This is a genomic window from Paenibacillus sp. J22R160 (genome assembly GCF_059692135.1).
Genome location: NZ_JCAUAU010000018.1, coordinates 1 through 57,060 on the forward strand (window position 1 = coordinate 1; position 57,060 = coordinate 57,060).

At 48.4% G+C, this 57,060-nt stretch carries 58 protein-coding genes, 12 tRNA genes and 1 riboswitch (1 of these 71 only partly in view); of the genes, 59 read left to right on the forward strand and 11 right to left on the reverse strand.

The window, feature by feature from the left end; genetic code table 11:
* Window positions 1–33: 33 nt before the first annotated feature.
* From AC58UW_RS25730 to AC58UW_RS25825, 20 genes are all read left to right on the forward strand, one after another.
* Window positions 34–109 (forward strand) — tRNA-Asn (locus AC58UW_RS25730).
* Window positions 110–135: 26 nt separating this feature from the next.
* A tRNA-Ser gene (locus AC58UW_RS25735) sits at window positions 136–227 on the forward strand.
* 38 nt (window positions 228–265) lie between these two features.
* A tRNA-Glu gene (locus AC58UW_RS25740) sits at window positions 266–340 on the forward strand.
* 26 nt (window positions 341–366) lie between these two features.
* Window positions 367–439: transfer RNA gene (locus AC58UW_RS25745), tRNA-Val, on the forward strand.
* An 18-nt stretch (window positions 440–457) separates the two neighbouring features.
* Window positions 458–534, forward strand: a tRNA-Met gene (locus tag AC58UW_RS25750).
* Window positions 535–563: 29 nt separating this feature from the next.
* Window positions 564–640, forward strand: a tRNA-Asp gene (locus AC58UW_RS25755).
* A 15-nt stretch (window positions 641–655) separates the two neighbouring features.
* A tRNA-Lys gene (locus tag AC58UW_RS25760) sits at window positions 656–728 on the forward strand.
* 18 nt (window positions 729–746) lie between these two features.
* A tRNA-Leu gene (locus AC58UW_RS25765) sits at window positions 747–831 on the forward strand.
* 142 nt (window positions 832–973) lie between these two features.
* Window positions 974–1,225, forward strand: coding sequence for a DUF1450 domain-containing protein (locus AC58UW_RS25770; RefSeq protein ID WP_497423421.1), 252 nt, complete (start codon window positions 974–976; stop codon window positions 1,223–1,225).
* 117 nt (window positions 1,226–1,342) lie between these two features.
* The gene (locus tag AC58UW_RS25775) at window positions 1,343–1,852 is read left to right on the forward strand and encodes a ferritin (protein WP_497423422.1); all 510 of its coding nucleotides are present in this window, start codon (window positions 1,343–1,345) and stop codon (window positions 1,850–1,852) included.
* Window positions 1,853–1,986: 134 nt separating this feature from the next.
* A complete protein-coding gene (locus AC58UW_RS25780; RefSeq protein WP_497423423.1) occupies window positions 1,987–2,613 on the forward strand; it encodes a GyrI-like domain-containing protein in 627 nt (208 codons plus the stop codon).
* A gap of 49 nt (window positions 2,614–2,662) precedes the next feature.
* Window positions 2,663–3,118, forward strand: coding sequence for a hypothetical protein (locus tag AC58UW_RS25785; RefSeq protein ID WP_497423424.1), 456 nt, complete (start codon window positions 2,663–2,665; stop codon window positions 3,116–3,118).
* A 13-nt stretch (window positions 3,119–3,131) separates the two neighbouring features.
* On the forward strand, window positions 3,132–3,830 hold the full coding sequence (locus AC58UW_RS25790; protein ID WP_497423425.1) for an AIM24 family protein: 699 nt from the start codon (window positions 3,132–3,134) through the stop codon (window positions 3,828–3,830).
* 101 nt (window positions 3,831–3,931) lie between these two features.
* Window positions 3,932–4,006: transfer RNA gene (locus AC58UW_RS25795), tRNA-Gly, on the forward strand.
* 8 nt (window positions 4,007–4,014) lie between these two features.
* A tRNA-Arg gene (locus tag AC58UW_RS25800) sits at window positions 4,015–4,091 on the forward strand.
* A gap of 23 nt (window positions 4,092–4,114) precedes the next feature.
* Window positions 4,115–4,188: transfer RNA gene (locus AC58UW_RS25805), tRNA-Pro, on the forward strand.
* A gap of 7 nt (window positions 4,189–4,195) precedes the next feature.
* A tRNA-Gly gene (locus tag AC58UW_RS25810) sits at window positions 4,196–4,266 on the forward strand.
* Window positions 4,267–4,699: 433 nt separating this feature from the next.
* Window positions 4,700–5,632: an aldo/keto reductase gene (locus AC58UW_RS25815; RefSeq protein WP_497423426.1), complete on the forward strand. Its 933-nt coding sequence runs from the start codon at window positions 4,700–4,702 to the stop codon at window positions 5,630–5,632.
* A gap of 141 nt (window positions 5,633–5,773) precedes the next feature.
* Window positions 5,774–5,923, forward strand: a riboswitch (cyclic di-AMP (ydaO/yuaA leader).
* Between the two features lies 1 nt (window position 5,924).
* Complete coding sequence (locus AC58UW_RS25820) at window positions 5,925–6,824, forward strand: C40 family peptidase (RefSeq protein ID WP_497423427.1); 900 nt, start codon at window positions 5,925–5,927, stop codon at window positions 6,822–6,824.
* Between the two features lie 231 nt (window positions 6,825–7,055).
* Window positions 7,056–7,652 (forward strand): hypothetical protein, encoded by a 597-nt coding sequence (locus AC58UW_RS25825; protein ID WP_497423428.1) that lies wholly within the window; start codon window positions 7,056–7,058, stop codon window positions 7,650–7,652.
* Window positions 7,653–7,730: 78 nt separating this feature from the next.
* Here AC58UW_RS25825 and AC58UW_RS25830 read toward each other — a convergent pair whose 3' ends face one another.
* Window positions 7,731–8,912 (reverse strand): glycosyltransferase family 2 protein, encoded by a 1,182-nt coding sequence (locus tag AC58UW_RS25830; protein WP_497423429.1) that lies wholly within the window; start codon window positions 8,910–8,912, stop codon window positions 7,731–7,733.
* A gap of 101 nt (window positions 8,913–9,013) precedes the next feature.
* On the opposite strand from AC58UW_RS25830, the gene yyaC reads away from it, so the two are divergent.
* From yyaC to AC58UW_RS25925, 19 genes are all read left to right on the forward strand, one after another.
* Entirely contained in the window at window positions 9,014–9,556 is a 543-nt protein-coding gene (yyaC, locus tag AC58UW_RS25835) for a spore protease YyaC (RefSeq protein ID WP_497423430.1), read from the forward strand.
* A gap of 109 nt (window positions 9,557–9,665) precedes the next feature.
* Window positions 9,666–11,381: an ABC transporter ATP-binding protein gene (locus tag AC58UW_RS25840; RefSeq protein WP_497423431.1), complete on the forward strand. Its 1,716-nt coding sequence runs from the start codon at window positions 9,666–9,668 to the stop codon at window positions 11,379–11,381.
* Between the two features lie 576 nt (window positions 11,382–11,957).
* Window positions 11,958–12,407, forward strand: a complete 450-nt coding sequence (locus tag AC58UW_RS25845; protein WP_497423432.1) for a hypothetical protein — start codon at window positions 11,958–11,960, stop codon at window positions 12,405–12,407.
* 56 nt (window positions 12,408–12,463) lie between these two features.
* Window positions 12,464–12,727, forward strand: a complete 264-nt coding sequence (locus tag AC58UW_RS25850) for a hypothetical protein (protein ID WP_497423433.1) — start codon at window positions 12,464–12,466, stop codon at window positions 12,725–12,727.
* 104 nt (window positions 12,728–12,831) lie between these two features.
* Entirely contained in the window at window positions 12,832–13,719 is an 888-nt protein-coding gene (locus AC58UW_RS25855; protein WP_497423434.1) for a LysR family transcriptional regulator, read from the forward strand.
* Between the two features lie 105 nt (window positions 13,720–13,824).
* Entirely contained in the window at window positions 13,825–14,262 is a 438-nt protein-coding gene (locus AC58UW_RS25860) for a rhodanese-like domain-containing protein (RefSeq protein WP_497423435.1), read from the forward strand.
* A 123-nt stretch (window positions 14,263–14,385) separates the two neighbouring features.
* Window positions 14,386–14,556, forward strand: coding sequence for a hypothetical protein (locus tag AC58UW_RS25865; protein WP_497423436.1), 171 nt, complete (start codon window positions 14,386–14,388; stop codon window positions 14,554–14,556).
* A gap of 194 nt (window positions 14,557–14,750) precedes the next feature.
* Complete coding sequence (locus AC58UW_RS25870; RefSeq protein ID WP_497423437.1) at window positions 14,751–16,757, forward strand: helix-turn-helix domain-containing protein; 2,007 nt, start codon at window positions 14,751–14,753, stop codon at window positions 16,755–16,757.
* Window positions 16,758–16,806: 49 nt separating this feature from the next.
* Window positions 16,807–17,271, forward strand: coding sequence for a helix-turn-helix transcriptional regulator (locus AC58UW_RS25875; RefSeq protein ID WP_497423438.1), 465 nt, complete (start codon window positions 16,807–16,809; stop codon window positions 17,269–17,271).
* A gap of 130 nt (window positions 17,272–17,401) precedes the next feature.
* On the forward strand, window positions 17,402–18,769 hold the full coding sequence (locus tag AC58UW_RS25880) for an aspartate aminotransferase family protein (protein ID WP_497423439.1): 1,368 nt from the start codon (window positions 17,402–17,404) through the stop codon (window positions 18,767–18,769).
* Window positions 18,770–18,803: 34 nt separating this feature from the next.
* Window positions 18,804–20,567: an IucA/IucC family protein gene (locus tag AC58UW_RS25885; RefSeq protein WP_497423440.1), complete on the forward strand. Its 1,764-nt coding sequence runs from the start codon at window positions 18,804–18,806 to the stop codon at window positions 20,565–20,567.
* Window positions 20,568–20,569: 2 nt separating this feature from the next.
* Entirely contained in the window at window positions 20,570–21,808 is a 1,239-nt protein-coding gene (locus AC58UW_RS25890) for an MFS transporter (protein WP_497423441.1), read from the forward strand.
* Window positions 21,809–21,818: 10 nt separating this feature from the next.
* Complete coding sequence (locus AC58UW_RS25895) at window positions 21,819–23,639, forward strand: IucA/IucC family protein (protein WP_497423442.1); 1,821 nt, start codon at window positions 21,819–21,821, stop codon at window positions 23,637–23,639.
* Window positions 23,639–25,588 carry an IucA/IucC family protein gene (locus tag AC58UW_RS25900; RefSeq protein ID WP_497423443.1) on the forward strand — a complete coding sequence of 650 codons (1,950 nt, stop codon included), beginning with the start codon at window positions 23,639–23,641 and terminating at the stop codon, window positions 25,586–25,588. The genes AC58UW_RS25895 and AC58UW_RS25900 overlap by 1 nt, the downstream gene beginning before the upstream one ends.
* A gap of 31 nt (window positions 25,589–25,619) precedes the next feature.
* Window positions 25,620–26,234 (forward strand): RraA family protein, encoded by a 615-nt coding sequence (locus tag AC58UW_RS25905; RefSeq protein WP_497423444.1) that lies wholly within the window; start codon window positions 25,620–25,622, stop codon window positions 26,232–26,234.
* A gap of 29 nt (window positions 26,235–26,263) precedes the next feature.
* Window positions 26,264–27,598 carry an LLM class flavin-dependent oxidoreductase gene (locus AC58UW_RS25910; RefSeq protein WP_497423445.1) on the forward strand — a complete coding sequence of 445 codons (1,335 nt, stop codon included), beginning with the start codon at window positions 26,264–26,266 and terminating at the stop codon, window positions 27,596–27,598.
* A gap of 138 nt (window positions 27,599–27,736) precedes the next feature.
* Window positions 27,737–28,720, forward strand: a complete 984-nt coding sequence (locus AC58UW_RS25915) for an ABC transporter substrate-binding protein (protein ID WP_497423446.1) — start codon at window positions 27,737–27,739, stop codon at window positions 28,718–28,720.
* A gap of 79 nt (window positions 28,721–28,799) precedes the next feature.
* On the forward strand, window positions 28,800–29,825 hold the full coding sequence (locus AC58UW_RS25920) for a FecCD family ABC transporter permease (RefSeq protein WP_497423447.1): 1,026 nt from the start codon (window positions 28,800–28,802) through the stop codon (window positions 29,823–29,825).
* On the forward strand, window positions 29,822–30,862 hold the full coding sequence (locus tag AC58UW_RS25925; RefSeq protein ID WP_497423448.1) for a FecCD family ABC transporter permease: 1,041 nt from the start codon (window positions 29,822–29,824) through the stop codon (window positions 30,860–30,862). The genes AC58UW_RS25920 and AC58UW_RS25925 overlap by 4 nt, the downstream gene beginning before the upstream one ends.
* Window positions 30,863–31,223: 361 nt before the next feature.
* On the opposite strand, the gene AC58UW_RS25930 is transcribed toward AC58UW_RS25925, so the two are convergent.
* A complete protein-coding gene (locus AC58UW_RS25930) occupies window positions 31,224–31,508 on the reverse strand; it encodes a hypothetical protein (RefSeq protein WP_497423449.1) in 285 nt (94 codons plus the stop codon).
* Between the two features lie 186 nt (window positions 31,509–31,694).
* The gene (locus AC58UW_RS25935; protein ID WP_497423450.1) at window positions 31,695–32,258 is read right to left on the reverse strand and encodes a CcdC protein domain-containing protein; all 564 of its coding nucleotides are present in this window, start codon (window positions 32,256–32,258) and stop codon (window positions 31,695–31,697) included.
* A gap of 163 nt (window positions 32,259–32,421) precedes the next feature.
* On the opposite strand from AC58UW_RS25935, the gene AC58UW_RS25940 reads away from it, so the two are divergent.
* The 4 genes from AC58UW_RS25940 (at window position 32,422) to AC58UW_RS25955 (ending at window position 34,466) form a co-directional block, all read left to right on the forward strand.
* A complete protein-coding gene (locus AC58UW_RS25940; protein ID WP_497423451.1) occupies window positions 32,422–32,718 on the forward strand; it encodes a hypothetical protein in 297 nt (98 codons plus the stop codon).
* Window positions 32,712–33,347: an HAD hydrolase-like protein gene (locus tag AC58UW_RS25945; protein WP_497423452.1), complete on the forward strand. Its 636-nt coding sequence runs from the start codon at window positions 32,712–32,714 to the stop codon at window positions 33,345–33,347. The genes AC58UW_RS25940 and AC58UW_RS25945 overlap by 7 nt, the downstream gene beginning before the upstream one ends.
* A gap of 181 nt (window positions 33,348–33,528) precedes the next feature.
* The gene (gene lspA, locus AC58UW_RS25950; RefSeq protein WP_497423453.1) at window positions 33,529–33,999 is read left to right on the forward strand and encodes a signal peptidase II; all 471 of its coding nucleotides are present in this window, start codon (window positions 33,529–33,531) and stop codon (window positions 33,997–33,999) included.
* Window positions 34,000–34,121: 122 nt separating this feature from the next.
* On the forward strand, window positions 34,122–34,466 hold the full coding sequence (locus AC58UW_RS25955) for a hypothetical protein (RefSeq protein ID WP_497423454.1): 345 nt from the start codon (window positions 34,122–34,124) through the stop codon (window positions 34,464–34,466).
* Between the two features lie 53 nt (window positions 34,467–34,519).
* Here the strand turns inward: AC58UW_RS25955 and AC58UW_RS25960 are convergent, their stop codons facing one another.
* Window positions 34,520–36,667 carry a DNA topoisomerase III gene (locus AC58UW_RS25960; protein ID WP_497423455.1) on the reverse strand — a complete coding sequence of 716 codons (2,148 nt, stop codon included), beginning with the start codon at window positions 36,665–36,667 and terminating at the stop codon, window positions 34,520–34,522.
* Between the two features lie 533 nt (window positions 36,668–37,200).
* On the opposite strand from AC58UW_RS25960, the gene AC58UW_RS25965 reads away from it, so the two are divergent.
* The 6 genes from AC58UW_RS25965 to AC58UW_RS25990 all read left to right on the forward strand — a co-directional run bounded on the left by AC58UW_RS25965 (window position 37,201) and on the right by AC58UW_RS25990 (window position 44,402).
* On the forward strand, window positions 37,201–38,802 hold the full coding sequence (locus tag AC58UW_RS25965; protein ID WP_497423456.1) for a sensor domain-containing diguanylate cyclase: 1,602 nt from the start codon (window positions 37,201–37,203) through the stop codon (window positions 38,800–38,802).
* Between the two features lie 465 nt (window positions 38,803–39,267).
* Window positions 39,268–40,299, forward strand: a complete 1,032-nt coding sequence (locus AC58UW_RS25970; protein ID WP_497423457.1) for a hypothetical protein — start codon at window positions 39,268–39,270, stop codon at window positions 40,297–40,299.
* Window positions 40,289–40,939 carry a DUF4129 domain-containing protein gene (locus tag AC58UW_RS25975; RefSeq protein WP_497423458.1) on the forward strand — a complete coding sequence of 217 codons (651 nt, stop codon included), beginning with the start codon at window positions 40,289–40,291 and terminating at the stop codon, window positions 40,937–40,939. The genes AC58UW_RS25970 and AC58UW_RS25975 overlap by 11 nt, the downstream gene beginning before the upstream one ends.
* Window positions 40,923–42,140 carry a DUF4350 domain-containing protein gene (locus AC58UW_RS25980; RefSeq protein ID WP_497423459.1) on the forward strand — a complete coding sequence of 406 codons (1,218 nt, stop codon included), beginning with the start codon at window positions 40,923–40,925 and terminating at the stop codon, window positions 42,138–42,140. Before AC58UW_RS25975 ends, AC58UW_RS25980 begins: the two co-directional genes overlap by 17 nt.
* Before the next feature lie 5 nt (window positions 42,141–42,145).
* The gene (locus AC58UW_RS25985) at window positions 42,146–43,066 is read left to right on the forward strand and encodes an AAA family ATPase (RefSeq protein WP_497423460.1); all 921 of its coding nucleotides are present in this window, start codon (window positions 42,146–42,148) and stop codon (window positions 43,064–43,066) included.
* Window positions 43,017–44,402: a DUF58 domain-containing protein gene (locus AC58UW_RS25990; RefSeq protein WP_497423461.1), complete on the forward strand. Its 1,386-nt coding sequence runs from the start codon at window positions 43,017–43,019 to the stop codon at window positions 44,400–44,402. Before AC58UW_RS25985 ends, AC58UW_RS25990 begins: the two co-directional genes overlap by 50 nt.
* Here AC58UW_RS25990 and AC58UW_RS25995 read toward each other — a convergent pair.
* Window positions 44,397–45,377, reverse strand: coding sequence for a stage II sporulation protein M (locus AC58UW_RS25995; RefSeq protein WP_497423462.1), 981 nt, complete (start codon window positions 45,375–45,377; stop codon window positions 44,397–44,399). The two genes, AC58UW_RS25990 and AC58UW_RS25995, sit on opposite strands and share 6 nt — an antisense overlap.
* Before the next feature lie 134 nt (window positions 45,378–45,511).
* Between AC58UW_RS25995 and AC58UW_RS26000 the strand changes: the two genes are divergently transcribed.
* The 4 genes from AC58UW_RS26000 (at window position 45,512) to AC58UW_RS26015 (ending at window position 47,674) form a co-directional block, all read left to right on the forward strand.
* Window positions 45,512–46,309, forward strand: a complete 798-nt coding sequence (locus AC58UW_RS26000; protein WP_497423463.1) for an RDD family protein — start codon at window positions 45,512–45,514, stop codon at window positions 46,307–46,309.
* A gap of 126 nt (window positions 46,310–46,435) precedes the next feature.
* Window positions 46,436–47,125, forward strand: a complete 690-nt coding sequence (locus AC58UW_RS26005; RefSeq protein ID WP_497423464.1) for a Rossmann-fold NAD(P)-binding domain-containing protein — start codon at window positions 46,436–46,438, stop codon at window positions 47,123–47,125.
* A gap of 4 nt (window positions 47,126–47,129) precedes the next feature.
* The gene (locus AC58UW_RS26010) at window positions 47,130–47,384 is read left to right on the forward strand and encodes a hypothetical protein (RefSeq protein WP_497423465.1); all 255 of its coding nucleotides are present in this window, start codon (window positions 47,130–47,132) and stop codon (window positions 47,382–47,384) included.
* The gene (locus tag AC58UW_RS26015; RefSeq protein ID WP_145667347.1) at window positions 47,381–47,674 is read left to right on the forward strand and encodes a Dabb family protein; all 294 of its coding nucleotides are present in this window, start codon (window positions 47,381–47,383) and stop codon (window positions 47,672–47,674) included. Before AC58UW_RS26010 ends, AC58UW_RS26015 begins: the two co-directional genes overlap by 4 nt.
* Window positions 47,675–48,160: 486 nt before the next feature.
* On the opposite strand, the gene AC58UW_RS26020 is transcribed toward AC58UW_RS26015, so the two are convergent.
* Complete coding sequence (locus AC58UW_RS26020) at window positions 48,161–48,493, reverse strand: hypothetical protein (protein ID WP_497423466.1); 333 nt, start codon at window positions 48,491–48,493, stop codon at window positions 48,161–48,163.
* 3 nt (window positions 48,494–48,496) lie between these two features.
* Window positions 48,497–49,360, reverse strand: coding sequence for an AraC family transcriptional regulator (locus tag AC58UW_RS26025; protein WP_497423467.1), 864 nt, complete (start codon window positions 49,358–49,360; stop codon window positions 48,497–48,499).
* Window positions 49,361–49,503: 143 nt separating this feature from the next.
* Here AC58UW_RS26025 and AC58UW_RS26030 point away from each other — a divergent pair, with 143 nt between their 5' ends.
* Window positions 49,504–50,802, forward strand: a complete 1,299-nt coding sequence (locus tag AC58UW_RS26030; protein WP_497423468.1) for an alpha-glucosidase/alpha-galactosidase — start codon at window positions 49,504–49,506, stop codon at window positions 50,800–50,802.
* A gap of 65 nt (window positions 50,803–50,867) precedes the next feature.
* Here the strand turns inward: AC58UW_RS26030 and AC58UW_RS26035 are convergent, their stop codons facing one another.
* The 4 genes from AC58UW_RS26035 to AC58UW_RS26050 all read right to left on the reverse strand — a co-directional run bounded on the left by AC58UW_RS26035 (window position 50,868) and on the right by AC58UW_RS26050 (window position 54,013).
* The gene (locus AC58UW_RS26035; RefSeq protein WP_497423469.1) at window positions 50,868–51,185 is read right to left on the reverse strand and encodes a dehydrogenase; all 318 of its coding nucleotides are present in this window, start codon (window positions 51,183–51,185) and stop codon (window positions 50,868–50,870) included.
* Between the two features lie 183 nt (window positions 51,186–51,368).
* Window positions 51,369–52,748 (reverse strand): sensor histidine kinase, encoded by a 1,380-nt coding sequence (locus AC58UW_RS26040; protein WP_497423470.1) that lies wholly within the window; start codon window positions 52,746–52,748, stop codon window positions 51,369–51,371.
* A complete protein-coding gene (locus AC58UW_RS26045; protein ID WP_497423471.1) occupies window positions 52,745–53,425 on the reverse strand; it encodes a response regulator transcription factor in 681 nt (226 codons plus the stop codon). Before AC58UW_RS26045 ends, AC58UW_RS26040 begins: the two co-directional genes overlap by 4 nt.
* A gap of 141 nt (window positions 53,426–53,566) precedes the next feature.
* A complete protein-coding gene (locus AC58UW_RS26050) occupies window positions 53,567–54,013 on the reverse strand; it encodes a cupredoxin domain-containing protein (RefSeq protein WP_497423472.1) in 447 nt (148 codons plus the stop codon).
* A gap of 178 nt (window positions 54,014–54,191) precedes the next feature.
* Between AC58UW_RS26050 and uptA the strand changes: the two genes are divergently transcribed.
* The 5 genes from uptA to AC58UW_RS26075 all read left to right on the forward strand — a co-directional run.
* Window positions 54,192–54,791 carry an undecaprenyl phosphate transporter UptA gene (gene uptA / locus AC58UW_RS26055; protein ID WP_497423473.1) on the forward strand — a complete coding sequence of 200 codons (600 nt, stop codon included), beginning with the start codon at window positions 54,192–54,194 and terminating at the stop codon, window positions 54,789–54,791.
* A gap of 113 nt (window positions 54,792–54,904) precedes the next feature.
* Window positions 54,905–55,471, forward strand: a complete 567-nt coding sequence (locus AC58UW_RS26060; RefSeq protein WP_497423474.1) for a thioredoxin family protein — start codon at window positions 54,905–54,907, stop codon at window positions 55,469–55,471.
* Between the two features lie 22 nt (window positions 55,472–55,493).
* Entirely contained in the window at window positions 55,494–56,117 is a 624-nt protein-coding gene (locus tag AC58UW_RS26065) for an MBL fold metallo-hydrolase (protein WP_497423475.1), read from the forward strand.
* Between the two features lie 267 nt (window positions 56,118–56,384).
* Window positions 56,385–56,693, forward strand: a complete 309-nt coding sequence (locus AC58UW_RS26070) for a hypothetical protein (RefSeq protein ID WP_497423476.1) — start codon at window positions 56,385–56,387, stop codon at window positions 56,691–56,693.
* 226 nt (window positions 56,694–56,919) lie between these two features.
* Window positions 56,920–57,060 carry the beginning of a Gfo/Idh/MocA family protein gene (locus tag AC58UW_RS26075; RefSeq protein WP_497423477.1) on the forward strand. It continues 945 nt past the right edge of the window, so the window shows 141 of its 1,086 coding nt (coding positions 1–141); its start codon is at window positions 56,920–56,922; its stop codon lies beyond the right edge, outside the window.

The window sequence follows — 57,060 nt, forward strand, 5'->3', positions numbered from 1 at the left end:
GTTCTGGGAGAGTAGAACGTTGCCAAGCAGTATTCCCTGATAGCTCAGTTGGTAGAGCACTCGACTGTTAATCGAGTTGTCACAGGTTCGAGTCCTGTTCGGGGAGCCATTTTTTATCCTATGCCAGGCTTTCATGGAGAGGTGTCCGAGCTGGCCGAAGGAGCACGATTGGAAATCGTGTAGGCGTCACAAGCGTCTCGAGGGTTCGAATCCCTCTCTCTCCGCCACCTAAAGTACGATTTACAGAAGAAAAGCCTGTTTACGAGGCCCGTTGGTCAAGTGGTTAAGACACCTCCCTTTCACGGAGGTAACAGGGGTTCGAGTCCCCTACGGGTCACCATCAATACCATAGTAGTATATTCCCATGGAGGCTTAGCTCAGCTGGGAGAGCATCTGCCTTACAAGCAGAGGGTCGGCGGTTCGATCCCGTCAGCCTCCATTTTTCCCTTTTTAACGACGCGGGGTGGAGCAGCTCGGTAGCTCGTCGGGCTCATAACCCGAAGGCCGCAGGTTCAAATCCTGCCCCCGCAACCAACCTCTTGATGAGGTCATTTATTTTGTGTGGAGCCGTGGTGTAGAGGCCTAACATGCCTGCCTGTCACGCAGGAGACCGCGGGTTCGAATCCCGTCGGCTCCGCCATTTTTTATGTAGTTTGAGTCATTAGCTCAGTTGGTAGAGCACCTGACTTTTAATCAGGGTGTCGTAGGTTCGAATCCTACATGACTCAGTTTTTTTTTCGTTTTATGCGGTCATGGCGGAATTGGCAGACGCGCACGGTTCAGGTCCGTGTGGGCTAACCCCCCGTGGAGGTTCGAGTCCTCTTGACCGCATCGCAAAGAGCTTTCTTAATTCCTTTTATAGGAGTTAGGAAAGCTCTTTTTTGTACATCCATACCAAATTAGTGTTGACATTGATTATTATTATCATTAATATCAGGTATAGGCGGTATATATGAGCGGTGGAGGTTAAGACATGAAAACGATTAAATACTGCTGTAGAAATGATAAATTCGGATCCAAACAAATATATAAGTCGTTGAAAAATGAATACCCTGATCTGAAGCAAAAGAAGAAGGATTGCCTGGGAAATTGCAAGCATTGCAAGAAAGAGTGCATCGCGATGATCGGTAAAAAGGAGTTAGTTTGTGCCGCTTCGCCTGACTTACTATATGCGCAGCTCAAACAGATTATTGCTGAATCTAAGGCTGAAACCGTAATGGCCTAAATGGTAACCGTTGTAAAATTTATGACTTCCGTTTGTATTTGTATATGAAGTTCTGGTAATCTTGTATGTATGGGGATTTGCAAAAGATAACCATACAGAAAGGATGTGCAGCACATCATGTTAAAAGATGAATTAACGGAAGCTCTCAACGAGCAGATGAACTATGAATTTTACTCCGCGCACGTCTATTTGGCCATAGCTGGTTATTGTGCAGCTGAAAGCTTGGATGGGTTCTCGAACTTTTTTATCGTTCAAGCGGAAGAAGAGAAGTTTCATGCAATGAAGATTTTCAAATTTATTAATGATCGCGGGAAAAAGGTTGCCTTCGCCGGCATGGATACGCCTGTGAATGAGTATGAATCGATCCTCGACGCTTTTGAGCATGCCTACAAGCATGAGCAGGAAGTCACAAGACGTATTTACCATCTGTCTGATTTGGCACTCAACGATCGTGAGCATGCGACTATGCAGTTCCTCAAATGGTTCATTGATGAGCAGGTAGAGGAAGAAGCGATGTTCGACAGCATTATTAGTAAGTTGAAACGAATCGACAAAGACAGCAACGCCTTCTTCATGTTGGATGCGGAATTTGCACAGCGCTCTTTCACTCCACCAACCGGGGAATAATTACATACGATACTAATGAAGACCAAAACTTACTTTTACGCTGTTCATAGCGAAGGGTAGGTTTTTTCTATGTTTACTGACGTATAGCTGTCAGGGTTTATTTTATATACTGAAAGAAAAAAAGGAAGTGCCGCATGGAAAAGTTAGATTTAGCCAGAACCTACAAATCCTATTATACAGCCCCAACCAAACCGCAGCTTATTGAATTTGAACCCATTTGGTATGTGACGATCCAAGGAACTGGGGACCCGAACGGAGATGTCTTCGCAAGTGCGACTGAGGCGCTCTACACCCTTTCTTACAGCATTAAGGGCATTTATAAGATGGAAGAGAAAGACTTCACTGTAGCCAAGCTGGAGGGCTTGTGGTGGATAGATGGAGATAACCGGAACGCGCTGGAGGTGCCGAAGGAGCTGTGGTGTTGGAAGCTGCTGATCAGGATGCCCGATTTTGTAACACCAGAGAAGGTGGAGGAAGCCCGAGTTAAAGCTTTAGGCAAGAAAAAAGAGCTAGTGCTGCTTTCGGATATCCAATTTGAAAGTTTGCATGAAGGAAGCTGTGTGCAGATGCTGCATATCGGTCCGTATGCTTCCGAGCCTGAAACACTAAGTCAAATGTATCAATTTATGGAGACGAGCCATGTAAGCATTAGCGGCCTCCACCATGAAATCTATTTATCTGATCCGAGGAAGATGGATCCTTCGAAAATGAAAACTATTTTGCGTTACCCTGTAAAGGCGATAGGAGTGGTGAAGGGGTGATTTATGCTGTAAAATAGAAGGAAATGTCGAATAGCTGGGAGGGAAGGCGATGAGGACAAGTCCTATTTCTGCGATTGGTCATGTGATCGGTGTTCTAGTGATTGGGGTAGGGCTTATGTTCCCTTCCTCTGCAGTCCAAGCCTCCTGGCTCGATCGGGTGAAAGATATCTATCAGCTGCCTGAGAATGTGGAGCAGATTCAGAAAGATTACGAGGCAACGAAACAGCAATTAGAGGAGCAAAAGGACAAGCTCTCGGAAACGATTCGGCATTCGCAGGAAACCGAGGCAAAGCTCCTTCAACAAAACGAAGCGCTGCAAAAGGAAAATGAACTCCTGCAAGAGCGCTTAAAGGCCATGGAACAAGTTGCGTTAGATAAAGAGAAACGGAATCGTAAGATAACGAATATGGTTATCGCGGTGGTTGTGCTAGTAGTACTGTATTTTGTACTCGGACGGGTGTTTCGGTATGTGGTCTGGCGGAGACAGAAGCGTCAAATGAGATAGGAGGTCTGAGAGCGTGGAAGTTAATTTCGAACAGGCAAGTTCACACGCAAAAATGGCCACGCTGCGCATCGAGCAGGATGAATCCATTCATGTTCTGCATCCGAACCAAATTGTAGCTTTTCAAGGGAAGTCCGAGCAAAGAGAGGATTCTTTGATGAAGCTGCCCAGCATGTACCGCAAAAAACGTTTGATCCAGTCGCGCGTGCGCGGTCCTGCTCAGCTCATGCTAGGCTTGCCAGAAGGCTACAGTATGTCTGTGGTGCCCATTGGCGATGACGATGATCTTTTGTATGAGTTTCGGCATGTCCTGTTTTATACGGAGGGTGTCAGCTTCACTTCTCACCTGCAAAACGTTAAAAATACGCTGATCACGCAAGACCTCGTGAAAATGCAGTTCAAAGGGCCAGGAACGTTGGGGCTTTTGACCGCTGGTCCCTTGTATCAGATGGCGTTGGATCCGAAGCAGCCTTTATATGTAGATATTAGCTGTCTTATTGCGTATCCGCGGAATGCGGAGCTGCGACTTAGTGTATATGGCAATACCTTAGCGAGTCAGCATATGAATTACCATTGGGAGATGACGGGGCATGGACATGTGCTGCTGCAGCCATGCAAGTCGGATCGCAAGTTGGATGAACATATGAAAAATGACAGCTTGTTGCGGAGAATTGCCCGGGAAGTGCTGCCTTTTGGCGGTATTTTTATAAAATAATGCATTGGTAACAAAAAACATTTGCATTTGTTCTCAAATCCTGATATATTATTCCTTGTCGCCTCTGGGAAAGAAATCAAGTGACATGCATGATATACCGTGCGGAAGTGGCTCAGCGGTAGAGCATCGCCTTGCCAAGGCGAGGGTCGCGGGTTCGATCCCCGTCTTCCGCTCCATATTTTAAGCGCCCTTAGCTCAGCTGGATAGAGTATTTGACTACGAATCAAAAGGTCGGGAGTTCGAATCTCTCAGGGCGCGCCATTTTTATTAAGTTACAAGCGTTTCGGGATGTAGCTCAGCTTGGTAGAGCACCTGCTTTGGGAGCAGGGGGTCGCATGTTCAAATCGTGTCATCCCGATAAATACGCGGGTGTAGTTCAATGGTAGAACTTCAGCCTTCCAAGCTGGTAGCGTGGGTTCGATTCCCATCACCCGCTTCACACAAAGAATGAGTCACCTTCGGGTGGCTTTTTCTTTGTTACGGGGAAGGAAGAGAACCCCAGAGGGTTCGACCGCCCGTGAAGACAACTTGAGTAATCCTGTGTAGGGGAGAGGGAACTGGAGTCCGCTATTTCGGACAAATCGACCTGTTTCCCCGACTAAGGGGAACTACAGGGCGTTATTTGTTCTTTTAGGCGAGTTTATTTCCATAAGCGGCGTATTAGCGGACCATAGTTCCCACGAATCGGTGATTGTACCGTTTAAAAAGGTAAATAGAGGCCATGTAGTTCCGTTTGCAGCTAAGGAAAGCTGCACGGCTGGATGCCTGAGCTCGCACATTTCTTGGCAAAAGCAGATGAAAGCGGTATACTTATTTTGTTAACGTGTGCATTATCGTGAGACGATATCAATGAAATGAGGTCGACGACTATGAAGGCGAAAAAGCTTGGAAATGCGGGTTTTGACATCTCAAACATAACCTTTGGCTGTTGGGAGCTCGGAGGAGGTCCATGGGAGTTCACAAACGACCAAAATAATATCGAGCTCATCCGTAAAGCATTCGAGCTGGGTATCACAACGTTTGATACGGCTGAAGGTTACGGCAATGGACACTCGGAAGAGATCGTTGGCGATGCTTTGGCAGATATACGCAACCAATGCATCATTACGACGAAGGTGAGCCGAAGCAATCTAGCTCGTCAAGATGTACGGAGATCAGCGGAAAACAGCTTGAAACGGCTGAAGACAGATTACATAGACGTGTATTACATCCACTGGCCGAGTTTTGAGATCCCGGTGCAGGATACACTTGCTGAATTTGTGAAGCTCAAAAAAGAAGGCTTGATTCGTGCCATCGGTGTTTCGAACTTCTCTTTGGAGCAGCTGAAAGAGGCAGTGAATTATGCGCAAATCGATGTGATTCAGCCAGAGTACAGCTTGCTGCACAGAGCCATTGAGCAAGAGATCTTGCCTTTTTGCCAGGAACATAACGTTGGTGTGATGAGCTATAGCTCGATCGCCAAGGGGATTCTGACAGGTGCTTTCCATCTCCATGGAAAGACGTTGAAAGAAGGAGACTTCCGCAAGGAGAGAAGGCTGTTCCTTCCGGAGCATCTGGAGGCGGAGAAAGAGCTTTTAGCTGTCATGAAAGAATTGGCTGATTCCAAGGACGCTAACGTGACTCAGATCGCGATTGCATGGCTGCTGCACCAGGAAGCACTTACTTCGGCTATAATAGGCACACAGGATGAGCATCACCTTGCAATTAATATCAAAGCAGCCTCATTATCATTATCCGCCTCAGAGCTGGAAACTTTGAACATAGTCAGCGATCGTGCGCTGTCAGTAATTGGCTACTCTTAGCAGCAAAACCACCCGACGGGGTGGTTTTTTTGTTGCGTATTATGTTGAGTGAGATGTATGCATTATGCGACAACTTTCATTGGTAAAACTTACCGTTTTGCAAAGGTTGTACGTACCAATTAAACTATGATAGTCTAACATAGACAAAAAATGCCGAATCTCGGAGCATCAAAAGCTCTGGTACGGGGGACTTCTTTATTTGGGGTGAATGAGCGCTGCTAGCTGAGCGTACTAGGGAAAACCTCTTCCCGAACCCGTCAACTAACCTCGGAGGCGTCAAGGAGGCAAGATTTTGAAATCTTTTTTTTCGCGTCTTATTTGTTCATGCGCAATTTTATGCGCCGCAGTACCGATGTTTACAGCGCACTCCGCTCAGGCCGCTTCAGCGCCTACGGACCGACCTGTAAAAGTTCAAGTCAATGATGAGCTGCTGAAGTTTCCGGAAGTTCAGCCTTACATTGATGACAAAGGCATCATGCAAGTTCCACTCCGGGTGTTATCTGAGAAGCTTGGCTATCAGGTAAGCTGGGAGAAGCAAGAGGATCAAATCGAGGTCACACTGGTTAACAAGCAGCAGTCAATCTTACTGGTAACAGAGCAACAACAAGCGCTAGTGAACAGTAAGAAGATCAGCTTGGAAAGCAGTCCAACCGTGTACCAAGGGAACACTTATGTTCCACTGCGTTTCATCACGGAAACCTTCGGTTCACCAATTGAATGGAATGAAGCCAACCAGATCGCGATTGTGGATGTGGATGGAAAATCGCACAAACCAGCTTGGATTGCACCTCCGCCAGCCCCTAAGGTTGCCGCTCCCGTAGCTCCTGTTGTTCCGTCTGTGAGTGAGCAAATTATTCAAACGGCAAACTCCTATATGGGCGTGCCTTATGTATGGGGCGGTACAACACCGAGAGGATTTGATTGCTCTGGTTTTGTGCGGTTTTTGTATCAAGCGAAGGGGATCGACTTGCCTCGCACCTCAGCGGAGATGCACAGTGAAGCAGGTACGAAAGTCACGGATTTGAAAGCCGGAGACTTAGTGTTTTTTGCTTCAAAAACAGTGAATCACGTGGGCATTTATCTTGGTAATGATCGATTCATTTCAGCGACTACATCCAGAGGCGTGGCTGTGGATAGCCTTTCGAGCGCTTATTGGAGCGCAAGGTATGTCGGAGCGAGAAGAGTTCTGTAAGGATAGGTCTATCGAACACTTGTTTCTATGTTCTTTCGAATGAAAGGCATAGAAGGCAGGTGTTTTTTTTCGTTCGCAGAATAATGCGATTTTTATCGAAATTTTATGGTTTTTAGCCTATAATGAAGAAATGTTTGGAAGATAGAAAGAGCAGGTGAACACGAGCACATGCAATTAGGTGTCTGGAAGAGCTGGTTTCATAAAAAGAGACATTCGAGTATAGCAGATAGCATGTATTCCGTGGATAAGGGTCCTGCAATGCCAGGTGAGGTTCGGGAAGTTATTCAGCAGTTTTTCCATACGTACAATCATTTCAAAGGGGCAAGAAGCCTGCAAACGGATACGTTTATAAAAGAAGTATTTTACGCAACGAAGCAAGATCCGAGAGATCAACGAACAGTGGAAGAAATGGAAGCCTATATTCAACACAAAAATGTGCTGCGATTGCGCTTGAAATCTTATGTAATCGATGAGTATCTAAGCCTAGGCGAAAAAATCTGTATGATTGGTGTTACGCGGGAATTTAACAACAATCACAAGAATCGCGTCTTGTATTTTCTAATTAAAGAGGACAAGTCTTGGAAGTTTCACCATATCGCAAGATCACATCATGGCAAGATTTTAGATAAATTTCAAATTAAAGAACAAACCGGATTCGTCGTAGGCAACGATAAAGCTGCGCTCCTGTTCCTCACACACTCCAATTCATTAGACGCCTCCACGTTTATAACGGGAGATTACGTTCATGCTGAGGGGTATTTGGAAGTGGAACAAGAGCCGAGCAACCATTTGTACTATCGGGTTGTACGAATGAATCGTGTTCACTAGAACGATAAGATCATGCCACAAACCGTGAGGGTAAGCTTTGCTCTGTCGAGTAACGCTTATTTGGCGCTTCTCCAGGGGCTACCTTCCACTTCTTTTTAATTCACGAAGCGAATAAAAGGTGCCTCTCCAGTAAATGCCGCCTTGTTTCCAAGTAAGCCAAACAGAGCGAACCATCGTGTAAACAAGCAGCGAAGCGCTGACAGGAAGCAGATAGGCGGAATCACCTCTGAGGCTCATTAATCGGGACATCAGCTTGCGATACAGCCAGATTTGCAGGATAACAGCAAGGGCATAGACGGCTCCGCGCCAATCCCAGAGGAAGAAGAGGCCAAGCCACGGGCCTATAAAAAAGCCGATCTGTCCCAAACAAGCGAGCAAGGCGACGAAGTAGCTGTAGCGAAAGCCGGAAAAAAGGTTTTTTTCCAGTCCAATAACCGCCTCTTTGAGCGAACGATACCATTCCACTTGAAGCAGGTGTTTGGCGGACAGCACTCTTTGGCGGTAACCTGCTCTCTTAAGGAAGATACCTAACTGCAGATCATCATCAGGTCTTAGCGCGATCGCTTTATGCCTACCAATCGCTTCATAGGCGCTCCGGCTTACCATATTGAAGGCTCCGATCCCGATGCCCGGCCCCTTAGCGGTGTCGACATTCGCACGCCAAGGTCGAACGAATAAAGAAAAGGAGAACAGAAAGAAATGGACGAACCCCTTGAGTAAAGCGCCTCGTGCGATCATATTCGGGGTTAGTGTGAGATGGTGCACATTCTGTTCCTTCATATATGTAACCGCATCGGATATCGTACCCGGGGCAAAAAGAATGTCCGCGTCTGTAAACAGCAAGTACTGTCCTCTAGCTTGGAGATACCCTTGGTATAGCGCATGGTTTTTGCCAAGCCAACCATCTGGCAGGTGAGTGATGTGAATGATTTGCAATTTGGTACGGATGTCTTTCTTGCCTTCTGACCATTTGCGAAGCTCCTCCAGGCGGACGCCAGTAGCATCCTTGGACCGATCATTCACGGCGATGATCTCGAGTCGAGGGTAATTTTGGGAAAGTAGATGCCTGAGGGTTTCGCTGATTGACGTTTCCTCTTCTTTGGCTGCGATGATGACGGATACGAGCGGAGGCTTGTCCGGGAAATGGGTGGAGCTAGACTTAGGCAGCGTTCGCAGGTAAGGCAAACCTTGTAACACATCCACAGTGACGTATAACCAATACAGGAGGGTCAGAATAGCGATGATGCCGAGAGTGGACACAGGATACCTCCTTATGGAAGAATAGAAGTTGATCGCATTATATCATTCATCCTTGATAGGGGGAAATTTTGCTGGAAGCTTGTAAGAGGAGGTAATGATAGATGGGGGAAACGTTAGATACAAGGGAGCAATTTTGGAAAAAAATGAATGGCGAGCAGTTGGCTTTCTTTCTTGAAACCATTGGTAAATCATCTGAGATGGAGCCGAGCGCGCTCTGTTTTGTATGTATTGGGACAGATCGTTCAAGCGGCGATGCCTTGGGACCGTTAGTAGGAAGTAAGCTCGTCCAATTTGGATATCCTCATGTCATAGGGACGTTGGAAGCACCTTGTGATGCTAGTAACATCGCGGTACGGCTGCAGGAAATTCCGCAGGGCAGTGTCGTTATTGCGATAGATGCTTGTTTGGGCCAGAAGTTGTCGGTAGGTATGTACCAAGTATCGAATCAGCCCCTAGCGCCAGGCAAGTCGGTTGGCAAAGATTTACCGCATGTTGGTGATTATACAATTGCCGCAATTGTCAACGTGGATGGCCCTAGGCAGTATAATATTTTGCAAACGACGTCGCTTTACAGGGTTATGAATATGGCGGATGAAGCGGCGAGAGCGATTCGGCATGCATTTCCCCTCGCATACACAGAGTGAGTAACAGAACGGAGTGATGAAATTGGGACCAGGCGGTGGAGGACGTCTATCTGATAGGGATAGGCCAAAGGCAAAGCTGAAGGATGTTTCGGTTAAAAGAATTCTGACATTGTTCCGGGGATACTGGGGACAACTACTAGGTATTATCGGGCTGGCGCTGCTTGCAGCAGTGGTCGGATTGATCCCCCCTTTGGTCATGAAGGAGATCATCGATCAGGCGATTCCGCAAGGAAGTATGAAGCTGCTAGCCGAGATGGCGATGCTCATGCTGCTGCTCCCAGTCGTGAGCGGTGTGCTGGGCGTATGGCAAAATCATCTCAACACAAAAGTAACGCAGGGGGTTATTCGGGATTTGGGGCTGACGTTATTTCAAAATTTGCAGCGGCAGTCGATGGCGTTCTACACGGATGCCAGATCAGGCGAAATCGTACAGCGGATCACGGGGGATGTGCAGGCCGTTCAAGGGGTTGTAACCTCGCTTGTGGTGTCTTCCATCACCCAGCTAGTCATTGTTGCGACAACGATTGGAATATTGTTTGCTCTTGATTGGAAATTAGCCATTATCGCTGTGCTGATCCTTCCTCTTTTTATGATGCCGGTTAAAAAAGTATCCAAGCTGCGCAAGGCACTCCGCATCGAAACACAAAAGGTGCGATCGGATATTACCTCGCAGCTAAGTGAAAACTTCGGCATCTCCGGAGCGTTGTTGACCCGTATTTTCGGCAGGGAGCGGCAGCAGGAGGCTGAATTTAAGGCGATGAACCAGAAAGTGATGGATCTGGAGCTGCGGCTCAATCTAGTCGGCCGCTGGTTCGGGATGGCGACGAGTACGCTTGGACCGCTAGGTACAGCCATCATTTACTTATATGGCGGTTTTTCGGTTATCTCCGGCAGCATGTCACTCGGGGCAATCGTAGCTTTCTCGGCCTATCTGGGCCGCTTGTATATGCCTGTAGGCACGCTGCTGAACCTGCAGGTAGAAGTAGGGACGGCGCTGGGCGTGTTTCAGCGGATTTTTGAATACCAGGACATGGTACCCGATGTCATGGATGCTCCTGATGCGCGGCCGCTGAGCCAAGTGGCGGGGCGAGTGGCTTATAAACGGGTCTCCTTCGCTTATAAGCCAGGGCAGTACGCGCTGCGGGACGTCACATTCGAGGCGCAGCCGGGCGAGATGATCGCGCTCGTCGGGCCGAGCGGGGCCGGCAAATCGACGCTGATCGGCATGATCGCGCGGCTGTACGACCCGACGGAGGGGATCGTCGAGGTCGACGGCGTGGACGTCCGCGGCGCTCGGCTTGCTTCGCTGCGCGCGCAAATCGCGTACGTGACGCAGGAATCGTTTCTGTTCCACGCGACGATTGGCGACAACCTGCGCTTCGCGCGGGAGGACGCTACGCGTGAGGAGATGGAGGCCGCGTGCCGCCAGGCCTACATCCACGATTTCATCGTGTCGCTCCCCGAAGGGTACGACACGATGGTCGGAGAGCGCGGGCACCGGCTCTCCGGCGGCGAGCGCCAGCGGATCGCGATTGCTCGCGCGATCCTGAAGCGCCCGCGCATCCTCATCCTCGATGAGGCGACGTCGCACCTGGACTCGGAATCCGAGTCCTATGTGCAAGCGGCGCTCGAGGAGCTGATGCAAGGGCGCACGACGCTCGTGATCGCGCACCGGCTCTCCACGGTGCTGGCCGCCGATCACATTCTGGTGATCGAAGCGGGCAGCGTCGTGGAGCGGGGCACGCACCGCGAGCTGCTGGCGCTTGACGGGCTGTATGCGCGGCTGTACAGCACGCAGTTCGCCAAGACGGGAGAAGAGGCGTAGGGACAGCCCTGGAAGGTCTGGAAAGACCTTCCGGGGTTTTTTGTACCCCGAGGGGAACTAGGGTACGCTATTTTCGCCGAAACCAGGTATTTGGCAGGGGGAAGGGAACTACGATCCTCTATTTTGCCGTTTCCGGCCTAAATAGGCATTCCCGGGGGCGAATAAGACCCTGTAGTTCAAATTCATGGGGGAAACATGCCTATTTTGCCAAATTAGCGCCCTGTAGTTCCCAAATTCTTGGAGGATTTGCTGCATAAACGGCCAAGTATCTGTTATTCCCACATGTCGGTGACAGGACAAGGAGCAAAAACGATGATCGAGATCAACCAAGTGCTGGAGGAAATCGTTACAGATATCGCTCGAGCTGTGTTGTCTGGTGCATGGGAGAGGGGTGGGATTCGAGTGGCTTCGCACGGAGATTTATGAGGAGACCGGTGTCCCGGCGCGGTTCCTGCAGGAAATGGATTGGCTTACTGAGCAGTGGGACAGGCTCCCGGATTTGATTGGCCACCTGTAGTAATCTTCCATGTTTTGGACAAGCTAACTGCAAATAAGAGGCGATGTGAGGGCAGTATTTTGAAAATGCTTATGTGCATGTGGATGGTTATTGTGCTGTTGAACGCTAGCTACATTCCGGTTTCGGCTGCTGACGGGGCGGAGGTGTTTGACATTCGTAAGGGTGAGGTGATGAAGACGATTCCTCATTCGGCTAACCTGCAAAGGGAAGTTGAGAAGTGGCTAACAGCCATTGACGGGCCTGTAGGTTCTTTGAACATCGAGCCAGAAAGCGGAATAGCGATAAAAATTGAGCTTGCGCCACCTTTGAAGATCAACAATCCATGGTTAAAGGGAACGGTTATGCAAGTTGTCTTATTTGTGAGTCAGTCGGATACGTACAGCCCGAAGCTGTTAATTTTCATGCAGGACAATCATGTGATCGCAATGACACTTAAGTATGATTTACACGCATTTTTAAAAATGAATAATCTCTATCGTCCGCAGCTAAACCTGTCCATGCCAAACTAGAACTCTTGCATACGATATATGGAATCGCATTTCTAGTAGGAAGCGGGTGAGGTTTCATGAGAAAAACGCAGGCAGCTAGATTGGAAAACCAGGTGTATTCAAATCGGGTCGCGAGATCGGAATTCGATAAAAACTGGCGAACGGTGATAGGCAGAGGTGGATATATCATCTATATTGCGACGGCTAATCAGGCCAAAGTGACGGTTTTGCTGAATAACGGGTTAAGCAAATTAATCACTTTCAATAAAGGCGGCCGAGTACTGGTTGGCTCTGGGGGCATTAGTCATTATAGTAAACCCCATTATGCCAAAAACCTATAAATAGCAACTAGAAAGATGAAGGCTGCCGAGGTTCGGTGGCTTTTTTATGTGCCATGTGTGGTACGATGTAGATAATATGTTTACATAAAGAAGGGTGATTCATAGTGGAATTAACGTATTTAAAAACCTTTCGGGAAGTGGCCAAATGGGGAAGTTACACACGCGCTGCGGAAGTCCTCGGGTATGCGCAGTCGAGTATTACGACGCAAATTCAAAAGCTGGAGGAATCTTACGGAGCCGTTCTCGTAGAACGATTCGGCAGAAGTATGAAGCTGACGCTTGCTGGCCAGGCGCTTCTACAATATGCCAATGACATCTACAGGCTCCATGAGGAGTCAAAGGAGGTCGTGTCACGGCAGTCCAGAGGCATACTCTCGATTGGCACGATAGAAACGTTAGCCGCTTTTTTTCTTCCGCCGCATCTTCAGACGTACCGCCAACATTTCCCGGAAATCAATGTGACGATTCAACCGGGCAACGAGCCCTCCATTATTGAAGCTGTGAAAGAGGGGACGCTCGATGTGGGCATCATTTTGGACCCGCCTTTTAGAGACCCTGAGCTTCATTGCCGCATTTTAAGGGAAGAAGAGCTGGTCATGATCGCTAGTCCTGAACATAAATTTGCCCGTGTAAACGAAGTGCAGATTGGAGATCTGGAAAAAGAATCGTTAATTTTAACGGAAGAGGGCTGCACGTACAGGGCTATGCTGCTCAGGACACTCAAAAGTAATCAAATACCCTATTCCTTGTCTTATGAGTTTGGAAACTTAGAAGCAATCAAGCAGTGCGTCATGTACGGACTTGGCATTGCCTTATTGCCGCGCATCGTTGTTGCTGAAGATATTCAGAGGGGCCGGGTTATCGCGATTCCGCTTGTGCATCCAGATTTTAAGTTCTATACACAGCTTATTTACTCGAAGAAAAAGTGGCAGTCCAAAGCGTTTACCGGCTTCTTAGACGTTCTCGACGATTCTAATTATCAGAATGAATGAAGTATAGGTTCAAATTCTATCGATAACTCCATGGTTTGGGATCGTGTTATAGTCAATTCAAGTCATTCAACGATTGAAAATAACACTCAAATGGAGGTATTCACTATGAATAATCAACCTGCATTATCGCTTGTACTTGAAACACCTGCTGCCTTACCAGAGGCTGTACATCGCCATTATATGAACAAATTATCGGTAGAAACAGATGTAGCGGATGTGAGCTATGATATGCAGCATGGGGTCAATGATTTCTTACTGATCGATGTGAGAAGCAGTAAGGCGTATACGGACTGTCATATCCCTGGTGCCATCAATTTGCCTTCAAACCAGATTAATGAAAAGACCACGGTTGCTTTTTCCAAAGACCAAGTGATTGTTGTCTACTGCTGGGGACCCGCATGCAATGGAGGCACGAAAGGTGCAGCCCGCTTATCGGGGCTTGGATTTAAAGTGAAAGAAATGTTAGGCGGAATCGAGTATTGGCGCAAGGAAGGGAACGAGGTAGAGGGCATATTAGGGCAGGCGGCTCCATTAATCGGATAATGTTTACTCGGCGTTACTTACAAGTAATCCATCCACTCAGGGGTCCCGCTCCAAAGAGACGATCCATTTGGGCGGCCTTACCTTGGTATAGATGGAAAAATTACCGTTATTCTAAGCTGCTCTGTGGCAGGGGATGAAATAGTGGTAGAAACTCCTGCTAAATCGTCGGCAGTTAGGCGAAATCTACTAGTTCTGGTGAAATTAGCGGTAGAAAATCCAGTTATTTGGGAAAAAACTGATCAATTGCCGAAAATAACAGGAGTAATCGGCATTAATTTTACAAGTAATCCATAGTATTTGCCGATAATTTGAAGAGGCTCTCCCTCGGTCATGTGATGACTTTCAGGGCAGCCTTTTTCTTTTTGGACTGGAGAGGAATGGATATTAAGGGTTTTTCATATAAAACAATTGATATTGATTATCACTATCAATATAATAAAACTAGTGAATAGGTAATCATCCAACAAATACCAGGAGGTGAACGGGAATTGTCTTTTCAGGAGCAAATCATGCTTTGGAATCATGCGGCACTGAAAGTGCTAGACGTGCGTCGTACGATAATGCAACCAGGTGAAAGTATACATGGTTATCAGCTTCCAGCGAGTGTTTTTCTATATGCATCACGGGGGAGGGCTCAGCTGCTGCTTGATAATAGCGTGTATTCGGCGGATAAATGTCATGTTTGTCATGCAGGCAAAGGCACCTTTCTTGATATTGTCAATGTCTTGGAGACTTTTGAGTATTTTATGGTGTTTTATAAAGCAGTTCTGGCGCTTCCTGCCAGGAAAGATCTGCTGCGACTGCAGGAGAAAAGCAATCCTTTTAAATTGCAGTTTGGATTTATGCCGCAGCATTCGCTATCTTTGTTTTTACAGATGGAAGACATGCATCAACAATGGACGCAGCTTGGCGCATTGGAAAAGTTCCATGTCAAAGCGTTATTTCATCAGTTTGTCTATGAGATGCTGCAGCAGCTACAAGAGCAGGGCAGCGAAATGACAGGTCCGGAGCCTGTCGGTCAAGCGATTCGTTATATGCAGGAACGCTATGCCGAGCAAATTACGCTTCAGGGATTGGCAGATCTGCTGGATTGCAACGGACGGCAACTGCAGCGGCTATTTAAAGCAAAGGTAAGTATGGGGCCGATGGAATATTTGCTGCAGGTTCGATTAGGGAAGGCGAAATCGCTTCTGCAGCATACGGAAGTACCCATTGCCGAAATCGCAGAGGACGTCGGATATGCGGATAGCTACTATTTTAGTCGACTATTTAAAAAGCATGTGGGTGTTTCTCCTGGCCGGTTTAGAGAGCAGTCTGGTCAGGCTGATTTCCGTCGCCAAAATCCATTGGTTTTGTCGCAATTGCCCATTGTTCCCAGTAAATTGCATAAGTATAGTGGGTTAGGTGAGGATGAATATCATTATCAAGAAATGGGTGGAGGTATGGCGGCCTATGCCTACTCAAGTCCAAAGTCTTCTATTGCCATTGGCTTCATGCTTTCGCTTGCCTTACTCCTTAGTGTATGCTCAGGGCCGGCTGCTGTAAGCGCTCAAGTGGGTGGGGGGACAGCTCATACGAAAAGAGCTTTGGTGCAGTCCTCGGCAGTAGTCGGAGAGACTTCAGAAAGGACTGCTGCTACCGCTTTACATACAACTCGAACTTTCACTCATCTTAAAGGTGAGCTGTTGTTGGACAAAATACCGGAGAAAATTGTTGTACTGGATGCGCAATATATCGACCAGCTGTTAGCACTCGGGAAACAGCCTGTTGGCACCGTTATTGCTACATCGGATGTATCGGAATTCCCTGCCTATGTCTCTCATCAGCTGAGTGGCATCAAATTGATGGGGACTAAGGAGAAGCCTGATCTCGAAGCGATTAAGCTGGCTGAGCCCGATCTTATTATTTGCACAGAGTTTCAAGCGAATAGGTATGACGAGCTTGTTCAGATTGCGCCAACGCTGTTGTTGGATCGGAATGCGGATTGGCGTTCTACGCTTCAAACGTTTGGGCAGATTTTGGACAAAGAACAGGAGGTACCTGACGTACTGGCATCGTATCATCATAAATTGGCTGCTCTGCGGGAAGCGCTGGCAAGCAGATTGGGCGGCGAGACTGTTGCCCTTATCAGGCCGCGCGATCAGCAGATAAGGCTTCACACGACTGCACATCGCACAGCAGATATCTTGTACAGCGATCTAGGGATTCAAGCTCCAGATTGCGCTAATGATAGCGAGAGTTCTAGCAAATGGATTTCGCTCGAGTCGCTTCAACATGTAGATCGTTTATTAGTTCTAACGGACGATTCCAATAAAGAACTGATCGGTGAATATCACAAAACCGAGGCGTGGCAAGGTCTCCGGGCCGTACAAGCCAATCAAGTGTACGCGGTCAATACGACAATGTGGATCGGATATTACGGACCTATCGCTATTGATCTTATATTGGATGAAATAGAGGAAGCTTTCCTGCAAGAAAATTTGCTGACGGTATAGAGACAATAGTATGAGACTCGCCTACTATATACGGATGGAGAGAGAAAATATGACTTTAACCAAAGTGCGATTGACGATTGATTCCAGTGCCGAGGATGAATTGGCGCGAGCTAAACTGGTCGATTTGCATCAAATTGTCGTTGATCAGGTCATGCGGCTGAAAATGAATGATTCGGTGAAAGTCACGATAGAGTATGGGGGAGCCGATCTGGAGAATCGGCTTTCTTCGCAGACGGTGGCGAGCGGTGAGAATGATGGAGATGATCCGCAAATCGGGAAAATGGATAGCTTGAGTGAAAGGCAGCGGCAAATTGCCGAGATGTTGTGCAACCATTACTCGATTAAACGAATAGCGGAAGAGCTTTATGTGAGCGTAAATACGGTCAAGAAACATATTCAGAATATGAAAAAAGCGCTTGATATCGATGTATCAGGCGCAGATTTTATTTATACGGTGAAGAAAATACTTCAATATGGGGGCAATGAGGATCAGGTCATGCTTCAATCGGAGTAGTGATATTATCTGATTGGAGAATTTACTGTATTCGGACTTGTTTGGTATGCTGATTGTGTTAACTGATAATGATTATCATTATCATAAAAATGAGATCAAAACAAACAACATCTGAAGGAGTGAAGCAATAATGGTTAATCTTACTGTCACGGAACAGTCCCAAAATACGCGTTATCTCGAAAGCCAATCGCAGCGGGAGTCCAATGCGAGATCGTATCCTAGAAGGCTTCCGATTGCGATACAAGAAGCGGAGGGAATTTACGTAAAAGATATGGATGGCAAGGTGTATTACGATTGCCTTGCTGGTGCCGGGACACTTGCGCTCGGTCACAATCATCCTGTTGTCGTTGAGGCAATCAAGGAGATGCTGGACAGCAAGCGACCGCTGCACACGCTGGATCTGACAACTCCGCTGAAGGAGCAGTTCGTGGATGAACTGTTTGCCAGCTTGCCGGAGGAATTCGCTAAGCATGCACGCATCCAGTTCTGCGGTCCGACAGGCGGAGACGCCATCGAAGCTGCGATTAAGCTTGTCAAAACAGCTACGGGCAACCGCAGCATCCTGTCCTTCCAAGGTGGATACCACGGGTCAACGCATGCGGCTATGAGTCTTAGCGGAACGCTTGGGCAGAAAGAGAAGGTGAACGGCCTTATTCCGGACGTACACTTTATGCCATACCCTTACGCCTACCGCTGTCCGTTCGGCGTTGGCGGAGAACAGACGCATGAGCTTTCCTCCCGTTATATCGAAAATTTGCTCGACGATCCCGAAAGCGGCATTGTTTCCCCTGCCGGCATGATTTTCGAAGTCGTGCAAGGCGAAGGAGGGTCTATTCCTGCACCTGTGGAATGGCTTCGCGAAATGCGGAGAATTACACATGAGCGGAATATTCCACTCATAATCGATGAGGTGCAAACTGGACTTGGGCGGACTGGCAAACTGTTTGCATTCGAGCATGCCGGCATCATTCCGGATGTCCTGGTACTGTCCAAAGCGATTGGCGGAAGTTTGCCGCTATCGGTCGTCATTTACAATAGCAAATTGGATGTATGGAAGCCGGGTGCGCATATCGGCACGTTCCGGGGCAATCAGATGGCGATGGCAGCCGGTCTTGCTACACTGAAATTCATCAAGGAGCACGATGTTCCTGGCAAAGTGGAGAAGCTTGGTCAACATCTGCGCAATCACTTGAATGAGCTGAAGCTTGATGTGAACTGCATTGGAGATGTGCGTGGAAGAGGCTTAATGGTCGGCGTAGAAATCGTCAACGCGAAAGCGTCGTTGGACCGACTCGGCCATTATCCCCAGTATCCTGAGCTGGCTAGACGGATACAGCAGGAATGCTTCCACAGAGGCTTAATCTTGGAGGTCGGCGGCAGACACTCCTCCGTCATGCGCTTCTTGCCGCCACTGATCGTTACGCAGCAGCAGTTGGATGAGATTGCGCGCTTGTTCAGTGAAGCTGTTCATGCGGCTTGCGCAGCTTTGGATGCGTGAGCGGAGCGGTAGAGAGAGGAGAGATCGACCACGGATGTTACAACAGCAAACGGACGCAGCCGCGAAAAGCACGGAGCTGGCGGAAATAGCGACCATACGCGCATTACTAAATAGCTATTTGAGAGAGACCGGGGAAAGAGACCCAAGGGCAGCAATCCCCGGTTTACGATATTTCATCGATACTTTTCCTAAGCAAGGCGATCCGTTTATGCTTCATCTTCCGATGATCGGCAAAACGATTACGGGTGCTATGACGTATTACTCGGCTATTGGCCAGCATACGTATGGATCGTTCTTCTATGAAGCGATATCCGGTGGTGTGTTTCGGGAGCTGGACATGGAGCGATTGCTTACGCTGCTGCTTACAGAACTGGGAATCCGTGAAAAGGCTGAAAATGGCCATGGTGACGAACAGCGGGTTAGATCCCGAATCGAGAATAGTTACCGGAAGATGAGCCAGTACATGGAGCATTTTCTTAATCAAAGAGAAGCGGAGCTAGCCTGGAAACCGGTATGCATCCGCTCGGAGCAGTCGCTCTATACCGGTCATCCGTTTCATCCTTATCCGAAAAGCACGGAAGGCTTTGATTTTAGCGAGCTTGCTGCTTACAGTCCTGAGATGGGCGCTTCCTTTCAGCTGCATTATTTCGCAGTCCGCAAGGAATTGGTGCATGAAGAGTGGCTGAATGGCGAAGAAGTCCTGGCGCTTCCGCCTTTTGCGATATTGCATGCCCGCCAGCAGTTAGGTAATGCAGCAAGAAGCTACAAGTTGCTGCCTATGCATCCATGGCAAGCGGTGTATGTGATGCGTCAGCCGCAAGTCCAGGAGAGGATGAAGCAGTCGGATATCATCAGTCTTGGTTTATGCGGTCCTGTCGTATATCCGACTTCTTCGGTAAGAACAGTGTGGGAACCGGCAGGAGGCTACGGCTTCAAGTTGCCGCTGCATGTTCGCATCACGAATCTGCTGCGCGAGAATACGCAGGAGCAAGCAGAACGGACGATGGATGCGGCACGAGTGCTGCATCATCTTAAGAAGGAGTGCAACAACGAGCATTTCCAGATTCTTTCCGAGACGGGTTACAGCAGCGTTAGGTTGGCGGAGATGCCTGAGGAATGGTCAGCATGTTTCACGGTCATTTATCGTCCAATGGAGCTTCCGAACCCATCTACGTACGTGCTGGCCTCGGTGTTAGAAAGCTTGCCAGGTCAAACGGAGCCTAAACTGATCCAGGCAATGAAATTAAGCGGGCAGGGAACACTGCCTGACTTGCGTGAATGGCTGGCTGCGTACTTGCGAATTTCGATGGTATCGCTGCTGCGCCTGTTGGCCGAGCAGGGAATTTCCTTCGAGGCACATTTGCAAAATTCGCTAGTGTCCTTGAAGAATGGCATGCCCGATTGCTTCTATGTGCGTGACCTCGAAGGCGTAAGCATTGACCGCCGCAAAGCAACGGAAGCAGGATGGACCCAGACGCTGCTGGCAGAGAGCAGCCCTGTGCTGTACGAAGAGTCTGAAGCTTGGATGAGGACGAAATATTATTTCTTCGTGAACCATCTTGGTTCACTGGTCCATACGTTAGCGGCATACAGTCGTGAAGGCGAGGAGCATTATTGGCGCATTGTCCAGAATGTGCTCCAGCAAGAGCGTTCAGGAGCAGACGAAAGAATGCTTCCTTATATTAACGATTTACTGCATAGCGAAAGCTTGCCTGCCAAAGCCAACTTCACAAGTTGCTTTTTATCTAGGGGGGAAAGACCGCTGTTTGTTGATATCCCTAATCCGATGAAGGTATAGCTGTGGAGAAATGGAAACGCAACCTGTACATCTTATATGTCGGTCAATTTCTGGCTATGGCCTCAACGAGCAGCATTACCCCCTTTTTACCGCTGTACTTGCAAGATCTTGGGCTTACGGATCCGAAAAAAGTGCTTTTCTGGTCCGGCCTGATCTATGGAGCGAATCTGCTAACGGCCTTTCTCTTCTCTCCGCTATGGGGGAAGTTGGCTGACCGCTATGGGCGCAAAGTCATGCTCGTCCGATCTGGCATTGGCATGGCCGTTACGATTACGCTGATGGGTATTGCAACCAGCCCTGTGCATTTGCTTTTGCTGCGCCTCTTCAATGGTGTTCTTTCCGGATTTGGACCGGCTGCTATCGCCCTTACCGCCACGAATACGCCCAAAGAGCGCAGCGGATATGCGCTGGGTATTCTACACTCCGGGGCGGTAGCCGGTACGATTTGCGGACCGCTGCTAGGCGGTCTGATGGCCGACCATTTCGGTCTGAGAGAGGTATTCTTCTATACCGGCATCAGCATTTTTGTAGCAGCACTGATCGTCATTTTCGGCGTTAAGGAAACGTTCGAGAAGAAAGTAAAAACCGAGAAGAAAACGGATTTGATTCAGGATTTTAAAATGATTGTGGCTAGAAAGCCAATTGCCTCGCTTTTCATCTCCTCCGCCATATTAAGGGCGGCAATGATCGGCACACTGCCGCTCATTCCGCTGTACGTACAGCACTTAGCGACTGGATCTGATAATCTGGTCGTTCTAGCAGGAATTACCTCAGCATCCATGGGGATTGCCAATATGATTACAGCCCCGTATCTGGGCAAGCTGGGCGACAAATTCGGTTCGCATCGTATTTTTATCTATGCGGTACTTGGCGCGATTGTGTTTTCGATCCCGCAGGCGTTTGTCCACCAATTGTGGCAGTTAATTGTATTAAGATTTTGCACCGGCGCTTGCATTGGCGGCATGATGCCGTCGATGAATGTGCTGATTCGGCAGTATGCACCGGTAGGCATGGAGAGCCGGACATACAGTTATGTCAATTGCGCTGTGCTGCTTGGCGGCTTGGCAGGATCACTTGGTATGGGAGTCATAGCGTCGAACTTCGGCTTGCCGATGATCTTCTTGTGTGCAGCCGGATTGCTTATTATCAGTAACATATGGATGAAAATGAAAGTGTTTCCCCACATCACGCCACGTAAGGAATCGGCTGCCTTGGTAGGCGGTCAGGAAATAATCAAATGAGGTGTAGCGAATGAGTACGACACAACGGGTACCTGCAAGCCAAGCTGATTTGGATAAAAAAGTAGAGGAACGAGTGCTTGGACAGTTAATTGAAGCCGTTCTTTATGAGGAAATTGCCATCCCCTTGAGCGGAGTGCCGGCTGCCGGATTTGACGGGGAGCTTGCTTTGCAAGGGAAAGCGGCTGACGGGGAGACAGTTACCTTCCGTTTTCATGCGAAACGAAAAATGACGTTTGACCGCATCCGTTTAGCCAGAGATACGATCAAGCGCCAAAAGGGGAATGAAGAATGGGCCGCTGCGCAAGTGTCTCAGTTCGTCCTGGAAGTACTTGTCCAAATTCAGCCAGATAAAGAACGGCTGGGCATGCTGCTTGAAGAGCTGCACAGCACCTTCGTAAAAGATGTGCAGGCACAAGCTTACCGGGCATCCGTGCCGCAATCGGGGCAGCAGCGCAGCTATGACGAGTTGGAGAGCCTATTGGACGGACATCCGTATCACCCGTGCTATAAATCCCGGATTGGCTTTAGCCTAGAGGAGAATGAAAAGTACGGCCCTGAGTTTAATCAAGACCTGCAGCCTGTATGGGTGGCTGTTGCCAAGTCCGATAGTCAGCTTTCACTTTTGGAAGGGGAAAATTATCGGGACATTATCCAGCGTGAGCTTGGCAATGAAGTAGATAGCCAGTTCGAGGCGATATTGATCGAAAAAGGGCTGAATGCGGCGGATTACCTCTTCATGCCTGTTCATCCATGGCAGTATGAGCACATGATTACCTCCGCATTTCAGCAGCAGTTAGCGGATTCTAAGATTGTAAAGCTCGGTCATGGGGAAGATGTGTACCGTGCGCAGCAGTCTATTCGCAGTTGGGCGAATCAGTCGAACAAAGAGAAAGCGTATTTGAAAATGGCGCTGAATATTACGAATACATCGACCAGACGCATGCTCGCGAAGCACACCATCCTGAATGCGCCGCTTGTTTCACGTTGGTTATTGTCATTGACGGAGAAAGATGAGACGGCTAAGAAGCTTGATCTTGTTTTGCTGGCTGAATTTGCAGGCATCACCTATGAGTATGATAAGCTTCCAGCCGACTTGCAGCCGCAGGCTTACGGGAACTTGGGGGTTGTGTGGAGGCAAAGCGTACATCGCTTCTTGAAGGACGGCGAAGCCGCTATCCCGCTGAGCTCAGTTACGTATGTAGACGGTCAGCAGCCATACATTGATCCGTGGGTGCAGCAGTATGGTCTCAAAGCATGGACGCGCCAACTGCTTGATGCTGCTATAACTCCGCTTATTCACATGCTGTATGCGCATGGACTGGCGATGGAGTCTCATGCTCAAAATATCGTGCTCATCCATAAAGACGGTCTACCTGCTCGATTGGCATTGAAGGATTTCCACGATGGCCTGCGGTTCTCCAAAGCGCAGCTTCCACAGCCGGAGTTTTGTCCAGATCTGAACTTAGAACCTGCAGCGCATCGGGCGATCAACCGTCATTCCTATATGCAAACGGATGATTTGGATGCAGTAAAAGATTTTCTGCATAGCGCCTTTTTCTTTGTGTGTTTAGGCAATATCGGGATATTTTTGAACGAGCGATATGGGCTTGAGGAGTCGGAGTTTTGGCAGCTGGTTGCCGATGTCATTCAGCAGTATCAACAGGAACACCCCGAGCATGAGGCTAATTTTGAGAAATATGATCTCTTCTCCGATACAATTCGGATCGAACAGTTAGCTCGAAGAAGGCTGTGGAAGGACATGGAAGTCGATCCGAAGCATGTTCCGAATCCCTTAGCTCATTATCGTTTCTCACAAGGAGGCCGTGTATAATGGCAAATAAACTTACGGGCCATAAGGCTGAACAACGGGTAATGGAAGATCTGGTGAATGCTTTACTGGCGGAACAGTTTCTAGATGGTCACGAGTCTATAGAGCTTTTATCCAAAGAAGAGTGGGCTTCAATTGCTTCAAAGGATGGTCAGTTGAAAATCGTTCAGGAGCAGCTCGGAACCGAAGTGGCGCAGGCAACGCACGTATACCGGTGGAAGCTGGAGGATGCTGTGATTGTGTTTCCCGTGAGCACCTCAATCACACAGCTTTATCGCTTTGAAGCTTCTTACGGTGTGTACAAAGTGAGCCAAGGAAAGGATATGGCCAGGCTCGGTCCATTGGAGCTAATGGGGCATGTTGTGACTCTGTACACCAATGACCCGGTGGCGGTCGATCCATATGGGGCTGTCAAGTTCCTGCATATGATCGAACAAACACTGCTGCAAACCTCATTTTCGCTTGAAAATGAGCAGCCGAGTTCGCATATTCTCGGATTGCCGCAGGCGGCTTCTCTGCTGGAGGCAGAACGGAAGGCAGCTTACCGTGACAGACCCTTTCATCCTGTGTCCAAAGTGAAGCAAGGATGGGCTTATGATGAATGCAGCAGCTACACGGCTGAATTCGGCCGTCCGATCAAGCTGAACTGGATGGCCGTGAAGCAAGATTACGTTGTATCCGGGCTTGAGGAGGGGAAAGAGCTATTCCCTGTAGACCTGCTGCTTTCGGATAAAGAACGAAACCAGATTAATGCTGAGCTCGACAGACGGGGTCTAGGTGAAGGCGCGTATACGGCTATCCCTGTGCATCCGTGGCAGATGTCCGCTATTTTGCCAGAGCAGATTACAAAGGAACTTGAAGAGAAGATCTGCATTCCTTTGGAGACAGAAACCGGCACCTTCTACGCAACATCATCCGTACGTTCCTTAATGTCGGAAAATGAGAGCTCTTATCATGTGAAATTGCCGTTAGGCATTTATTCACTAGGCGGACTTCGTTATTTGTCGGCGATTAAGCTGATGAACGGTCAGCAAGCGGAGTCTTTGATGAGACAAGCCGTGGAGCGGGATATCGTGCTGAAGCAAAAGCTGTTTTTATGCGATGAAACAAAATGGTGGGCGTATTTACCGGAAGATCGGGATTTGTTCGCCGACTATCCAAGACATTTATCAACGATGATTCGGGAGTATCCAGCGGAGCTTGTGCAGGATGCTGCTATTCGCCTGCTGCCCATGTCGGCGCTATCGGTTCACGAATCCGTGGAAAATGGCCATATGTTCGATGAGTGGCTAAAGCTGATTGGATCGGATCAAAGTGCCAATGCTGCCGTACAGCTGTTCCGTGAAGTGCTGGTGTCCTACTTCGAGATCTGCTTCCGCTTGTTCCGACTCGGCATGATGCCGGAAGTGCACGGTCAAAACTGTGTGCTGGTTTGGAAGCAAGGCAAAATCGAAGGGCTGCTGCTTCGCGATCATGATGCGCTGCGTGTGCATGTGCCTTGGTTAAACGCAAACGGTCTTGAGGACCCAGCCTATACGCTGCGTGCGGGTTATCCGAACTCGCTGTATCACGATCAGCCGCAAAAGCTGCTGACTTTCTTCCAAATGCTCGGCATTCAAGTGAACAGCTATGCGATATTGAGAAGCGTTTCTCAATACTACGGCTTGAGCGAAGCTTCCTTGTGGAAAGAGCTTCAAACATGCTTGGAGGAAGCTATTCAGAAAGCGGATGTGCCGGATGAGGTAGCCAAAGTTCTGAATGACGCGCTGTTCGTTAAGGCTGTTTGGCCTTGGAAGCAGATTGTGCGTCCGCTCCTGAAAAAGCAGGCGCTGCGCGTGCCGGGCAGCATGCCTTACGGCCAAGGAGATGTGGCGAATCCCTTTCATGTTTTGACAGAGGCGCATCAGGCGCAGGGCTTGAGCAAGGAAGCGCAGCTAACGAGTCGCGGATAATTAAGGATGTTAAAGATAGGAGAGATCACTTATGTTTCGTATTCAACCAAGGGTACAAGGCGTAACGCCTGAGCTTCTGGAGCTATATAAAGAGATTAGTCCATCTACTATCGGTCATTTGACAGACTTCGGTTTCCTGCACGGCGCTCAGCCGCTGTTCAGGCCGATTCGTCTGCTGGGGAACGCTGTAACGGTGCGTACTCCTCATATTGACTCCAGCGCCATTACTAAGGCTATGGAGTTGGTGCAGCCCGGGGATGTGCTCGTTATTGACATGTCCGGCGATGAGCAGCGCGCTTGCTGGGGGGAATTCAGAACCTATGCGGCGATTGCTAAAAAGGTTGCGGGTGTCGTCGTTTCCGGCTGCGCTGCGGATGTTCGCGCGATTACGGGGCTCGGCTTTCCCGTTTATTCCAAGGGAATTAGCGCGCTCACTACGCGGACGCTTAAGCTTGAAGGTGAGGTCAATACGCCTGTCAGCGTTTTTGGCGTAAGCGTTCAGCCTGGCGATTTAATCGTGGGGGATGACGACGGCGTTTTCGTTATTAATCCGAGCGAGGCGACGGAAATCGGTTTGAAGGCGATGGAGAAGCAGCAGAAAGAAGAGCAGAGAAGAAAAGAATACGGTTATGTCCTGCCGTCATAGATAAATTTGACTACTCAGAGGTGATAGGCGTGAAAGAGCCGAAGAAACAGCTGCATTTGAACTTATTTATTTTGAGCACAGGCCATCATGAAGCCTCATGGCGGCATCCGGACGCGCAGCCGCAGCTTGCGACAAGTCTTGGTTACTACCAGCAGCTGGCCAAAACCGCCGAACGCGGCAAAATGGATTCAATCTTTTTAGCTGAAAAATATAGATTAACCCCGTTAATTAAATATCGGGTCATTCCCCAGCTTGAAGCATTCACGCTGTTATCGGCGATTGCGGCTGTGACCGAGCATATCGGACTGACGGCAACGGCCTCGACCACCTACAATGAGCCATACCATATTGCGAGAAAATTCGCTTCCCTCGATCACATTAGCGGTGGTCGTACGGGATGGAATATCGTGACTTCGACAGGTGACGCGACTGCGCATAATTTTAGCAAGGAGCACCACATGGATCATAAAGTCCGCTACGACCGTGGGAAGGAATTCGTAGAGGTTGTTAAGCGGCTGTGGGCCGGTTGGTCGGAAAGTTCGCTGCTGGTTGATAAGCAGTCAGGGATCTATGCCGATGTCAGCCAGATTAAGGGTGCTGAGTTTAGTGGTGAATTCTTCTCTGTGAAAGGGGCCTTAAATATCCCGCGTTCTCCGCAAACGCATCCCGTCTTGGTGCAAGCCGGTTCATCCGAGGATGGCAAGCAGTTTGCTGCCGAACTGGCGGAAGTCATTTTTACAGCTCAAAACACGATGGAGGAAGCAATTTCCTTTTATACCGATGTAAAAAGCAGATTAAAGCAGTTTGGGCGCTCCGAGGACCAATTGAAGATTTTACCTGGATTTATTCCCTTTGTTGGAGAGACGGAAGCGGAGGCTAAGGCTAAAGAGAGAGAGTTGAATGAGCTGGCTGTATCGGAATATGGTATCCGGAGCCTATCGGATTTGCTCAAAATCAATTTGTTTCAGTATCCACTGGATGGCCCTGTGCCGCTGGAGGATCTTCCATCTATTGACGAGATACAAGGGCAGAAAGCACGGTTCCAATTATATGTCGACCTGGCACGCCGGGAAAACCTGACGATTCGAGAGCTGATTATCCGGACAGCCGGGGGGAGGGGGCATTTTACCTTTGCTGGAACTGCTGTGCAGATTGCAGGCGAAATGGAGCGTTGGCTGGTGAACGGGGCGGCAGATGGGTTTAATTTGATGCCTGCCTTGCTGCCAGGCAGTTTGGATGATTTTGTGGATAAGGTCATTCCCGAGCTTCAGAACAGAGGCATCCATCGCACAGAATACACAGGTTCAACGCTGAGAGAGCATTTGGGTTTAACACTTGATCGTGAACTAGTTGTACGCAATTAGTTGGTTTTGGAAGTATGGTTGTCAGAAAAGTCCAAAAAAGTGGTCGCGAATGTCCATTTTCATTACGAAGTACTTTCGTATAATAAGAATGAGAATCAATATCATTGATTGAATATATATGTAGGGGGATTAACAAAAATGGTAAGGCAAAAAAAAGTAACACTAGTACTTGCTGCTATGCTTTCAATGGCAGCCATCTTCACAGGATGTCAGCCTAAGCAGGAAGCGGCTCCAGCAGCAGCACAGACACAAGCGCCGGCACAGGCGACTGCGGACGCAAATAGCGTAAGAGTTATCAAGCACGCGATGGGCACGACAGAAATCAAAGGAACGCCTAAAAAAGTCGTTACTTTGTTCCAAGGGGCTACAGATGCTGCTTTGGCATTAGGCGTGAAGCCGGTTGGAGCGGTTGAGGCATGGATCGAACAGCCTTGGTACAACTACATCAAGGACAAAATGGACGGCGTTACGAACTTAGGGTCGGAAAACCAGCCGAACCTGGAGAAATTGGTTGCCTTGCAGCCGGACCTTATTATCGGGAGTAAATTCCGTGATGAGAAAATTTATGAGCAATTAAAAGCTATTGCACCAACGGTTATGACGGAAGATGTGTATTTCTGGAAAGACTCGTTGAAATTAACGGCTGAAGCGACGAATACAAAGGATGCCGAAACTAAATTTTTGGCTGACTGGAATAAGAAAGTAACGGATTTTAAATCGAAAATGGGAGATAAGTTGAAGCTGGAAGCCGGTATCGTTGACTTCCGTGTGGATCATGCCCGTATCGTGTACACAGGGTTCTCGGCATCTGTTCTAGAGGAGCTCGGTATCACGCGTCCAGCTAACCAACGGGGCAAAGAGTGGGGAATTCAGCTGCAATCCAAAGAGAATATCACACAGATGGATGCAGACATCATCTTTGACCAAACGGCGAATCGGACAGATGGACGCTTGGAGCTAAGAAAAACTTGGAGCGAGTCTCCGCTGTGGAAAAATTTGAGAGCTGTTAAAGCAAGCAAAGTATACGAAGTTAACGCAGCGACATGGAATAACGGTTCCGGCCCATTAGCAGCTGTTCTTATGATTGATGATCTCTATAAATTCTATGGTGTAACTAAATAATTGCAATGCCGAGGCTGTTGACCGTCTATGTCAACGGCCTTCCCTTAATTTTATAGCTAGTTATAAGAGGAGGATCCCTGTGAGACCATTATTGCACCAGACACCCTATAAAGCGCTGGGTTTGGTGATTGGTATTCTTATTTTTCTATTATCCTTTGTACTAAGTGTTGTGCTTGGTTCGTCGCATACCAGTTATGCATCGGTTATCCAGTCGCTGATTCATTACGATGTGAATTCGAATGAACAAGTAATTATCCGAACGACCCGGATTCCCCGGGCTCTATTCGCTACATTCGTTGGAGGAAACTTAGCCGTTGCAGGCGCGCTCATGCAGGCACTAACACGGAATCCTTTAGCTTCCCCGAGTATTTTTGGCATTAATGCAGGCGCCGTTTCTTTTGTCGTCATCGCGATTACATTTCTCCCGCTTAGCTCAATTAACCAACTAATTTGGGTAGCTTTCGCAGGGGCAGCTATTGCCGCGTTTGCCGTGTATTTCCTCGGTTCTTTGGGAAGAGAGGGATTGACGCCGATCAAAATCGTACTGGCCGGTTCTGCCATGACCGCGCTGTTCAGTTCGTTTACGCAAGGGATGCTGGTCGTTCGCGAAGCTACCTTGCAGAATGTGATGTTTTGGTTAGCCGGATCGATCGCGGGCAAAAATTTGGATACGCTGATTCCAGTGCTGCCCTATATGCTAGTTGCCGCAGTTACGGCGCTAGTGCTGGCACATCCCGTTAACATCCTCGCTTCGGGCGACGATGTTGCCAGGGGGCTCGGGCAGAAGCTTGGATTAGTGAAAGTGACTGTAGCCATAGCCGTGATCTTATTAGCGGGTAGCTCAGTTGCTGTCGCTGGTTCGATCGGTTTCGTTGGCCTCGTCATTCCGCATATTGCCCGGTTTATTGTTGGTCTCGATTATCGTTGGGTGATTCCTTATTGTGCTGTCTTAGGGGCTGTTTTGCTTCTTCTGGCTGATCTTGTTGCCCGGTTTGTTATCATGCCAGGAGAGGTGCCGCTCGGTGTTATGACTGCTTTGATCGGTGTGCCTTTTTTCATCTATACGGCTAGAAAAGGGCTGCGCTCGAAAGGAGGGACGTCATGAGGCGGTTAATCGTGTATCGAAGCAAGACCGGCAGATTTTCTTTTCTTTTACATCAGAGAACACTCCTTGTTATTTCTGGTCTGATTCTGCTGACCGTCGTGATGTTCTTAGTTAGCACAGGGCTTGGCAGCAATTTCATATCACCGCAGGATGTATTGAAAACGATCTTCGGAAAAAGCACCCCGCAGCATGAATTGGTGATCGGAACGCTAAGGCTTCCACGGATTATTGTGGCCATCCTCGTGGGTGCTTCGCTAGGTGTTGCAGGTTCGATTCTGCAGGGGATGATCCGTAATCCGTTGGCCTCGCCTGATGTTATTGGTGTAACAGGAGGGGGGACATTAGCGGCTGTTACGTTCATTACGTATTTTGCAGGCACTGTCAGCATTCATTGGATGCCGTTTGCTGCTTTTGTGGGGGCCGCCCTTGTGTCCCTTGTCATTTATTTATTGGCATGGCATAAAGGTGTTACATCCACGAGGCTTGTTCTGATCGGCATCGGGATTTCGGCGGCTACCAGTTCATTAACCTTGTTAATGATCGTGCTCAGCCCGATGAATTCAGCGACCAAAGCTTATACATGGCTGACTGGGAGCGTCTACGGTGCTTCTTGGGACAATGTTTACACACTGCTGCCTTGGGTCCTTGTATTCATACCAATGGCGCTCTTCTTTGCCAGGCATATTAACTTGCAGGAGATGGGGGACGATCTGGCAGCAGGGCTGGGAGCCACCGTTCAGCTTCATCGCTTTCTCCTCCTGTTCATCAGCGTAGCGTTGGCGGGTTCGGCAGTGGCGGTTGCCGGCGCGATTGGCTTCGTTGGATTAATTTCTCCGCATATAGCGAGAAAGCTGGTCGCTCCCTCTTATGGGGGATTGATCCCTGTATCGGCGCTGATAGGCAGCCTCTTGGTGTTGATCTCCGATACTGTCGCGAGAACAGCTTTTCCCCCGCTGGATATTCCGGTAGGTGTGTTTACGGCAGCCATTGGCGCTCCGTTTTTCATCTTTCTGCTGTATCGGAATCGGAATCGATGAGGATGTAAGTTCAGCGTTAAGTTAGGCGAAGAGAGTAGAAGGATAGAGATACACAGATTAAAGTGAGGGAATGGCCGGGGTTCTCCGTCTGTTCTCGGTTGCGTGGAAAGAAATAACGGGAGTTGCTCCCGTTATTTCTTTTTGTTTATGGACTCGTTAGTGTTTAACTGGAAAAACTCCAGATAAATTTGCTCCTGCGTGTGCATGCTAGGCGAAACTCACCGAATTAACTGGAGAAATTCCCGTTATAAGCGCGATCGTCTCGAAATCGCCGAAATTAGAGGGAGTTTTTACCACTATTCGGAAGGAAGAGTTGAGGCAGCGCAAGCAGATCCCCAAAATATCAGCGCGCAGCAGGTAATCAGCACGCAGGTGGCTGCGCTTGAAGAGTGCTGCGGCTGCAATCGATATACATCGGGTAAACGACTTCCTTTTTCTGATCAAGCAGCTGATTGTTCAAGACCTCAAAATCCGCCAGCCCCTCAAAAACTTCAATAACTTTGACCGATTTTGCCGTACTTTCAATTTCATTTTGATTGGGATAGGAGAACTTCATCGCTTTGTTCTTCATCAGCACATCTATAAACATGCACAACATGATACCTAAAACGAACACACCCATGATAATGAATTCCAAATCTCGCATTATGGTTGTCCTCCTATGAATCATTTTTCATAGATTAACGTACTATGGCTGAAATGTCGCTCGAATGGCGGTGTCGTATTCTAGCTTATTTTGAATCCCTCGAACCGCGCACACTTCTGCGTGAAACAAATAGGGCTGCCCTCCAAAGGTCTACAAATTCAGACCTTGAGGGACAGCCCCGTCTATTTATTTTGCAGCTTGAGCGCCAGGACTTTCGCCACCATTTACAGCAGAAACCTCCGCGGCTGGATCCAGTTTGGTTTCTTCACGAAGCAGATAGCCGAAAAATAGGATGTAGTAGGACACGATGATGAAAAATACGCCAGCTGTTACCGGATCTTTTGTAAATTGTGTCAGATCAGCGGGATTCATGCTGGTTGGGTTCGGGGAAAGTGCGATGAAAGCCACTCGGTAGATAATGCGGCTAAGAAATAGCACGAGGACAGCAATTTCAATCCATAGATGCGTGCGGTAGTACCAACCGTCAGCCCGATGCTCGAATCGGGTGTGTCGAATCGCGGTGAGCCCTAATCCCGCGCCGGCAGCAAGGCCAATTAAATATCCGATGAAATGGATTGGATGGACGAAGCCTAGCAGGAAAATGGCGATTCCCAGAATACTGAAGAGCGTGAGACGGAATTTGAGCCGGCCCTTAGCAAGCTTTTGAAAGCCAATGGTGCGTTTGGTTCGGCGATAAATAAAAAAACAAATGAAAACGATAGGGAAGGCGTAATGCATCCAATCTTGCATGGGTGTTCCTCCAATCAGTTTGTAACATTTACTTATTGTAGCAAATTTAGGCAGCTTGTCATGAGAAATCTTATTCCGTTTACAAAAAACTGTCATACACTTAATAGTAGTGATATAAACTTACTATTACACACAAAATGTGCCGCAAGGAGTTGACATGCATATGGCTCTAATCACTCACGTTAATGTATGTAATGCAGACGATGAAATTTACTGCTGTCTTAGGAATAAAATCGTTAAGCTAGATGCCAATCAGCAGAAACATTTCTGTCAGGGTTGTAAAATGTTTGCTGGAAATGCAGACGACTTTGGGCGTGGGGTATCCTGTGTCTGGGAAGATCTGCGCATCGTCAGCAATCCGCATATCGCCAAAGATCCGCTTGAGGAATTCGCCAATAACCAAATCAAAGAAGTGCCGACTGAGGGGCCGGCCCTATTTCTATATACAACAGAATGGTAAAACATATCCTATTTGATTTTGATGGGACACTTGTCGACTCCAGAGCTTTGCTTGTTAAGTTGTACAATGAAATAGCGGGGCAGCATCAATTTCGCAAGATTCGCGAACAGGATCTTGCGCTTCTCAGAACGCTTTCGATTGCGGAGCGGGTCGATCGGTTAGGCGTGCCGGCCCTACAGATTCCTAAGTTTATCATCGCTGGAAGACAGCTGTACCAAGAGAATATACGCACTCTCCATGTGGTGCCGGGCATGAAAGAAATCATAGCCAGGTTATCCTCGCATGGACTGAGAAGCTCCATTCTCTCCTCCAATTCGGAGGCGAATATTCGCTTGTTTTTAAAAAATAACAAGATGGAAGGCTCCTTCAAGGAAGTAATCTCGGCGAAGCTTCTTTTCGGTAAGCACCATGCCATACGCAAAGTCATGAAGCAGTGGGGCACAACCCCTTCGCGAATGATTTATGTCGGAGATGAACTAAGAGATATCGAGGCCTGCAAGAAATTAGGCGTGCCAATCGTCGCCGTCACATGGGGGTATGATGCCCCGCGGCTGCTTCTTAGAGGCCAACCTGATTATTTAGTAGACACCCCAGGGGAACTGCTGAAAACTCTCCTGACATTAACTTAATGGAGAGAATGAAGAATAGCCGCATAACGCTCCGCGTGTAGCTGCCTAGGCATAACAGAGGCGGCTATTTGCGTTGCCAACTGAGAGGCGAGGGTCAGCAGGGAACCCGTAAGATTCGCAGTACGGGCCATTCATCATGTAATATGGTGTAGAGGCTGTATTTTCGACTAGGGGGAGTGTTATGTTATTTTATATCGTCTTTTTTGTGGTTACGGCCATTGATCAAATTTCAAAGGTTTGGATTCGTTCGATCTTGAAGGTGGGAGAATCCATGCCATTCTATAAGGACATTATTACGTTTACGCATTATCAAAATACGGGAGCAGCAGGCAGTTCGCTGCAGGGTTGGGCGCGTTATCTCGGCATTTTTGCTGTCATTATTGTCATAGCAATCTTGTATTACAGGCAGAAAGGACGTCTCCAAGGCGTTCTATTGCAGTGTGGAGCAGCATTGTTTGCGGGCGGAGCGATAGGCAATGCCATCGAACGATTGTTATTCGGGAAAGTGACGGATTTCATCGTTTTCCGTTCGGGGAACGGCATCATGAATCTGGCGGACTTGGCCATTAATTTGGGCGTCGTATGTTTTGTGTTGGATATGTTTTTCTCACTACGGCGAAGAGGTTTCCGAAAAGAAAAAAATGTTTCTTAGATTAGGTCTAATATACTATAATATATAGATCAAAAGATAATATATAGATCAAAAGAACTATTTGTGGTATCCTATTCTACGACAGTATGGATTGTGTTGATGTTAGACTGGGAGATGGTCGTATGAGTCTGGAGAGACAAGCTTTGATCGATGATTTTTTTGTCATGATCCGTAAATTGAATAAAACAGGTGCTGATATTATATATGTGAGGGATTTCTTCTGGAAATCTTCTGGAATGCGCAGTTTTATTCCTCCGACGGTTGAATTTATGACGGTGCTCAAAACGTATAACGCTGTTTTATTTCATGAATTCCGCAAATCACTTGTCCCTAATACGAGTATGCATATATTAGCGAATGTTCACATGGAAGCAGGAGAGGCACTAATTAGTCTAGGTATTACAAGCTTAGAGCAGCTGCAGTTGGCGGTTAAAGGCAAAGTAACGGAAAAGCCATCGGATACATAAAAAACCAAGCAAGGACGAAAGTCTCCGCTTGGTTTTTTTGTGCATGTTTAATGCTAGTCTTCTTTATTCTGCTGAAGTGCAGCAAGCAGCTTGTCAGCGAGCGAGTTCCCGATCCCCGATTGATCGGAATATTTCTCGATAAGTTGACGATTGACTTTGGCTGAGGCACGGCGGCCGCCGCCGGAGGCTTCACTATCAATCTTCTCCACCACGTTGCAGGGACGGCATTGGAAATACTTGCCGGATTTTCCTGTGTGGATCTCCATTTTTTTATGACATTGAGGACAACGATGATTCGTCAACTGGCCGTCTGCTTCGCGCTTGTAAGAGCATTCCCGGCTGGAGCATACGAGATAACGACCGCGTTTCCCTTTAACTTCCTGAAGAAATTCCCCACAGTCCGGGCATTTGCTGCCCGTTAAGTTATGCGGTTTATACGCCGCGTCGCTTTTCTTTACCTCATTAACTAATTCCACGGCTTTCGTCCGAATACCGCTCAAAAATTGCTCCATGCTTCCTTTGCCCTTGGCAATGCGTTCGAGCTCGTGCTCCCAGCGCGCCGTCAGTTCAGGAGAACGCAGTTCTTCCGAAGCGAGCTCAATGAGCTGCTTGCCTTTGCCTGTCGGAATGAGCTGGGAGCCTTGACGCTCGATGGTGTCGGAAGACACCAGCTTCTCAATAATATCCGCGCGAGTTGCCGGTGTGCCGAGTCCCCATTTCTCCATCTGCGATAGCAATGAAGCTTCATTATACCTGCCAGGAGGTTTGGTATGGCGATTCAGTTGATGAGCCTGTTTAACAGTGACGGCATCCTTCTCTTTGGCTTGCGGGAGCAGCTGAGACATATCGTCATCTGTGTCTGTTTCTTCCCGGTCCGGATCAGTGAAATCGTTCGCGCCGTAAACTTCTTTCCAACCGGCTTGCTTGACTACTTTACCTGAGGCATGAAGCTTCTCACCGGCGATTTCGACGGTCAGCTTCGTTTCATCGTAGCGGCAAGGGGCGTAGAATAAGGCTATGAATCTGCGTACAATCAGATCGTAGAGCCGGCGCTCGTCTGCGCTCAGGGTTGCAAGCGAGACGGCTTCGCCGGTCGGTATAATCGCATGATGGTCGGATACCTTGCTATCGTCGATGATGCGCTTTGTGATCGTTAGCGGCTTACGCAGTAAGGAAGCAGCAAGCGGTGCATAGGGACCAATCGCTGCGCCCTTGAGTCTGCCTGCCAAAGTTGGCGCCATATCCGAAGTCAGATAACGTGAATCCGTCCGAGGGTAGGTAACGATTTTGTATTGTTCATACAATCTTTGCAGTACATTCGATGTCTGTTTGGCCGAAAAGCCGAACTTGCGGTTGGCATCGCGCTGAAGCTCGGTCAAATCATAAGCGAGCGGATGAGGGATTTGCTTTTCGGTTTGTTGAACCTGAGCGATGCGGCCGCTTTGGCCCTGCAGCTTCGCCTTCAACGCATCCGCGCGCTCCTTATCGAAAATGCGCGAGTCGCCTGTTTTGGGGTCCCGCCATGCCGCGCGGAAAGAGCCCAAATCGGCTTCGATCAACCAATAGTCGACGGACCGGAAATCCCGGATTTCCGTCTCGCGGTTGATCATCATCGCTAGCGTGGGCGTCTGCACACGCCCAGCGGACAAGGACGCGCCGAACTTGCTGGTCAGCGCGCGCGTCACATTCAGGCCGATCAGCCAATCGGCCTCGGAACGGCAGACGGCTGCTTGATACAGCCGGTTATAGTCTGTGCCAGGCTTCAGCTGCGCGAAGCCTTCGCGAATCGCCTGATCCGTCTGCGACGAGATCCAAAGCCGTTTGAACGGCTTCTTCCAGCGGATCAGCTCCATAATCCAACGGGCGACGAGTTCTCCTTCGCGCCCGGCGTCTGTTGCTATCACCAGCTCGGCGAGATCGCCGCGCCGGCTTAGCTGTTCGATGCCCCGAAACTGATGCGACGTTTCTTTCATGATCTTGAGCTTCATGCGCTCGGGGAGGATAGGCAGATCCTCCAAGTTCCAGGTTTTGTACTTGGGATCGTAATCGTCAGGCTCGGCGAGGGTCACAAGGTGGCCCAGTGCCCAGGTGACGACATATTTGGGGCCTTCATAATGGTGTTTTTGCTTCTGATTGCAGCCGAGGACGCGGGCAATTTCTTTGGCGACGCTCGGTTTTTCTGTGAGCACAAGAGTTTTCATAGGAATAATGACCTCATTTCGTATTACAAATTAGCATAAGCGAAAGAAGTTTTCTTTTCAAATGTTCCACCTGGAGTTGGCGGCCAAGGCAAAATATCGGAACCTGCAGAAGAGTAGAAAACCAAGCAAAGACGAAAGTCTCTGCTTGGTTTCAGTGGTGTCGGGAAATGTTGAAGAGATGATGATGTTCCCGTTAGAATCTACCGTAAAGTTTGTGAAGTTTCCTAACTGCAGTTGTTGGGGGACTTTCTTTTCATTTGGATCGACGGCCTCTTTGGGAAATACAAGGAATTCATCACCTTTGGGGTCAAGCACCATCTTAACATATGATTCAGAAATGGGATCAAAGCAGTGGCACCATGGTTGTGTTGTTCAATAAAATAGGTGCAGTTTGCAGCCTTAGAAAATAATGCTCATCATTAATGGTGTTATTTCTTGGAGGAAAAATGTCGAATAAACATTTATTCTGCCTGTTTTTGTCTTAAGTTCAATGTATAATAAACTTGTGAGATAAGAAAGGAGCTGAGACCAGAATGGGACGCAAATTTGCTTATTTCTCCAGTCAATCGATGAAAATGAGGTTTCAAATGTGGATTGGCGTCGCAATTCTGGCTTTAGCATTTTCCATTATTGTCCCCTTTTATTGGATAGAAAAAAAGAATCGGATAGATGAAGCGGAAAATCAGCTTAAACAGATGATCACACTGCAAAGCTTATATGTTGAAAAATGGAATCAGGAAAAACTGGATGCAGTCGAGCGATTTGCCCTTTCGGATTATGCCAAATTTCATCGGATGGGAGAATTAAAAAGGGAATTCCATAACTATACACGCCTCAACTCGGAGTTTGATACCCTGAATTTCGTCGAGCCCAACGGGATCATCTACACGAGCAATGACACAGCTATCTACGTAGGAGACCGTCCGTTTTTTAAGTATGCGATAGAAAATAGAAGTTTTATTTCGGGGGTCGACATCTCGCGAGAGACAGGTAAACCGATCATTACCTTTTCAGCCCCGGTGCTTGGCGAACTGAATGATTTTAAAGGTGTAGTGATGGGTGTTGTGACACTGGATATGCTGAATAAGCTGATGAAGCAGCTGCGTTTTGGCGAAACAGGAGAGGTCTATGTCTTAGATACGGAAGGCCAAATCGTGACAGCCTCAGGTAACTCGAGTATGGATGAGTCGAACTTCAATGTCTCCATGGCATCCGAAATGATTGAAAGAGCGAGAAGTGGCAAAGTGTCAAGCGAGGTCTATACCGGGTTTCATGGTGAAAAAGTCTTTGGTCAATACCAGTGGTCGACGGGGAAGAATTGGATTGTCGTGGGTGAAATCACGCAAAAAGAGGTTTTTCAGAAATTAAATCAGCTGAGCATGACAATTATTGTTATTTCCCTCATTGCTTTAATTCTCAGCATCCTTGCAGCTATCACCATTGCTTCCCGCATCGAGCGACCTATTCGCTATTTGCTCCGAGCCACCCAACATATTCATAAGGGAACCTATCATTACCAGATTGATGCAGACGAAATCAAAAATGCTCCGATTGAGCTCAGATTGTTGGTTAACACATTTAATCTGATGTCTGAGAAGCTTAATACGACGATTTCGCTGCTTGAGCAATCTGCTTTGGTCGATCAATTGACCGATATTCCTAATCGGAGATATGTCATGTCGGAAGGAAATGAGGAATTGAAGGCATGCATTGCAGCGGGCTATACGTGCTCGGTCATGATGATGGATATCGATCATTTCAAAAAAGTGAACGATACCTACGGACATTTGGTAGGCGACCGTGTTCTTCAACAGGTAGCTTCTTTGTTGAAACAGCTGGAAAGCAGCTATATCATCGTGGCGCGTTATGGCGGGGAGGAATTTATTCTTCTATGCCTCCGCAAAAATGCGCATGATAGTGCTCTTTTAGCCGAGCAAATCCGGCAATGTATTGAAATGAAGCCATACTCCGATGAGCAGGTGACGGTACAGTTAACTGCGAGCATCGGCGTAGCTGAATTCTCGCCCAAACTGGAATTTGGCACGATGGTACTTGAAGATATGATTTCCAGGGCAGATCATGCGCTTTATCGCGCGAAATCGGCAGGACGAAATCGCGTAGAGCTAGATCGATGAGAAATCATGGGTCTGGCTTTTTTTTGCGTGGTGGTGGTGTTGGAGAATGAGTTGGGATATCGTTTAATTAACGCCGATTACTCCATCTATTTCCAGTAATTGATGCACTTTTGACCAATTAACTGGATTAAATACCGTTACTTTTGCCAAAATGGACATAATTCGGGTAACTGTCTGCGATTTAGATGGAGGTTCTCCAGCTATTATGGTTTCCTGCCACCAAGCGGGGCGATTAACGGTAGCTTTTCCATCTAATAGGCTGAGGCGGCTCACTGGCTGCTTGAGTGTGGAACCTGACTGTGAACCAAACTGTGAACCAAATCGTGGATTAACCTTTTGGACCACCTGTCGCCAAGGTGATCGGAGATAAGCTTCTTTTTCATACAATTTAGTAGTCAGAATATTGAAGGATTAGTGTATAATAGTCAGGGAGTTAAAGAATTACCAACATTTGGGGGGTTATCCATGCAAAATGCAAGCGTAAGACCAATGGGAATTGGAAGGTTGTTAGACCGCAGCTTCCAATTATATCGCAAACACTTCGTCGTATTAACATTCATCATGCTAATTTTATACGGTCCTTTTTATCTGCTGCAGCACCTGCTCACTTTTCAAGAAACGGCGACAACATCGGGTTCTTTTATTGAGCAAATTCGAAATGGCGGTTCGCTGCAGGAAATGTTTGGACCGAACTCTTCGTTCCTACAAAGTGATCCTGCTTCACATGGTGAAGGATATCTGACGAAAATACTCATTCTGGTGCTGGTGCTAATACCAATTATGATTTTAGGTCTAATGCCAGCTTCGATCGCATCCATTGTTCATCTTGTGAAAGCTAGTTTTTATGGAGAAGAGACACCAGGATTAGGGCAATTATTAAAAAAATCATTTTCTCGCTTTTGGCCATTGGCAGGCAGTACGTTCTTATTCGGACTCATCATGGTTGGTTTTTATGTGGGAATAGCCATCATTGTAACTATCTTTGCTATCATTTTTGCAGTTGGCGGAAGCTTCTCAAGTACAGTAGGCGGGTTTGGTGGCGGTGCGCTAGCATTTACCATTGTGTTTTTTGTCATTCTTGGGCTGGGCGTCCTGTTCACTTTTGCTTATTTTATGATTCGCTGGAGTTACTATTTACCTTATGTTGCTTTGGGTGAAGAATCGATTGGCATTGGACGGAGCTGGGGCTTATCACGTAAAAGCTTTTGGCGTTTATTTGGCATGTATATCGTACTCTCGCTTATTTTATACTTGTTTCTGGCTGTTGTTCAGCTTGTTATTGCCGCTGTTTTCGGATTAGGACTAGGGGCGCAGCTGCTGCAAAGCTTGATTTCTATTCTGGTTATGTCGCTATGGTACCTGCCGTACGTGGTTAGTTTCTTCGACCTGAAGGTAAGGAATGAAGGATGGGGCCTGCAGTCTTTGATCGATAGTACGATTCCTGATGCTTCAGCAGAATACTTATCTATTGGTCTGGATAAAAAGAATGAGTTATAGTTTCGTAATTTCTTTACAGGACGACAAAGAGCAATTGCTGCAAATATTGAAACAAGATGAATACACAGCCTATGAAGCCAAAAAGAACGGCTCACTGTGGTCATGGCTGGAGCCAGTTTTTCGAAAAATACGGAGCTGGCTGCCACATTTTGAGGTATCTGAGTCGGTAACGGACTGGTTAACTGTAGGAGTAGCTATTCTGTTGTTGGGTATTGCTGCTTTGGCGATTTATTGGTTCCTGAAACAAATCATATGGCAAAAGCGGGTCCGTTCGGAAACGTTTTTGCCGCAAGGCGAAGTAAGCCGGTCATACCGCTATTATTGGCAGCAAGCGTCAGAGCTTAGAGGAATAGGCGATTGGAGAGAGGGAGTGCGCTCCGTCTTTCTGTCGCTTCTGTTTTATATGGAAGATGCACGCCTGATTCGTGTGGAAAAATGGAAAACAAATTGGGAATATGTTGAGGATCTGAGGGGCACGGCTTCATCGCTAGTTCCTTTGTTCCAGGAGAGCTCGCTGCTTTTTGAACGAATCTGGTACGGAAAAGAAGCCGTAACTGAGCAGCAGTTCACATGGTTGTATGAACAGGTAGCCAGGGTTATCGCCAAGAAGGAGGAAACCGCGGATGACGAAAGGGCTTAATAAGCTTCATGTGGGACTAGCCCTTAGCATCGTGCTGTTTCTTGCACTAGGGTACTGGCTCGTGAAGCCTAAGCTGCCGGATTTGCCTCCGAATCTATCCTTTTCTGCAGATGTAGATGGTACCAAAGCTTGGAAAGAGCTGCTTGGCACGAAGCAGTCTGCCGTGAAGGAGTGGCGGTTGGATTGGAAGCATTTGCCTAGCGGCACATCGATGCTGTTGGTCGCCGTACAGCCGTCCGCTGTGACAAAGTCCGATCGGGAGCATCTGTTGAAATGGGTCCAGGCGGGCAATGATGCGATTATTTTCGATCGCGATCCTCAAGGTTGGGCGTCTTGGGGGACGGTTCGAGTGGATGGCGGTGTTAAGGATTTACAGGATAGCCGGGATACACGGGGTACACAGGATAAACAGGATAAACAGGATACACAGGATACACAGAACAAACAGGATAAGCCCGGCTCAACGATTCGCGTTTCGCCGGGCTATGCGTCAGCGGAGGGGGCGCTGACAGGCAAAGTCGAGACCTCTTATCGGATTCAGCCTGGAGGCAGTAGGCTGGCGCTGTTCGAAGATGATCGCGGCGTGCTCGCCAGCCGCGTACAGGAAGGGGCGGGCAGCCTTACAATGGTGCTGACCCCGGCTTGGTTGCAGAATGGGACCATTGATGAAGCGTCCCATTTCGAATTAATCTGGCCGCTGTTCGCGAAGTCCTGGGATGCCGTGTGGGTCGATGAGACCCATCACGGCTACGGAACGAAGCCTGGACTGCTGGCCGTGTATCCCGCGTGGCTCGTGCTGGCAAGCGCGCAGCTTGGTCTTGCGCTGCTGCTGTGGCTCTGGCTGCGCGGCAAGCGCTTCGGTCCCGTCCACACGCCGCGGGCGTGGACGGTCCGTCGCGGCGACGAAGGCGTGCACGCCGTCGCCGCTTGGTACGAGCGCCTCGGCTACAGGCGCGAGGCGCTGGCGCAGCAGCAGCTGTTCCTGCGGCAGCTGCTGCAATCGCGCTGGGGGCTTAGCCCCAGCGCTAGTGCTTTGCAGGCCGCGGAAGCTGCGCGCGGCCGTATGTCTGAGGCGCAGGCAGCGCAGCTGGTGCGCCTGCTGGCGGAGCCGCCGGCAGAGAGCGTCGGCGTGAGCACGACAGCGTTCTTGCAGCGAACGCGGGAGATGGGCGAAATGATCGCCTACTTGGAGAAGGAGTGAGTGCAATGAATGAACTGATACAAGCCATGGAGCAGCGTGTGTTCGGCCAAAAGCTGAACACTAGACTGCTTGCAACCGCCTTATTAGCAGGAGGGCATGTCCTCCTTGAGGGCGTGCCGGGTCTCGGGAAAACGAAGATGGCGCGAACCCTCGCGGAATTATCTGGCGGGGAATACCGCCGTATTCAATTTACGCCGGATTTAATGCCTGCAGATATTACAGGCAGTGTGATCTATCAAATGCAGGACCATTCGTTTACGACGATTCAAGGTCCGATTTTCACGAATGTACTGCTAGCCGATGAAATTAACCGATCTGGACCGAAGACGCAGGCGGCGCTGCTCGAAGCGATGGAGGAGCGGCAGGTGACGATTCAAGGGAATACGTACAAACTACCTAGTCCTTTTCTTGTCGTTGCGACCCAAAATCCCGTTGAGTATGAAGGCACTTACCCGCTGCCAGAAGCGCAGCTCGACCGGTTCATGTTTAAACTGGTGCTCGATTACCCCGGTGAAGAAGCTGAGATTGCCATTCTTCGTGGACATGTGCCCTTTCACCAGCAGCAAGAGGAGCCGCTGCAAGCTTTACTGACACCTGAGCGGGTAATTGAATGGCAGCGGAAGCTGACCGATGTCGTGGTGGAGGACTCTTTATACACTTACATAGCAACGCTTATTCGCAAAACCCGCGAGTCCAAAAAGATTCAACTGGGAGCTAGCCCTCGAGCGGGAATCGCTGTGCTGATGGCGAGTAAAGCCTGGGCTCTATTGGATGGCCGGACCTATGTCACGCCAGATGATATTAAGCTTGTCGCGCGGCCTGCGTTGCGGCACAGACTGCTGCTGACTCCGCAAGCGGAATTGGAGGGCGGAACGAGTGACCAAATCATTCAAGAAACGCTCGGCTCTATTCCGGTTCCTAGATAAAGCCTTCTTCCAAGATTTCATTTTGCCCACACGAAGGTTCATTGGTTTGGTGCTTATTGGCGCAGCCGGCATGCTGATCGCAGCGCTTTTTGATGCGGTTCTGCCAGTTTTTTGGAGCTTCAATGCGTTGTTAGTTGTACTCAGCGTGATTGATCTCCTTTTGCTTCCCAAACGAAGCAGCTGGAAGATACGTAGAACGCTCCCTGAACAAGCAGATGTGAGGAGCACGTTTGAGGTGAGTATAGAGCTTGAGAGTTTGGGCTTGGGCTTGGAGCGATCTGCCGTGCACGTTGAGCTTATGGATCATGTACCCTACACCTTTCAACTGGAAAGCAGCCAATTAAGCGGCATTTTTCAAGGGAAATCAGCTGCTTTCCGCTATACAGCGTCGGCTATTGAAAGAGGGCAGTACGCTTTTGAAAACGTGTATCTGCGCTATTCCGGAGGCATGGGGCTTTGGAAGAAGCAGGTGCTTCTCAGTTCACAAAACACCATTGAGATTTATCCGGATTTGTCACAGGTGCGGGGTGTGCTTAACGCTGTCCAGGACGTTTTAATTTTGGAAGGCCATCGTGTGTTTAAAAAGCAGCGCAGCGGCTCTGAATTCCACTATATTCGGGACTACGTGCAGGGGGATGACATCCGGCTTATCAACTGGAAAGCGTCGGCGCGTACGACGAAGATGATGACGAACCTTTTTCAACCGGAAAAAGGGAAGATGGTTACCATTGTGCTAGACTGCGGAAGGCAAATGGGAATTGAGCTGGAAGGGCAAGTGAAGCTGGATCGGACCTTAGAAGCTGCGTTGACCTTAGCTGCTGTAGCGCTCAAGCAAGGGGATCAAGTAGCCTTAATCGCTTACTCCAACAAGGTCAAAGTGTATGTGCCGGCAGGAAAAGGGCTTCCTCATCTGCAAGTCTTAACGAGGGCTGTGTATGATTTGAGCACGGATTTTGTTGAATCTAGCACACAGATTGCCTTCGCGCATGTGCTGCGTTTTCTGAAAAAGCGCTCGCTTGTCGTCCTGTTTTCCGATATGGAGAGTTACTTATACAATCAAGAAATGCTGCCGTATGTGCAGCGGCTCCGCAGAAGCCATCAGGTCCTGCTCTTATCGCTCCAGGACCCGCTGATTCATGAGTGGGCTCGTATTCGCGCTGAGGATAGCCGGCAGGCCTATAAGATGAGCATGGCCCACAAGTTTACGACGGATCGATACGCCTATGTAAACGAAATGGCCGGCAGAGGCATCCCTGTGATGGATGTCCCCGCCGACCAGCTTACGCTTAGCGCTGTTAATGCTTATTTGGATTTGAAAGCTCGTGATCGTTTATAGTGTTAAAGGTTGTCTGCTGTTCGCTCGTTTGCGATTGCGAATGCCATAAACGAAGTATAACGTGAGTAGCAGCAGAGTAACACCGGCGATGATGTATTTCACTTCAAGCGGCAATGTGGAGGGTGTAATGTAACCTTCAATGAGCCCAGCGATGATGAATAACGGAATTGTGCCGATCAGGAGTTGGGCGGATTCCTTGGCCGACTCCAGAAAACGCAGCTTGCGCGGATAAGGTCCTGGCACGAAGAAGCGATAGCCCATGTATAGACCAGCTCCGCCTGCTATGAAAATAGCGGTAAGCTCAATAATACCGTGCGGTAAAATGTACGCCCAGAATACATAACTTTTCCCGGATTGCATGTAAACGGCGGCTAAGGCACCTACGAGAAGGCCGTTGCTGATCATCAGGTAGATGGTCCCAATCCCAAGCGTGATCCCGCTGATAAAGGCGAGGACGGCGACTCGGATATTATTCGTCATGATAGCCGTTGAGACCAGCGGCGAATGCAGGTCGCCCCGGGGATCTGCTGTCTTGGACGGATCGATGTTTTCAGCCATGCCACCCGGCATAATCAAGGCCAGATTGAGCGGATCATGCCAAATCGACAGGAAACCGAGCAAGCCTCCAAGTAGAAAAAGGACGAAAGCAAAGCCGACGAACAGGCTTCTTGCTTGGATTAGAGAAGGAAAGTAGTGTAGGAAAAACTCCTTCATCTGGGTGCTGCTTGTATGGCTGTCTTTATACATTGTATTGTGTGCTTGTGAGACCAGATGGTTCAAGTAGACGGTAGTTTCATCAGCAGGCGAATGGGTTTGGAGCGTGGCTAAATGCGCTGAAGCCGTTTTGTAAAGCTCAGTGAACCTGTTCACGTGACTAGCCTGCAGACTGCGTTTTCTCTTGCTAAGCTGAAGCAGCAGCTGTTCCAGCTCTGTCCATTGGGATTTGTGTTCTCGGATAAAGCGCGAGATGTCCATAAAAGCCTCCTAAGCGTTTAACTAGCTATAGCGAAACCTATATGGTTAGTGCAGGATGAGGTTTGCTGTAATCTGTTCATTTTATCATAGGAAAGTATGAAATTACCATAATTATGCAACGTTAAGGAGATGTTATGAACGAGTCTCTGGATAAAGAAGTAACGGTCATTACCCCTGAGCAGGTGCAATTGCAATTTCAAACTGCCGGAATTGGCAGCAGGGCGGTAGCGCATCTGTTGGATTGCCTTATTCTATTAATTGTAAATGTCCTGTTGTTCGTGTTCGTTATTTTGGTGAGCAGGTTATATTCTGGCAGTTGGCTGCCTGACCTTGCGGATTATTTAATCGCGATTACCATCGTTTTATGGATTGTATTGAACCTGGGTTATTTCGTATGTTCCGAAACTTTTATGGGCGGTCAAACGCTGGGGAAACGAAAATTGGGGATGCGCGTCATTCAAAGTAATGGCCAATCGGCTACGCTTTTATCCATCATCATTCGCAATCTGTTTCGTTTGCTGGATATGATGCCTGCATTCTATTTTGTAGGAGCCCTCAGCATTTTCTTAAGCTCGAAGGATAAGCGGGTCGGCGATATGGTTGCTGGTACTATGGTTGTGATTGAAGCGCGTTTTGAACGTATAAAAAGGCGAAACCAGCTTGAAAAGGCGATCACTCGCAAGAACTATCCAGAGATTGTACTGCAGATAGAGGAAACTCTCAGGCAGGGGATTACGGCTAAGGATTGGCAGCTGCTGCAGGCTTGGGTTGAAAGAGTGCCTACTATGCCTGACGCGAGGTTAGCAGAGCTGGCTGCGCCGATTGCGCACTATTTTGCGAGGAAATTAGATCAAGATTCTGCGATTACTTATGATGCCTCTGCGTTCTTGGTCAAGCTCTATGAGACTCTGCGCGAGGATTGGGAAGTTTGAGGCAGGGCAGCATGGGGGTGGCGTAGCATGGTAAGACAGGCACAGCACGGAAAATGGTACATGGTTACATGGTACATAGCATCTACTCGTTGATCGGCAATCCATGCGAATTGAAGGAGGAGCATTATGGGAACGACAGCTATTGTAGCGGGCGGAACAGGACTAGTAGGCCGGGAACTGATCAGGCTGCTGCAGGAAGATTCTAGGTATGATCAAATCATTGCGCTTGTTCGCAGGGACATCCAATTCCGTCATTTTCGGGGAAACGAGAAGTTGGTCCAAGTGAAGACAGACTATAGCCGTTTAGATACGGATATAGGTCCTGTGGTTATGGCCGCTATGGCAGGTGCTCACGTGTTTTGCACATTGGGGACAACCATTAAGAAAGCTGGCTCTCAAGAGCAATTTCGCAAGGTAGACTTCGAGTACCCGATGAAACTGGGTGAAATCGCTGGCAAGGGGAAGGCAGATGTCTTTGCTATCGTGACCGCGATGGGAGCGAATAGTGCTTCCTCTATATTTTATAATCGGGTAAAAGGTGATGTTGAGCAGGGGCTGCGGGCGCTGAACCTTCGCTCACTCTATATGCTTCGTCCTTCTCTGATCCTGGGGGATCGGGATGAGGTCCGGGTTGGAGAGCAGTTGGGCGGCCTAGTTTCACGGGCGATTGCTCCGCTTATGATTGGGGGGCTTCGGATGTATCGTCCCATTCAAGCGAGCAAAATTGCTGCTGGATTAATAGCTTGCGCCCAAATAGGTGAGGAAGGCGCTCATGTGATATTGTCCGAGCGGATTGCTGAGCTGGCTGACAAGTAGAGGAATGTTTTGTTGGGAAGGTTATGCGGGGATTCCGGTTGAGGTTTCGGCTGGAGTTGTGGCTGGGGTTCTGAACGGGACACTGAATCGGATTCCTAGCAGGGTTATGACTGGGATGATTCTGAATGGGGTTCCGAACGGGCTGCCGATGAGATTCCGACTGTGGATATCGACGAGCCATCTCCTTCCTGATATGATGAAAGATGTTACATATCAACGTGCCAAAATTGGTTTGGGGAAAGTAGGTTTTATATTATGATCGATCATATTGTGCTTGTAAAATTCGGAGAAACAACTACGCAGGAGCAGCTTCAAGAAGTCGTCGACCGCTTTAAAGCGCTTCGCCCTCATTTGACGGGGATCGTCGATATTCAAGCTGGCATTAACTTCTCAGAGAAAAATAAAGGATACCAAGTGGTTCTGTCGGTTCGTTTCGAGGATCGCGCAGCGCTTGAAGCATATGGTCCGAATCCGGAGCATCAAGCGGTTGCGGCATATATTCGCGAGGTAGGCCGTGAAGATAGTCTGATTGTTGATATCGAGATTTAAGGAACTGGAAAAACTCCCGTTAATTGTCCCCTTTGAACCGGGGATTCAGAGAATAACTGGAAATAGTACCTCTAATACAGTCAGTATTGTAATAATCCTGCACATTGTAGCTAATTAGCGGTAGAAATTCCGGTTAACGGTTGGGCATCGAGGAAGCGCTGTAAATTAACGGTATTAATTCCATCTAATATTAACGATGTTAAAAACCGCAAAAGGGGTTATCTCCATAGGTCAGGAATGACCTACGGGATAGCCCCTTTTGCTGTATGATGGCTAGCGAGAGGAACTATGATCCTCTATTCTCGGGATTACAGGTGGATGGGCATATGTAGTGGGAACTACGATCCGCTATTTGGACCGATTTTGGCCAAAAGAAGGGTATTTGTGGCAAATAAGACCCTGTAGTTCCGTTATTTGCCGATATCCGGCCAATTCGGTGGAATAACGCCCTGTAGTTCCCTAGCGCGCCAAATAGCGGTGGGGAAGTCAGTTCGTTGTTTGTAGCAACCATGTCCCCGTCCACCCAACCGCCACACGGCTCCCAGCCCCAGCACCATTCGCACCACAACTGGACTGCTCTCCCGATAGCACGCAGAAAAGGGGCGAATGCTGTTTGTTCGCGCTTGCTCCGAGTATTCGCCTGTCCCAGCACCATTCGCACCACAACTGGACTGCTCCCCCGATAGCACGCAGAAAAGGGGCGAATGCTGTTTGTTCGCGCTCGCCCCGAGCATTCGCCTGCCCTAGCATCACAACCGGACTGCTCTCCCGATAGCACACAGAAAAGGGGTGAGCCAATGTTGCCTGCTTGCCCCCCACCAACTAGCCCCCCATACCCGTCCGCTCCTTCCGGTAAACCGAAGGCGCGCTGCCGCTCCACTTGTGAAACTGCTTGGAGAAATACAGCGCATCGTTGAAACCGACAGACGAGGCTACCTGATCGATGGTCATGGATGTTTCCAAAAGCTGCTTGGCGCGTTCCATGCGGATTTTGAATAGGTACTGCATGGGAGCGAGGCCCGTGGCTTGTTTGAACATTTTGCATAAGTAGGTTCGATGATAGCCTAGTGTGCGGGCGAGCTGCTCGATGGAGACGACTTGGGTGTACTGCAGCTCCAGATAACGGACTGCCTGACTGACTTGCCGCTGGATCTCTGTTTCGGTTGCAGGCTTGGCCTTCACCTGGTGAGCGCCTGCCCGGCCGAGCTCGCGAAGCAACAGCCGAAGCCAGCCTGCGGCTTCCAGATCTTCAAGCGCCGGATACATCGACTGCTGAAAGCTGGAGCGGATTCGGCGGTAGTAGTGACGCATGGAGCGGGGGACGCTCCCAGAGATGACGGCATTTTGCGGGGAAACGCCGATCTGAGAGAGCATCATGCCCGCTGCATACCCCGTGAAAGCCACCCATGAGTAATGCCATGGGTTCTCGGCATCCGCCGTATACCGAAACAACTCCCCGGGATAGATGATGAACGTGTCGCCTGCTTTACAGTGGTAGGTTCGGTTGTGCATCTCGAAAGTACCGTTACCAGAATGCACGGTGTGGACCAGATAGTAATCGTGTACACCAGGCCCTGTATTGTGCAGGGCAATGGGCTTCCCCTCCCCGCTAAAAAGCACGGAAAGTTCGCTATTACTCTCATGCGGATTAATGTTGACGGTAAAATAGGTATGTTCCGTACTCATATAAACCTCGGACTTTTTATTTTAAGCGTACCTCAATAAACTACAAATGTCCATATTGGAGTTCGTTCAATCCATATGCTTCCAGAGCTTCCTGCGCTATAGTGAAGATATGAAAACGACAACAAATTGGAGGGTATTCACACATGTCCAAAATTACTTTTCTAGGTGCCGGAAGTACTGTTTTTGCTAAAAACGTGCTTGGAGATTGCTTGATGACTCCCGCGCTGCAAGGATTTGAAATCGCTCTCTTTGATATTGATCACGAACGTCTGCAGGATTCAGCCAACATGCTGAATAATATTAAAAAAACAAGCGGCAGCACGTCTGTCATTCATGCGTATACCGACCGCAAGGAAGCTTTGAAGGGTGCAAAATATGTCGTAAATGCCATTCAAGTAGGTGGCTATGATCCATGTACGATTACGGATTTTGAAATTCCGAAAAAGTATGGCTTGCGGCAAACGATCGCAGATACAGTTGGTATCGGCGGTATTTTCAGAAATCTGCGGACGATTCCGGTTATGCTTGATTTTGCAGCCGATATTCGCGAGGTATGCCCGGATGCTTTGTTCCTAAACTACACGAATCCAATGGCAGTATTAACAAATGTTATGAACACGTATGGCGGCGTTCGCACCGTTGGCCTATGTCACAGTGTACAGGCCTGTATTCCTGAACTGTTCAAGAGCCTTGGCATGGAAAAGGAAGGCGTCAAAGCCAAAATTGCAGGCATCAACCATATGGCTTGGCTGCTTGAAGTAACGAAGGATGGCGTCGATTTGTACCCGGAAATCAAGAGACGCGCGATCGAGAAGCAGAAGGAAAAGCATAAGGATATGGTCCGTTTTGAAATGATGCTGAAATTCGGTCATTACATTACAGAATCCTCCGAGCACAACGCAGAATATCATCCGTACTTCATCAAACGGAACTATCCGGAGCTGATTGACCGTTTCAATATTCCGCTTGACGAGTACCCGCGCCGCTGTATCAACCAGATCAGCCGCTGGAAGCAAATGCGCGAGGATCTCGTGAACGATGCGAATTTGACACATGCGCGTTCCCATGAGTATGCTTCCTACATTTTCGAAGCCATTGAGACAGATGTTCCGTTCAAAATCGGCGGCAACGTGATGAATACCGGCTTAATTACGAATTTACCGCGCGAAGCGTGCGTGGAAGTACCTTGTCTGGTTGACCGCAACGGGGTTACACCAACTTATGTGGGAGATCTGCCTCCACAGCTTGCGGCGCTCAATCGTACGAACATCAATACGCAGCTATTGACGATTGAAGCGGCGATTACACGCAAACGTGATCATATTTATCACGCAGCTATGCTTGATCCGCATACGTCAGCTGAGCTGTCGATGGACGACATCGTTGCAATGTGTGACGAGTTAATTGAAGCGCATGGCAGCTGGCTGCCTGAGTTCTCCTAAGCATATCGATAACAAAAGAAGGCCATGGCGTATGTTTGACATACCCATGACCTTCTTTTCTTGTATCAACCGCCGAATGCATCGCGAAAAGCAGTGTTTAGAACCGCCAGCTCAACCTTCCATATAGGAGCAAGTTCAGGCCCTACGTTAATGTCAAACCAGTCTGAAAGCGCTTTGCGGTTAGAGCCGTTTTCCACGATGAAGGGGAGATTGAGCATCACCTTTTTCACATACAGTTCCTCGGCCTCTTTAATTTGCTCCGGGGAGAGCCATATTTTCAACCGTTTCACGGTCCGGTATAATTCCTTGCTGCAAGCTCTCCGAATGCTGCGCGCATTGGGGAATTGCTGTTTATGTTTTTCGCCTTGTTTGTTATTGATCATGACGGCATCCACACTCCTCTATGCTATTTGTATGCATAGAGTGGGCGTAGAGCCACTCGGGACACGATGCCAAGGAGCCCAAGTTGAGCGAAGCTCAGCAATTAAATTCAGAACCTCCGTATCGCAGGGGTTTTGATTAAGCGTCATCTGCAGTCTGAGGGTATGATGATCCAGAATGTTTGTTTACATTCTTGGAAGATACACATTGAATGCCGTGCCTTTCCCTAAATCGCTCTGCACGTCAATACGCCCATGGTGGAGCTTAATAATTTTCTGCGCGATGGAAAGTCCGAGGCCGCTTCCGGAACGAGCGCGGTTTCTTGCTTTATCCGCTTTAAAGAAGCGGTCAAAGATATGCGGCAGCTCGTTTGCCGGAATTCCGATGCCAGTATCTGTGATTTCAACGAGAACATCCTTCTCCAGCAGCTGAATTCCGATTTGCAGCGTATCGCCGGGGCGAGAAAACTTGATGCTGTTGTTGATGAGATTTTGCCACACTTGATGAAGCAGCTGGGCATCCGCGGAAATCGTCACTTCCGGCAGATCAAGTTCGATCGCAATCTCCTTCTCGGTCCACTGCCACTCGGCGACGATCAGGATCTGACGGATCTGCTCGTCTAGCCGATACACGCTTCGCTTGATGACGTGGCTTTCTTTGTCTAGCGAGGCTAGCGTCAGTAGCTGCTTACTAAGGGAGGACAAGCGCTTGCTTTCCTCTACAATGACGTGCAGATACGCTTCCTTCTCTTCCTCTGACGCGTCTTTGTCCAGAATCGATTGTGCAAATCCTTGAATGGACGTCAGGGGTGATTGAATCTCGTGGGAAACGTTGCCGACGAACTCTTGCCGCATGTCATCCAATTGCTTGAGCGATTGCGCCATGTAGGTAAAGTCTCTGGCCAGCTCCCCGATCTCATCCTGGCGGGATACATCCATGGCCATATCGAAATTGCCCCCAACGATCCGTTTCGTAGCTTCCCGCAGTTTTTTGACCGGTTTCACAATGTACTGTGAGAAAATGACGATAAGGAGGATGCTGAATAGAAAGGTGAGTCCCAGCAAGAAGGCCATGAGGACGCGAACGCCGCCAATCTGCTGCTCCAAATTAGGCCGCACGAATAAGGCGTAAGGCTTCCCCTGAACCTGAATAGGGACCCCGATGCTGTTTCGTAAACTATTTTCAAAAAAGCCGGTCACCATAAGGAAATGTCGCTCTACGAGAATCCCTCGATACGTTTCGCCAGCTAACACTTGGCGGATTTGGCCGGGATCGAGCTGAGTATGCCGGAAAGGAGTCCCATAGAATGTGCCTTCCAACTGATCATTAACGGCATAAAGCTGAAAGCCCATCCCTGCGATATGCGTGAAATAGGTGGTTGGATCTAGCCCAGGCACTTGTTCATATAACGAGCGAATTTCGTTCGTGACACGCCAAAGTTGCTCCTCATTTTCGTCACGCAGTTTGACCGAATAATAGCTGTTGGACAGCAGGAGGGCAAGCATGCTGCTGACCATCGCGATCACGATGAAGGTCATAACGATTCGGACATATAGCGTCTTCATCCTCCGGTCACCTCAAGCTTGTAGCCCAACCCCCGAACGGTCGTAAGGATGAAATCGCCTGTCATGTCCTGAAATCGCTCCCTTAATCGCTTGATATGCACATCAACCGTCCGGCTGTCACCTTCATAGTCGGTTCCCCAGAGCATTTGAATCAGCTGTTCGCGTGTGAAAATACGTCCGGGATTGCTCGCTAATTGTGCGAGCAGCTGAAATTCCTTCAGCGGAAGCAGCAGTGTTTGTCCTCGTGAAATTACTTCATAACTTCTGCGATTAATGGTGGTTTGGCCCAGCGTAATTTTCTCGGAGGAGACTATCTGGTAACGGCGCAATAAGGCGCGAACACGAAACAACAGCTCCTTTGGCTCAAACGGCTTTACCATATAGTCATCGGTTCCTGACGCAAAGCCTCGCTCTTTATCTTCGATTTCTCCTTTGGCGGTCAAAAGAAGAACAGGAATATCATAGTGCTCGCGAATTTCAGCGCATAATGCCAGACCGTCCCGATTGGGCATCATGACATCGACAACAGCCAAATGAATTTGCTGGGCTGCCATCAACTCCGACGCTTGTTCCCCATCAGCAGCTTCGAATACCGCATAGCCTTCCCTAGAAAAAACGAAACGAAGCAATTCCCTTATGTGCGCATCATCATCTGCAACAAGGATTTGGGTTTTCAAGCTAAGCACCTACTTTACGAAAATCATTGATCTTGGCAACAGTGTAAACCAAAAGAAACCTTATTGCTACTTCTGCCTGCGAACGCCGCCACGAGCGTCAGAGGAGCAGAAGAGCCTTAAGGTTTTTGTGAAAAAAGATCGTCAATCGACGACTAGGTAACCGATCATAGGTCCATTATGGGCGATATCGGCATGTGTCATACAAATAATGCGGTATGTGCCTTCCTGATCGGCAGTGAAATGAACGATGGTTTCTTTACCTTTTTTGACTTCGCCGCTAATGTTAAGTCCTTCAATGAGAAAAGGATGGCTATCACCGTTGACGCCGTAAATGCTGAGTTTGATTCGTTCACCTTTTTGAATGAAAACGGTGCCGGGATCCCAGCGGTATGCTTCAATCGTTTTTCCATCTTTGGTGGTTGATTTGAACTCGCCTACAACCATTTGTATGGTTCTTTCGGGCATTGGTTCGGCCAGTGTGGGGACGATTTTACCGCGGTTCAAATAGAGCACGCTGGAAAGAAGCAGCAGCAGTATGACGGCTGCCAGATAGAGATGCTTGCGCTTTACAATCCTTACTTGGGACATAGGGGCACGCCTCCTGTACAAACATACTTGTACATTTTATGCAGGGGCTTGTCAGCGCATGAATATTGTTTCGTATCTCGCTGTGCTGCAAGTGGGTGAAACTGGTTGATGAGAGCCTGTCTGTGTTAGAATGGAGGGTAGAAATCGGATGGATCATAGAGGGAGAGAGGGTTCATGAATGGGTGAGTTGATTCACAATGTTTTGCTTTACTTGGAAGGGCTTGGCTATTGGGGGATTTTCCTCGGATTGATGCTGGAAGTGATTCCGAACGAGCTGCTTCTTGCCTATGCGGGCTATTTGGTATCCAAAGGTGAAATTAATTTCTATGGCGCGATTGTTTGTGCGGTTATCGGCGGGACACTAGCCCAAATCGTGCTTTATTGGATCGGACGCTATGGTGGCAGACCTTTCCTGGAGAAGTACGGCAAATACTTGCTGATCAGCAAGCATCATATCGATGTTGCTGAGGCGTGGTTCAACCGCTACGGTACGGGCATGATTTTTACAGCTAGATTCATTCCTATCGTCCGTCACGCTATATCTCTTCCGGGTGGTATGGCCAAAATGCCGCTTGGCAAATTTACGCTGTACACAGCTTTAGCACTTATTCCTTATTCCTTTCTCTATGTTTACTTAGGGATGAAGCTCAAAGATAACTGGGAAACAATTGATGAAATCGCAGGGCCGTACATAAAACCATTAATTATTGCAGCGATTGTTTTAACACTATTGTATGTGGGATATCAATTTTATTTGAAAAGAAAAGCGAAAGTTTAGCAATCTGGATTTGCGCATTCGATTCAATTTGTTACAATAATAAGGAAGAATTACGAAAATGGAGGGACTTTGATCGACGTTCAAAGATCCCTATATTAGGAGGATGAGTAGCGATGAGTACGAATCTTGCAAGTAAATTGCGCACTGGCTTAAAGCCACAGCAATTCATTGACGGCATGGAGAAGAATAAAGAGAAATTTTTGGATTACTACAACGGATTTGCATGGGACAATGAAGAGGATAAGGAATATTTCGATTCTCTAAACAACCGTGATGATCTGCGCTGTGTCATTATTGCTGCGGATTGGTGCGGCGATGTTGTTCGCAATATACCTGTCGTATTCAAAGCGCTGGAAAACAGCGGTGTGCCTGTGGAAGTGTTGATTATTGAGCAAAACTACGACGTAATCGATCAGTTCCTGACTAATGGCGGCCGTTCGATTCCAATTGTTGTGTTTACAGATACTGGCGGCTTTGTACTTGGACACTGGGGCCCGCGTCCGAAAAACGTTCAAGCGGTCATGACGCAGTTCAAACAAGAAAATCCAGATCGCGAAGCGCCAGATTATAACGAAAAAATTCAAGTAGCCAGAGCCGAAATGGGCCGTCAATATGGTGAAGGTAACGGATACCATGCTGTTATCGTGAAGGAACTTCGTGACTTAATCGAGTCGTTCTAAGTGAATGTTAAGGTGAGGGCATATGATTAACATAGAAACATTTGTTTTAGGACCGGTTAGCACCAATGCGTATTTACTATCAGATCCGGAGACGAAAAAGGGGATTATTATCGATCCTGGGATGAACCCGAAGTCGCTGATCAAAAAGATTGCTGACCTAGAAATTGAAGCGATTCTTCTGACGCATGCGCATTTCGATCATATTGGCGGTGTTGATGAAATTCGTAAACTCAAAAAGTGTCCCGTTTACATACACGATCTGGAAGCCGATTGGCTGACGAATCCGAAGAAGAACGGGTCAACTCGCTGGCCTGAGCTAGGTGTTCTTATTGAGACCGAGCCGGCAGAGTACGCGCTGGACGAAGGGCAAACTTTGGAGTTTCTGGGTATCCAGCTCAAGGTTTTCCATACGCCCGGTCATTCCCCGGGAAGCGTGAGCTTCCTCTATGACAAACACTTATTCGGCGGGGATGTCCTGTTTAAACTGTCAGTCGGCCGGACGGATCTGCCTGGCGGGGATAATAATGAGCTGCTGGACTCCATTCAGGATAAGCTCTTCCTTCTCGAAGACGATACAATCGTCTATCCGGGGCATGGCGGTAAAACAACGATTGGCTTTGAAAAAGATAATAATCCATATGTGTAGAAGAAACAGCGAGTCGGGATTGCTTTCCTGACCGCTGTTTTTTTGTTGTCTCCGCCTGCTGGTTGCCGGGGACTCTCGCCTGGTACAAGCGGGCTAATACAGGAGGCTCGTTCGCCCATGATAGGTAACCATTTTTGGGTGATCTGGGTGTTTACCGTGTTCGTGATAGGTGCTCCCCCATAGACTGATGTTGTAAGCTATTCACCCAACCCTAACGATAACAGCCTAATGTTAAAAGCTTCAATATTCTAAGGAGGTGCTCCATCCATGGAGTTCGTAAAACCAACGTATCCAATTGCACCGATGCCAGCTCCAATGCCTATGCCAGCCCCAATGCCGATGCCGATGCCGATGCCAATGCCAGTCGCACCGCCACCGGCACCTATTATGCACAAACCAGTTCACAATGACATTCACCTGCACGCTTCGTACCAACAAACTTCGTTCGTATTCCCTAAACCAGTTGCCGTAGCGCCAGTAGCCAAAGTTTGCTCATACCCAAATAACAACGTAGGCAGCATTCTTGTTCTGTTCATTTTGCTTGTCATTATCACTCGTTGTATTTGTAAATACTAATTATGAGCAGTTCACTCGACCCACGGCAGGAGACACCTGTGTGGGTTATTTTTTATCATCATGCGGTACTAGCCTTGCTCTCGGAAGGTTATTCAACTGTGAACCGCAAAGTAGTATCATTTTTTCACAACATAGAGTCACATTTGATCTCCTCATCTTGTTAAGCTTAGAGGGTCAACAGGAAACAATGCAGCGATAATACCTAAATGATAGGGGACTATATACGATGCAAAAAAGCGATGGCATGAACTACGCACCAGTAGGTACATTTAACTCTGTTTGTAAGCCAGGCGAGTTTATTTTTGCAGCAGCAGCGTTGGATCACGGTCATATTTATGGGATGTGCAACGGGCTTCGCGAAGCGGGC

Coding starts and splice junctions, on each gene's coding strand:
- AC58UW_RS25900 (WP_497423443.1), top strand. CDS start 23,639: ATGGCAAATAAACTTACGGGCCATAAGGCTGAACAACGGGTAATGGAA.
- yyaC (WP_497423430.1), top strand. CDS start 9,014: ATGGGGGAAACGTTAGATACAAGGGAGCAATTTTGGAAAAAAATGAAT.
- uptA (WP_497423473.1), top strand. CDS start 54,192: ATGGGTGAGTTGATTCACAATGTTTTGCTTTACTTGGAAGGGCTTGGC.
- AC58UW_RS25955 (WP_497423454.1), top strand. CDS start 34,122: ATGAGTCTGGAGAGACAAGCTTTGATCGATGATTTTTTTGTCATGATC.
- AC58UW_RS25935 (WP_497423450.1), bottom strand. CDS start 32,258: ATGCAAGATTGGATGCATTACGCCTTCCCTATCGTTTTCATTTGTTTT.
- AC58UW_RS25775 (WP_497423422.1), top strand. CDS start 1,343: ATGTTAAAAGATGAATTAACGGAAGCTCTCAACGAGCAGATGAACTAT.
- AC58UW_RS25875 (WP_497423438.1), top strand. CDS start 16,807: ATGACTTTAACCAAAGTGCGATTGACGATTGATTCCAGTGCCGAGGAT.
- AC58UW_RS25915 (WP_497423446.1), top strand. CDS start 27,737: ATGGTAAGGCAAAAAAAAGTAACACTAGTACTTGCTGCTATGCTTTCA.
- AC58UW_RS26065 (WP_497423475.1), top strand. CDS start 55,494: ATGATTAACATAGAAACATTTGTTTTAGGACCGGTTAGCACCAATGCG.
- AC58UW_RS25970 (WP_497423457.1), top strand. CDS start 39,268: ATGCAAAATGCAAGCGTAAGACCAATGGGAATTGGAAGGTTGTTAGAC.
- AC58UW_RS26010 (WP_497423465.1), top strand. CDS start 47,130: ATGTTTTGTTGGGAAGGTTATGCGGGGATTCCGGTTGAGGTTTCGGCT.
- AC58UW_RS25925 (WP_497423448.1), top strand. CDS start 29,822: ATGAGGCGGTTAATCGTGTATCGAAGCAAGACCGGCAGATTTTCTTTT.
- AC58UW_RS25940 (WP_497423451.1), top strand. CDS start 32,422: ATGGCTCTAATCACTCACGTTAATGTATGTAATGCAGACGATGAAATT.
- AC58UW_RS26025 (WP_497423467.1), bottom strand. CDS start 49,360: ATGAGTACGGAACATACCTATTTTACCGTCAACATTAATCCGCATGAG.
- AC58UW_RS26015 (WP_145667347.1), top strand. CDS start 47,381: ATGATCGATCATATTGTGCTTGTAAAATTCGGAGAAACAACTACGCAG.
- AC58UW_RS25905 (WP_497423444.1), top strand. CDS start 25,620: ATGTTTCGTATTCAACCAAGGGTACAAGGCGTAACGCCTGAGCTTCTG.
- AC58UW_RS25930 (WP_497423449.1), bottom strand. CDS start 31,508: ATGCGAGATTTGGAATTCATTATCATGGGTGTGTTCGTTTTAGGTATC.
- AC58UW_RS26050 (WP_497423472.1), bottom strand. CDS start 54,013: ATGTCCCAAGTAAGGATTGTAAAGCGCAAGCATCTCTATCTGGCAGCC.
- AC58UW_RS25850 (WP_497423433.1), top strand. CDS start 12,464: ATGAGAAAAACGCAGGCAGCTAGATTGGAAAACCAGGTGTATTCAAAT.
- AC58UW_RS25895 (WP_497423442.1), top strand. CDS start 21,819: ATGAGTACGACACAACGGGTACCTGCAAGCCAAGCTGATTTGGATAAA.
- AC58UW_RS25980 (WP_497423459.1), top strand. CDS start 40,923: ATGACGAAAGGGCTTAATAAGCTTCATGTGGGACTAGCCCTTAGCATC.
- AC58UW_RS25975 (WP_497423458.1), top strand. CDS start 40,289: ATGAGTTATAGTTTCGTAATTTCTTTACAGGACGACAAAGAGCAATTG.
- AC58UW_RS25770 (WP_497423421.1), top strand. CDS start 974: ATGAAAACGATTAAATACTGCTGTAGAAATGATAAATTCGGATCCAAA.
- AC58UW_RS26000 (WP_497423463.1), top strand. CDS start 45,512: ATGAACGAGTCTCTGGATAAAGAAGTAACGGTCATTACCCCTGAGCAG.
- AC58UW_RS25885 (WP_497423440.1), top strand. CDS start 18,804: ATGTTACAACAGCAAACGGACGCAGCCGCGAAAAGCACGGAGCTGGCG.
- AC58UW_RS25880 (WP_497423439.1), top strand. CDS start 17,402: ATGGTTAATCTTACTGTCACGGAACAGTCCCAAAATACGCGTTATCTC.
- AC58UW_RS26070 (WP_497423476.1), top strand. CDS start 56,385: ATGGAGTTCGTAAAACCAACGTATCCAATTGCACCGATGCCAGCTCCA.
- AC58UW_RS25815 (WP_497423426.1), top strand. CDS start 4,700: ATGAAGGCGAAAAAGCTTGGAAATGCGGGTTTTGACATCTCAAACATA.
- AC58UW_RS25985 (WP_497423460.1), top strand. CDS start 42,146: ATGAATGAACTGATACAAGCCATGGAGCAGCGTGTGTTCGGCCAAAAG.
- lspA (WP_497423453.1), top strand. CDS start 33,529: ATGTTATTTTATATCGTCTTTTTTGTGGTTACGGCCATTGATCAAATT.
- AC58UW_RS25860 (WP_497423435.1), top strand. CDS start 13,825: ATGAATAATCAACCTGCATTATCGCTTGTACTTGAAACACCTGCTGCC.
- AC58UW_RS26060 (WP_497423474.1), top strand. CDS start 54,905: ATGAGTACGAATCTTGCAAGTAAATTGCGCACTGGCTTAAAGCCACAG.
- AC58UW_RS25945 (WP_497423452.1), top strand. CDS start 32,712: ATGGTAAAACATATCCTATTTGATTTTGATGGGACACTTGTCGACTCC.
- AC58UW_RS25785 (WP_497423424.1), top strand. CDS start 2,663: ATGAGGACAAGTCCTATTTCTGCGATTGGTCATGTGATCGGTGTTCTA.
- AC58UW_RS26030 (WP_497423468.1), top strand. CDS start 49,504: ATGTCCAAAATTACTTTTCTAGGTGCCGGAAGTACTGTTTTTGCTAAA.
- AC58UW_RS26040 (WP_497423470.1), bottom strand. CDS start 52,748: ATGAAGACGCTATATGTCCGAATCGTTATGACCTTCATCGTGATCGCG.
- AC58UW_RS25960 (WP_497423455.1), bottom strand. CDS start 36,667: ATGAAAACTCTTGTGCTCACAGAAAAACCGAGCGTCGCCAAAGAAATT.
- AC58UW_RS25995 (WP_497423462.1), bottom strand. CDS start 45,377: ATGGACATCTCGCGCTTTATCCGAGAACACAAATCCCAATGGACAGAG.
- AC58UW_RS26005 (WP_497423464.1), top strand. CDS start 46,436: ATGGGAACGACAGCTATTGTAGCGGGCGGAACAGGACTAGTAGGCCGG.
- AC58UW_RS25825 (WP_497423428.1), top strand. CDS start 7,056: ATGTATTCCGTGGATAAGGGTCCTGCAATGCCAGGTGAGGTTCGGGAA.
- AC58UW_RS25780 (WP_497423423.1), top strand. CDS start 1,987: ATGGAAAAGTTAGATTTAGCCAGAACCTACAAATCCTATTATACAGCC.
- AC58UW_RS26035 (WP_497423469.1), bottom strand. CDS start 51,185: ATGATCAATAACAAACAAGGCGAAAAACATAAACAGCAATTCCCCAAT.
- AC58UW_RS25965 (WP_497423456.1), top strand. CDS start 37,201: ATGGGACGCAAATTTGCTTATTTCTCCAGTCAATCGATGAAAATGAGG.